This is a genomic window from Rhodococcus sp. MS13, assembly GCF_013277835.1.
In the GTDB taxonomy this organism is placed as follows: domain Bacteria; phylum Actinomycetota; class Actinomycetes; order Mycobacteriales; family Mycobacteriaceae; genus Rhodococcus_F; species Rhodococcus_F erythropolis.
The window spans coordinates 170787-226686 of record NZ_VBTL01000011.1 but is presented as its reverse complement, the minus strand read 5'-3'; the positions used below and the strand labels follow the sequence as shown (position 1 = coordinate 226686).

General features: G+C 62.3%; 56 protein-coding genes (2 of these 56 only partly in view). 25 read left to right on the top strand and 31 right to left on the bottom strand.

What is annotated here, in order from left to right:
• A protein-coding gene (locus tag FEZ59_RS22750; RefSeq protein ID WP_003944361.1) for a DUF3151 domain-containing protein crosses the window boundary here: on the bottom strand, nt 1-385 show its 5' portion. It extends 32 nt beyond the left edge of the window; only the first 385 of its 417 coding nucleotides appear in the window; the start codon lies at nt 383-385; its stop codon lies beyond the left edge, outside the window.
• A 125-nt stretch (nt 386-510) separates the two neighbouring features.
• On the opposite strand from FEZ59_RS22750, the gene FEZ59_RS30465 reads away from it, so the two are divergent.
• Complete coding sequence (locus FEZ59_RS30465; RefSeq protein WP_172933254.1) at nt 511-1458, top strand: nuclear transport factor 2 family protein; 948 nt, start codon at nt 511-513, stop codon at nt 1456-1458.
• Nucleotides 1459-1537: 79 nt separating this feature from the next.
• Here FEZ59_RS30465 and fbaA read toward each other — a convergent pair whose 3' ends face one another.
• On the bottom strand, nt 1538-2575 hold the full coding sequence (fbaA, locus tag FEZ59_RS22740) for a class II fructose-bisphosphate aldolase (RefSeq protein WP_019749450.1): 1038 nt from the start codon (nt 2573-2575) through the stop codon (nt 1538-1540).
• Between the two features lie 180 nt (nt 2576-2755).
• On the opposite strand from fbaA, the gene FEZ59_RS22735 reads away from it, so the two are divergent.
• A complete protein-coding gene (locus tag FEZ59_RS22735) occupies nt 2756-3493 on the top strand; it encodes a VTT domain-containing protein (protein WP_029254751.1) in 738 nt (245 codons plus the stop codon).
• A 29-nt stretch (nt 3494-3522) separates the two neighbouring features.
• Nucleotides 3523-4185, top strand: a complete 663-nt coding sequence (locus FEZ59_RS22730; RefSeq protein WP_019749448.1) for a DedA family protein — start codon at nt 3523-3525, stop codon at nt 4183-4185.
• Nucleotides 4186-4196: 11 nt separating this feature from the next.
• Here FEZ59_RS22730 and FEZ59_RS22725 read toward each other — a convergent pair whose 3' ends face one another.
• A complete protein-coding gene (locus FEZ59_RS22725; RefSeq protein WP_047888713.1) occupies nt 4197-5324 on the bottom strand; it encodes a GTP-binding protein in 1128 nt (375 codons plus the stop codon).
• A gap of 44 nt (nt 5325-5368) precedes the next feature.
• Nucleotides 5369-6721 (bottom strand): LLM class flavin-dependent oxidoreductase, encoded by a 1353-nt coding sequence (locus FEZ59_RS22720; protein WP_172933253.1) that lies wholly within the window; start codon nt 6719-6721, stop codon nt 5369-5371.
• A gap of 91 nt (nt 6722-6812) precedes the next feature.
• Between FEZ59_RS22720 and FEZ59_RS22715 the strand changes: the two genes are divergently transcribed.
• Nucleotides 6813-7811, top strand: coding sequence for a GNAT family N-acetyltransferase (locus tag FEZ59_RS22715; protein WP_346343245.1), 999 nt, complete (start codon nt 6813-6815; stop codon nt 7809-7811).
• On the opposite strand, the gene FEZ59_RS22710 is transcribed toward FEZ59_RS22715, so the two are convergent.
• The 5 genes from FEZ59_RS22710 to FEZ59_RS22690 form a co-directional block, all read right to left on the bottom strand.
• Nucleotides 7774-8481: an alpha/beta hydrolase gene (locus FEZ59_RS22710; protein WP_020968806.1), complete on the bottom strand. Its 708-nt coding sequence runs from the start codon at nt 8479-8481 to the stop codon at nt 7774-7776. The two genes, FEZ59_RS22715 and FEZ59_RS22710, sit on opposite strands and share 38 nt — an antisense overlap.
• Nucleotides 8482-8492: 11 nt before the next feature.
• The gene (locus tag FEZ59_RS22705; RefSeq protein WP_019749443.1) at nt 8493-9614 is read right to left on the bottom strand and encodes a glycoside hydrolase family 76 protein; all 1122 of its coding nucleotides are present in this window, start codon (nt 9612-9614) and stop codon (nt 8493-8495) included.
• A 57-nt stretch (nt 9615-9671) separates the two neighbouring features.
• Complete coding sequence (locus tag FEZ59_RS22700; RefSeq protein ID WP_019749442.1) at nt 9672-10364, bottom strand: TrmH family RNA methyltransferase; 693 nt, start codon at nt 10362-10364, stop codon at nt 9672-9674.
• Nucleotides 10364-10963 (bottom strand): DUF6636 domain-containing protein, encoded by a 600-nt coding sequence (locus FEZ59_RS22695; RefSeq protein WP_020968805.1) that lies wholly within the window; start codon nt 10961-10963, stop codon nt 10364-10366. The genes FEZ59_RS22700 and FEZ59_RS22695 overlap by 1 nt, the downstream gene beginning before the upstream one ends.
• Before the next feature lie 67 nt (nt 10964-11030).
• Nucleotides 11031-11813, bottom strand: a complete 783-nt coding sequence (locus FEZ59_RS22690; protein WP_172933251.1) for an SDR family oxidoreductase — start codon at nt 11811-11813, stop codon at nt 11031-11033.
• Between the two features lie 34 nt (nt 11814-11847).
• On the opposite strand from FEZ59_RS22690, the gene FEZ59_RS22685 reads away from it, so the two are divergent.
• A complete protein-coding gene (locus tag FEZ59_RS22685) occupies nt 11848-12291 on the top strand; it encodes a hypothetical protein (RefSeq protein WP_020906637.1) in 444 nt (147 codons plus the stop codon).
• Between the two features lie 4 nt (nt 12292-12295).
• Here FEZ59_RS22685 and FEZ59_RS22680 read toward each other — a convergent pair whose 3' ends face one another.
• Complete coding sequence (locus FEZ59_RS22680; protein ID WP_020968803.1) at nt 12296-13009, bottom strand: lysoplasmalogenase; 714 nt, start codon at nt 13007-13009, stop codon at nt 12296-12298.
• 49 nt (nt 13010-13058) lie between these two features.
• Nucleotides 13059-13739, bottom strand: a complete 681-nt coding sequence (locus FEZ59_RS22675) for a 1-acyl-sn-glycerol-3-phosphate acyltransferase (protein ID WP_172933250.1) — start codon at nt 13737-13739, stop codon at nt 13059-13061.
• Nucleotides 13740-13802: 63 nt separating this feature from the next.
• Between FEZ59_RS22675 and FEZ59_RS22670 the strand changes: the two genes are divergently transcribed.
• Genes FEZ59_RS22670 through FEZ59_RS22660 form a run of 3 tightly spaced genes read left to right on the top strand, consistent with a single transcriptional unit; the run spans nt 13803 to nt 16123 of the window.
• Nucleotides 13803-14366, top strand: coding sequence for a TetR/AcrR family transcriptional regulator (locus FEZ59_RS22670; protein WP_172933249.1), 564 nt, complete (start codon nt 13803-13805; stop codon nt 14364-14366).
• 33 nt (nt 14367-14399) lie between these two features.
• On the top strand, nt 14400-14843 hold the full coding sequence (locus FEZ59_RS22665) for a MarR family transcriptional regulator (protein ID WP_020906635.1): 444 nt from the start codon (nt 14400-14402) through the stop codon (nt 14841-14843).
• A gap of 23 nt (nt 14844-14866) precedes the next feature.
• Complete coding sequence (locus FEZ59_RS22660) at nt 14867-16123, top strand: MFS transporter (protein ID WP_020906634.1); 1257 nt, start codon at nt 14867-14869, stop codon at nt 16121-16123.
• Nucleotides 16124-16174: 51 nt separating this feature from the next.
• Here the strand turns inward: FEZ59_RS22660 and pyrE are convergent, their stop codons facing one another.
• From pyrE to clpB, 5 genes are all read right to left on the bottom strand, one after another.
• Entirely contained in the window at nt 16175-16708 is a 534-nt protein-coding gene (pyrE, locus tag FEZ59_RS22655; protein ID WP_019749433.1) for an orotate phosphoribosyltransferase, read from the bottom strand.
• 74 nt (nt 16709-16782) lie between these two features.
• Entirely contained in the window at nt 16783-17583 is an 801-nt protein-coding gene (locus FEZ59_RS22650) for an SDR family oxidoreductase (RefSeq protein WP_024487417.1), read from the bottom strand.
• A gap of 46 nt (nt 17584-17629) precedes the next feature.
• The gene (locus tag FEZ59_RS22645) at nt 17630-18517 is read right to left on the bottom strand and encodes a hypothetical protein (protein ID WP_020968800.1); all 888 of its coding nucleotides are present in this window, start codon (nt 18515-18517) and stop codon (nt 17630-17632) included.
• Between the two features lie 86 nt (nt 18518-18603).
• Nucleotides 18604-19575 (bottom strand): hypothetical protein, encoded by a 972-nt coding sequence (locus FEZ59_RS22640; protein ID WP_172933248.1) that lies wholly within the window; start codon nt 19573-19575, stop codon nt 18604-18606.
• A gap of 158 nt (nt 19576-19733) precedes the next feature.
• Nucleotides 19734-22286 carry an ATP-dependent chaperone ClpB gene (gene clpB, locus FEZ59_RS22635; protein ID WP_020906630.1) on the bottom strand — a complete coding sequence of 851 codons (2553 nt, stop codon included), beginning with the start codon at nt 22284-22286 and terminating at the stop codon, nt 19734-19736.
• A 182-nt stretch (nt 22287-22468) separates the two neighbouring features.
• Here clpB and FEZ59_RS22630 point away from each other — a divergent pair, with 182 nt between their 5' ends.
• Nucleotides 22469-23665, top strand: coding sequence for an FAD-binding oxidoreductase (locus FEZ59_RS22630; RefSeq protein ID WP_046379818.1), 1197 nt, complete (start codon nt 22469-22471; stop codon nt 23663-23665).
• Between the two features lie 16 nt (nt 23666-23681).
• Nucleotides 23682-24428: an FAD-binding oxidoreductase gene (locus tag FEZ59_RS22625; protein WP_003944435.1), complete on the top strand. Its 747-nt coding sequence runs from the start codon at nt 23682-23684 to the stop codon at nt 24426-24428.
• Between the two features lie 3 nt (nt 24429-24431).
• Here the strand turns inward: FEZ59_RS22625 and FEZ59_RS22620 are convergent, their stop codons facing one another.
• Nucleotides 24432-25592, bottom strand: coding sequence for a globin domain-containing protein (locus tag FEZ59_RS22620; RefSeq protein ID WP_029254742.1), 1161 nt, complete (start codon nt 25590-25592; stop codon nt 24432-24434).
• A gap of 235 nt (nt 25593-25827) precedes the next feature.
• Between FEZ59_RS22620 and FEZ59_RS22615 the strand changes: the two genes are divergently transcribed.
• The gene (locus tag FEZ59_RS22615) at nt 25828-27015 is read left to right on the top strand and encodes a nitric oxide synthase oxygenase (RefSeq protein ID WP_020906627.1); all 1188 of its coding nucleotides are present in this window, start codon (nt 25828-25830) and stop codon (nt 27013-27015) included.
• Between the two features lie 6 nt (nt 27016-27021).
• Here FEZ59_RS22615 and FEZ59_RS22610 read toward each other — a convergent pair whose 3' ends face one another.
• Nucleotides 27022-28407, bottom strand: a complete 1386-nt coding sequence (locus FEZ59_RS22610) for a citrate:proton symporter (RefSeq protein ID WP_003944372.1) — start codon at nt 28405-28407, stop codon at nt 27022-27024.
• A gap of 93 nt (nt 28408-28500) precedes the next feature.
• The gene (locus FEZ59_RS22605) at nt 28501-29508 is read right to left on the bottom strand and encodes a tripartite tricarboxylate transporter substrate-binding protein (protein WP_242459915.1); all 1008 of its coding nucleotides are present in this window, start codon (nt 29506-29508) and stop codon (nt 28501-28503) included.
• Between the two features lie 179 nt (nt 29509-29687).
• On the opposite strand from FEZ59_RS22605, the gene FEZ59_RS22600 reads away from it, so the two are divergent.
• Nucleotides 29688-31340, top strand: coding sequence for a sensor histidine kinase (locus tag FEZ59_RS22600; RefSeq protein WP_243617390.1), 1653 nt, complete (start codon nt 29688-29690; stop codon nt 31338-31340).
• The gene (locus tag FEZ59_RS22595; RefSeq protein ID WP_030535965.1) at nt 31337-32020 is read left to right on the top strand and encodes a response regulator; all 684 of its coding nucleotides are present in this window, start codon (nt 31337-31339) and stop codon (nt 32018-32020) included. Before FEZ59_RS22600 ends, FEZ59_RS22595 begins: the two co-directional genes overlap by 4 nt.
• Before the next feature lie 24 nt (nt 32021-32044).
• Here FEZ59_RS22595 and FEZ59_RS22590 read toward each other — a convergent pair whose 3' ends face one another.
• On the bottom strand, nt 32045-33619 hold the full coding sequence (locus FEZ59_RS22590) for an AMP-binding protein (RefSeq protein ID WP_080910223.1): 1575 nt from the start codon (nt 33617-33619) through the stop codon (nt 32045-32047).
• Nucleotides 33620-33841: 222 nt separating this feature from the next.
• Here FEZ59_RS22590 and FEZ59_RS22585 point away from each other — a divergent pair, with 222 nt between their 5' ends.
• The 5 genes from FEZ59_RS22585 to FEZ59_RS22565 all read left to right on the top strand — a co-directional run bounded on the left by FEZ59_RS22585 (nt 33842) and on the right by FEZ59_RS22565 (nt 38887).
• A complete protein-coding gene (locus FEZ59_RS22585; RefSeq protein ID WP_020968793.1) occupies nt 33842-34387 on the top strand; it encodes a hypothetical protein in 546 nt (181 codons plus the stop codon).
• 126 nt (nt 34388-34513) lie between these two features.
• Entirely contained in the window at nt 34514-35710 is a 1197-nt protein-coding gene (locus FEZ59_RS22580; protein WP_020906621.1) for a Rieske 2Fe-2S domain-containing protein, read from the top strand.
• 51 nt (nt 35711-35761) lie between these two features.
• Nucleotides 35762-36943, top strand: a complete 1182-nt coding sequence (locus FEZ59_RS22575; RefSeq protein ID WP_019749417.1) for an acyl-CoA dehydrogenase family protein — start codon at nt 35762-35764, stop codon at nt 36941-36943.
• A 39-nt stretch (nt 36944-36982) separates the two neighbouring features.
• Entirely contained in the window at nt 36983-37894 is a 912-nt protein-coding gene (gene bphC, locus FEZ59_RS22570) for a biphenyl-2,3-diol 1,2-dioxygenase (RefSeq protein WP_029254739.1), read from the top strand.
• A 210-nt stretch (nt 37895-38104) separates the two neighbouring features.
• Nucleotides 38105-38887, top strand: a complete 783-nt coding sequence (locus tag FEZ59_RS22565) for an IclR family transcriptional regulator (RefSeq protein ID WP_020968790.1) — start codon at nt 38105-38107, stop codon at nt 38885-38887.
• 1 nt (nt 38888) lies between these two features.
• On the opposite strand, the gene FEZ59_RS22560 is transcribed toward FEZ59_RS22565, so the two are convergent.
• On the bottom strand, nt 38889-39590 hold the full coding sequence (locus FEZ59_RS22560; protein ID WP_019749414.1) for a PadR family transcriptional regulator: 702 nt from the start codon (nt 39588-39590) through the stop codon (nt 38889-38891).
• Nucleotides 39591-39829: 239 nt separating this feature from the next.
• Here FEZ59_RS22560 and FEZ59_RS22555 point away from each other — a divergent pair, with 239 nt between their 5' ends.
• From FEZ59_RS22555 to FEZ59_RS22545, 3 genes are all read left to right on the top strand, one after another.
• Complete coding sequence (locus tag FEZ59_RS22555) at nt 39830-40330, top strand: flavin reductase family protein (protein ID WP_020906617.1); 501 nt, start codon at nt 39830-39832, stop codon at nt 40328-40330.
• A 115-nt stretch (nt 40331-40445) separates the two neighbouring features.
• On the top strand, nt 40446-40832 hold the full coding sequence (locus FEZ59_RS22550; RefSeq protein ID WP_020906616.1) for a nuclear transport factor 2 family protein: 387 nt from the start codon (nt 40446-40448) through the stop codon (nt 40830-40832).
• A complete protein-coding gene (locus FEZ59_RS22545) occupies nt 40832-41077 on the top strand; it encodes a hypothetical protein (RefSeq protein ID WP_020906615.1) in 246 nt (81 codons plus the stop codon). Before FEZ59_RS22550 ends, FEZ59_RS22545 begins: the two co-directional genes overlap by 1 nt.
• On the opposite strand, the gene FEZ59_RS22540 is transcribed toward FEZ59_RS22545, so the two are convergent.
• On the bottom strand, nt 41050-41535 hold the full coding sequence (locus FEZ59_RS22540; protein ID WP_020906614.1) for a flavodoxin family protein: 486 nt from the start codon (nt 41533-41535) through the stop codon (nt 41050-41052). The two genes, FEZ59_RS22545 and FEZ59_RS22540, sit on opposite strands and share 28 nt — an antisense overlap.
• Before the next feature lie 119 nt (nt 41536-41654).
• Here FEZ59_RS22540 and FEZ59_RS22535 point away from each other — a divergent pair, with 119 nt between their 5' ends.
• Nucleotides 41655-42089, top strand: coding sequence for a nucleotidyltransferase domain-containing protein (locus tag FEZ59_RS22535; RefSeq protein ID WP_172933246.1), 435 nt, complete (start codon nt 41655-41657; stop codon nt 42087-42089).
• A gap of 890 nt (nt 42090-42979) precedes the next feature.
• Here FEZ59_RS22535 and FEZ59_RS22530 read toward each other — a convergent pair.
• Nucleotides 42980-46945 (bottom strand): hypothetical protein, encoded by a 3966-nt coding sequence (locus FEZ59_RS22530; protein WP_172933245.1) that lies wholly within the window; start codon nt 46943-46945, stop codon nt 42980-42982.
• 384 nt (nt 46946-47329) lie between these two features.
• Between FEZ59_RS22530 and FEZ59_RS22525 the strand changes: the two genes are divergently transcribed.
• Nucleotides 47330-47875 (top strand): FAD-binding protein, encoded by a 546-nt coding sequence (locus FEZ59_RS22525; RefSeq protein WP_242459914.1) that lies wholly within the window; start codon nt 47330-47332, stop codon nt 47873-47875.
• Between the two features lies 1 nt (nt 47876).
• Here FEZ59_RS22525 and FEZ59_RS22520 read toward each other — a convergent pair whose 3' ends face one another.
• The 4 genes from FEZ59_RS22520 to FEZ59_RS22505 form a co-directional block, all read right to left on the bottom strand.
• Nucleotides 47877-48179, bottom strand: a complete 303-nt coding sequence (locus tag FEZ59_RS22520) for a hypothetical protein (protein ID WP_020906608.1) — start codon at nt 48177-48179, stop codon at nt 47877-47879.
• An 82-nt stretch (nt 48180-48261) separates the two neighbouring features.
• Complete coding sequence (locus tag FEZ59_RS22515; protein ID WP_046378129.1) at nt 48262-49092, bottom strand: mycofactocin-coupled SDR family oxidoreductase; 831 nt, start codon at nt 49090-49092, stop codon at nt 48262-48264.
• A 4-nt stretch (nt 49093-49096) separates the two neighbouring features.
• Nucleotides 49097-49894, bottom strand: coding sequence for a mycofactocin-coupled SDR family oxidoreductase (locus tag FEZ59_RS22510; RefSeq protein WP_046378128.1), 798 nt, complete (start codon nt 49892-49894; stop codon nt 49097-49099).
• Nucleotides 49891-51516 carry an NAD(P)/FAD-dependent oxidoreductase gene (locus tag FEZ59_RS22505; protein WP_046379813.1) on the bottom strand — a complete coding sequence of 542 codons (1626 nt, stop codon included), beginning with the start codon at nt 51514-51516 and terminating at the stop codon, nt 49891-49893. The genes FEZ59_RS22510 and FEZ59_RS22505 overlap by 4 nt, the downstream gene beginning before the upstream one ends.
• A gap of 218 nt (nt 51517-51734) precedes the next feature.
• Between FEZ59_RS22505 and FEZ59_RS22500 the strand changes: the two genes are divergently transcribed.
• The gene (locus tag FEZ59_RS22500) at nt 51735-52175 is read left to right on the top strand and encodes a hypothetical protein (protein WP_019749394.1); all 441 of its coding nucleotides are present in this window, start codon (nt 51735-51737) and stop codon (nt 52173-52175) included.
• A gap of 7 nt (nt 52176-52182) precedes the next feature.
• Here the strand turns inward: FEZ59_RS22500 and FEZ59_RS22495 are convergent, their stop codons facing one another.
• On the bottom strand, nt 52183-52842 hold the full coding sequence (locus FEZ59_RS22495; protein ID WP_019749393.1) for a response regulator transcription factor: 660 nt from the start codon (nt 52840-52842) through the stop codon (nt 52183-52185).
• Nucleotides 52843-53018: 176 nt separating this feature from the next.
• Here FEZ59_RS22495 and FEZ59_RS22490 point away from each other — a divergent pair, with 176 nt between their 5' ends.
• Nucleotides 53019-53480 (top strand): hypothetical protein, encoded by a 462-nt coding sequence (locus FEZ59_RS22490; protein ID WP_172933244.1) that lies wholly within the window; start codon nt 53019-53021, stop codon nt 53478-53480.
• A gap of 91 nt (nt 53481-53571) precedes the next feature.
• Here FEZ59_RS22490 and FEZ59_RS22485 read toward each other — a convergent pair whose 3' ends face one another.
• The 3 genes from FEZ59_RS22485 to FEZ59_RS22475 all read right to left on the bottom strand — a co-directional run.
• Nucleotides 53572-54747 carry an NADH:flavin oxidoreductase gene (locus tag FEZ59_RS22485; RefSeq protein ID WP_024487410.1) on the bottom strand — a complete coding sequence of 392 codons (1176 nt, stop codon included), beginning with the start codon at nt 54745-54747 and terminating at the stop codon, nt 53572-53574.
• 132 nt (nt 54748-54879) lie between these two features.
• Nucleotides 54880-55599 (bottom strand): ABC transporter ATP-binding protein, encoded by a 720-nt coding sequence (locus FEZ59_RS22480; protein ID WP_020723665.1) that lies wholly within the window; start codon nt 55597-55599, stop codon nt 54880-54882.
• Nucleotides 55599-55900, bottom strand: partial view of a branched-chain amino acid ABC transporter ATP-binding protein/permease gene (locus FEZ59_RS22475; RefSeq protein ID WP_097387723.1) — the 3' end only. Its footprint extends 1549 nt past the window's final position; the window shows 302 of its 1851 coding nt (coding positions 1550-1851); its start codon lies beyond the right edge, outside the window; the stop codon is at nt 55599-55601. Before FEZ59_RS22475 ends, FEZ59_RS22480 begins: the two co-directional genes overlap by 1 nt.

Here is a 55900-nt window from a genome sequence, read left to right as displayed (position 1 = left end):
GATCGCAGTCTTCGAGCAGATCTAGGCAACGCGCGTACTCGTCGGCCTCACCGATCGTCTTCGCGGCCTTGGCCAAGACAGCGACGCAACGGAGGAATCCGCGGTTCGGCTCATGGCTGTAGGGCACAGGACCGAAACCCTTCCAACCGTTACGACGCAGTTGGTCGAGTCCGCGGTGGTAGCCGGTACGCGCGTAGGCGTAGGCAGTGATGGTTTCGCCCTTGTCCAGGGCAGCCTCGGCGAGGTAGGCCCACGCGATGGAGGCAGTGGGATGGTCGGCCGCGACCTGGGCCGGGTCAGCGTGGTTGAGCAGTGCCGATTCCGCCTCGTCGTCGCCGGGAAGCAGAGTGGGCTTGGGTCCGAGCAGGTCACCGAATTGGGTCATGCGCTCATTGTGCCCGCTACGCCTTTCTGCCACAGGACCGCCTCGCCGACGGTCGGAGTTATGCCCGGTACATACCGGTCGTTACCCTGACATGGTCATTGCCGCATAAGACCGAAGGGTTACCCGTGCCGGACTCGAAAGACGACAACTCGAAAAAGAGCGCAGCCCCGAAGGGTGCGCCCGAGAAGTCGGCCCCGACCGAACCTGCGACTGTGGCGATCCAGAAGGCAGACAAGAACTCGAAGGCGGACAAGAACTCGAAGGCGGGCGGCGACGCCAAAGCCGCCAGCGCGCCAACCGTCGCGATCCCCAAGGCAACTCAGGCACCCACAGCAACACCAGCAGCAACACCGGCAGCGGCCCCGACACCCCAGCCCAAGCCGGAGCCCGCCACCGTCGCGATTCCGAAAGCCGCGCAGCCGACACCGCCACCCCGGCAAGCTCCAACCCCGCCGCCACCGCCACAGCGCTCCGCGCCTCAACCGCCACAGCGCTCCGCGCCTCAACCGCCACAGCGCTCCGCGCCTCAACCGCAGCAGCGCGCCGCGCCTCAACGTGTGGGTGTCGCAGCGACCCCACCGCCGGCCCAGCCGATGCCGACTCGCATCGAGCCTGCCGCGCCGGAAAAAACCAAGCGCAGTGGCAAGGGCTGGTACATCGCGGCAGCAGCGGCCGGCGTCGCCGTCCTCGCGGCAATCGGCATCGCAGTCTTCGTCTCGTCCAACAGCGGTAGCGGCGAAAGCTCACCTGAAGCCCAGGTTCAGACCGCCATCTCGACGTACGTCGATGCTCTTCAGACCGGTGATCTGGCGACCCTGCGTACGTCGACGTGTGGGGCGCTGGGCGAGTACTACCGCACTATTCCGGACGCGGCGTTCGCTCAGGTCCACGACAATGCCGTCGCTCAGAAGACGATCCCGCAGGTCGGAGCCGTCGATGCGGTGCGCATCACCGACGACACCGCGATCGCTCAGGTCCAGGCAAGTTTGCCGAGCACCGGCGAACAGTCGTGGCGCACGTTCGACCTCGAACGCCAGGACGGCACGTGGAAGGTCTGCGATCCCAGCAAGTAAGCACCTGAACAGAAAATGCGCGTCGACGAGAAATTCGTCGGCGCGCATTTTGTTCTGTGAAGCGCAGTTGTGAAGCCGATCAGCCTGCGGACACCGAGCGTCCGGCCGACTTCAGGTCGTTGCACGCCTCGACGACGCGAGCCGTCATGCCTGCTTCGGCCTTCTTGAGGTAGCTGCGCGGGTCGTACGCCTTCTTGTTTCCGACCTCGCCGTCGACCTTGAGGACGCCGTCGTAGTTGGAGAAGAAGTGTCCGGCGATCGGACGGGAGAACGCGTACTGGGTGTCGGTGTCGACGTTCATCTTGACGACGCCGAAGTTCAGCGAATCCTCGATCTCGGACTTCAGCGATCCCGATCCACCGTGGAAGACGAAATCGAAGGGCTGCGAGCCTGCGGCCAGGCCGAGCTTGGCAGCGGCGACCTTCTGGCCCTCTTCGAGAACCTCGGGCTTGAGCTTGACGTTGCCCGGCTTGTAGACGCCGTGGACGTTGCCGAAGGTGGCTGCGAGCAGGTACTTGCCCTGTTCGCCGATGCCCAGAGCATCGACCGTCTTCTCGAAGTCTTCACTCGAGGTGTAGAGCTTGTCGTTGATCTCGGCCTCGACGCCGTCTTCTTCGCCGCCGACGACACCGATCTCGACCTCGAGGATGATGCGTGCAGCCTTGGAGAGGGCGAGCAGTTCCTTGGCGATTGCCAGGTTCTCGTCGATCGGGATAGCCGAGCCGTCCCACATGTGCGACTGGAACAGCGGGTTACGACCGGCGTCGACGCGCTCCTGCGAGATCGCGAGCAGCGGACGCACGTAGGTGTCCAGCTTGTCCTTCGGGCAGTGGTCGGTGTGCAGCGCGATGGTGACGTCGTACTTTGCCGCGATCACGTGTGCGAACTCGGCGAGCGCAACAGCGCCGGTGACCATGTCCTTGACGCCCAAACCGGAACCGAACTCGGCGCCGCCCGTCGAGAACTGGATGATGCCGTCACTGCCGGCGTCCGCGAAGCCCTTGATGGCTGCGTTGATGGATTCGGAGCCGACACAGTTGATGGCGGGGAAGGCAAAGGAATGCTCCTTGGCCCGACCAAGCATCTCGGCATAGACCTCGGGAGTTGCGATAGGCACGGCGGGAGTCCTCCATATACGTGTCGTTCGGAGCGCTCGGCGATGTGAAAGCGCTTCGTGTGGTCCTAGCAGTATGGCAAGTCCGACTCGTCACGTCTCTTTGCGGTCTCGGCCGCCGCCACCGACGCGATGACCTGCGGTGGTGGGAAACACTCAGATTCGGCCGGTACTCTGGCCCCCGTGAATGTGCAGGCAGCAACTGAATCCGTGACGAACCTGGCCTTGCTGCCCGGCTTCCTCGATCCCGTGAACCTCTTGAATTCCTTCGGAACGTGGGTTCTGGTGGGACTGCTTCTGGTGGTCTTCATCGAATCAGGGCTGCTGTTTCCGCTCTTGCCCGGCGATTCTCTGCTCTTCACCGCAGGGCTGATCGCGGCTTCCAAGTCCACCGAGATCGAACCGTTCGCGCCGCTGTGGGTGCTCCTGGTGACGATTCCGATCGCCGCGATTCTGGGTGACCAAGTCGGGTTCTACATCGGCGCCAAGGGCGGAACTGCCCTGTTCAAGACGGACGACGCGCGGTTCTTCAAGAAGAAGTACATCGACGAGTCGCATGCCTTCTTCGAAAAGCACGGCCCGATCACCATTATCCTGGCGAGGTTCGTGCCGATCGTGCGTACTTTTGCACCGGTTGTCGCGGGCGCCTCGAAGATGAAGTACTCACTGTTCCTGACCTACAACATCGTCGGCGGCATCCTGTGGGGTGCCGGTGTGACTTTGCTCGGCTACCTCCTGGGGCAGATCGAATTCATCCGCGACAATGTCGACTACATCTTCATCTTGATCGTCCTGGTGTCGGTTCTGCCGATCGTCTTCGAAATCGGAAAGCGAATTCTGGCGTCGAGACGTGGTGAATCGGCGAATACTTCCACTACGGACAATTCGACGGTGACAGTCCCCGAAGACCCCACCCCCTGATTGCAGAACGAGGCGAAGAACTGACCACGATGACGCTCGCATCCGGCAGTTTCTCCCCACTCGAGACTGCCGGGCCCCTGTTGGTCTGGATTATCGTCGTCACGTTCGTCTTCATCGAGTGCGCGATCATCCTCGGGTTGTTTCTCCCCGGCGACTCACTGCTGATCACAGCCGGAATCGTGCTTGCCGGTCACGAATCCGGTGCAGGCCACGTGTGGGCGCTGTCGGTGGGCGCGATGATCGCTGCCATTGCCGGCAACCAGGTCGGGTACGTCATCGGCCACCGGACGGGCAACCACATCAAAGCCCGTAAGGGCGGCAAGTACTTCACCGAGAAAAATCTGCACCGCGTCAACATCCTGTTGGAGAGACACGGGTTCTGGGCCGTCCTGATCGCCCGCTGGGTTCCGTGGGTTCGCACCTTGTGCCCGATGGTCGCAGGCGCAGCCAAGATGAACCACACGCGCTACACCATCGCGAGCACCATCGGCGCGATCATCTGGGCACCGGTGCTCCTGCTGCTCGGTTTCTACGGTGGCTCGTTCCTCGATCGCGTTCCGTGGTTGCTGCCCGCCGTGCTGATCGTGATGATGGTCAGCTTGGTCATCGGCACCGCTTTGGGAATCTGGCAGTACCGCAAGGAAATGGCCCGACCGGCCGAAGACGTCGAGGTCGAAGAGGTTCTCGACTAGAAGCTGTCTGCTCAGTGCAGGTGGCTCTGGTCCCACGCCGGAAGCGGGTCCTCGTAGCGAGTCCAGGCCCGCGGTCCTTCGCGTAGTTCGTCATCGGTCAGCAGAGCCGGATCGAGGATTCGCGACGGCGTCGCCGGGTCGAGTTTCACTCCGATGAACACGATCTCCTGCCCTGGCACCTCCGCTGCCGACGCCCACAGTTGCGCCGGTTCGATGACGAGGTTGGGGCCTGCCTGCGACCAGATAGCGGCGAACTCGGGCCTACTGGCGATCCAGCAGAAGCCTTTGCTTCGCAAGAGTCCCGCGAACTGACCGAGCGCAGCCTCGAGTCGCGCCGGATGGAAGGGTCGCGAGGCTCGATACGTGACGCTGCGTATTCCGTATTCCTCGGTTTCCGGGGTGTGCCCGCCGGCCAGCTCCTCGTCCCAACCGGGTACTTGCGCAGCCAGTTCCGGGTTGTAGAGACCGGTTTCGAGGACGCGATCGAGGGTGACTTTTCCGTGGTCGGTCCGAATCAGTTGAGCAGTGGGGTTGAGCCTACGAAGCGTCGCCTCGACGGTTCCCGCCGCCCGCGGGCTCACCAGGTCGGTTTTGTTCAGCAAGATGACGTCGGCGAACTCCACCTGATCAACCAGGAGATCGGAGATGCTGCGTCCGTCCCCCTCCCCGGCTTCGAGGTTGCGCTCGTCCAGTCGTTCGCCTTTTGCCAGTTCGCCGAGAAAAGTCGACGCGTCCACCACGGTCACCATGGTGTCGAGCTTCGCGAGCGAGCCGAGGCTGAAGCCGTCCTCGAATTCCCAGTCGAAGGTGGCCGCCACCGGCATCGGTTCGGAGATGCCGGTGGATTCGATCACCAACTGATCGAACCGCCCCTCGCGGGCCAGCGCGCCGACGGCGTCGATCAGATCCTCGCGCAGCGTGCAGCAGATGCATCCGTTGGTCAGCTCGACCAACTTCTCCTCCGTGCGATCGAGGTGGCCCTGGCCCGCGACGAGCGCCGCGTCGATGTTGATCTCGCTCATGTCGTTGACGATGACGGCGACCCGACGGCCGTCTCGATTGGCGAGGATGTGGTTGAGGAGTGTGGTCTTGCCTGCGCCCAGAAATCCGGACAGCACGGTTACCGGTAGCTGCTTCATTCCTTAATGGTAACCATTGTCATTATCGACAACGGGAGGCGGGCCTACTGCACTGCAGACGCACTACCCGAGAACTGGCTCTCGGGCCTCGGCAACCCGAAATGATCACGAAGCGTCGTACCCGTGTATTCGGTGCGGAACAGACCGCGATCCTGCAGGATCGGGACCACACGCTCGGTGAAGATTTCGAGTCCACCCGGGTAGTACGGCGGCATGACGTTGAATCCGTCAGCAGCACCGCTGGTGAACCATTCCTCGATCGTGTCGGCCACCTGCTCGGCGGTTCCGGCGAACACCCGGTGTCCGCGCGCACCCGCCAAACGATGAAGCAGTCCCCGAACCGTCGGACGCTCACGCTCGACTATGCCGGCGATCACCTGCAATCTGCTTTGCTTGTTGTCGGTGACATCACCTGCCGCCGCGAACAATTCGACAGGAACCGGTGCATCCAGTTCCAGATTCCGAACATCGGTCCCGGTGAGTGCACCGAGTTGCGCGAGCCCGTACTCCGGCGAAGTCAACTCGTTGAATTCTCGCTCCAGCGCCTTGGCTTGTTCCTCGGTGTCACCGATGAACGGGCTGATTCCCGGCAGAATCTTGACATGATCGGGGTTGCGCCCGAACTGAGCAGCCCTCGACTTGATGTCGGTGTAGAACGCCTGCGCATCGGAAAGTCTCTGGTGCGCTGTGAAAATCGCCTCCGCATACTGACCGGCAAACGCGCGACCGTCGTTGGACGCCCCGGCCTGCACCAGCACCGGGTATCCCTGCGGCGTTCGCGGTGCGTTGAACGGCCCCCGCACCCGAAGATGCCGGCCGACGTAGTTGATCTCGTGAATCTTGTTTCTGTCCGCGTAGATTCCGTTCCCCCGGTCCAGACTGATCGCGTCGTCCTCCCAGCTGTCCCACAACCGCACCACCGCGTCGACGAATTCCCTTGCACGCGAATACCGGTCGCCGTGGTCCGGATGCTTGGCCAGCCCGAAGTTGGCGGCAGCCAGATCCGTACCCGTGGTGACGATGTTCCACCCAGCGCGTCCGTTCGAGATGTGGTCGAGTGAGGCGAACAGGCGAGCCAGGTTGTACGGCTCGTAGTACGTGGTCGACGCCGTCGCGATCAATCCGATCCGCTCGGTTGCCACTGCAATGGCCGTCAACAAGGTGATCGGCTCCAACGTCCCTGCGGGACCGTGCTCGACGTCGCTGCGCAACGCGGGACCGTCGGCGAAGAAGATTCCGTCGAACTTCGCCGCCTCAGCAGTGCGAGCGATCTCCTGGAAATACGTGACGTCGAACAGACGTTCCGGTGTTGTCCACGGATGACGCCACGCCGCTTCGTGATGACCGGCGGGGTGGATGAACGCGTTGAGGCTCAGTTGGCGCGGAGAATCAGACATGCCTGAATGCTGGCAACTGCCGCCGCAGTCCGACAGGGTTAGGGTTCGCGTGATTCCAACTCGGGGTTGGCAGCTCGGTATCGTCACATGGGTGAGCCGCGTAGTTGTAGCCGAGTTCGTACCGTCCGGATCGACAGCATCGGTTCTTCACCAGTGGTGTGAGGTCTTCGCCGAAGGCCAGCGTCACCTGTCCGGAACTGCGCCGACAGCGACGGCGCTGATGGAAATGATCGAGGCCGAGGACGGTTCGGCCGATGTATGGCGTTGGATCGCACGCGACGGCGGAACGGACGAGGTCCTCGGTATCGCCCAGGCGCGACGCAACTCGGCGGAACCTGATCTCGCAGAGTTTCGGATGTACGTGACACCCCACGCGCAGCGACGAGGGGTAGGACGAGCGCTTGCCGAACTCGCCGAAGTCGACATCGCCGGGTTCGGCGTGCGAAGAATCAGAGTGACGGCGCTCGTCGGAAGCGCAGCCGAGCATTTCCTGGGATCGTTCGACGGCCACCGCGTGCTGCTTCGGTTGGCCAACCAGGTTCAGCACCTCAGCCCTCCCACCGCACACAGCGCCCGCCCCGGCTATCGAATCGTCAGTTGGCGCAACCGAACCCCGGACGAGCTGGTCCACTCCTTCTCGGAGGCATTGAACCGACTCCTCGACGCGCCGGGCGCCGAATTGCAGATGCCCGAACGTAATTGGGGAGCCGACGAGGTCAGATCGTGGGAACAGAAGATGACGGGTGGCTCTCAAGTACTCCTGGTGTGCTGCGCGGTCGACGACAGCGTCGGCGAAGTAGCCGCAGCGACAGTGGTGACGGTGGACGAACATGACAGCACCCACGCATCACAGCACGACACCGTGGTACTTCCCCAGCACCGCGGACACGGTCTCGCTCGGTGGGTCAAGGAGCAACAAGCGTCTGTGTTGGCAGCTGAATTTCCCTCGCTGCGAAGAATTTACACAACGGTGAACGCGGAAAATCACCCGATGCTGACCGTCAATCGGAGCCTGGGATACCAGACCGTTGCGGAGCGGATCCTGGTGGAGATCAGGAGAGTCGAGAGTGCGTTGCACAAGCCTCGGTGACGATCTTCCTCCACAGGAGCGGGTGAGACTGCCAGAAGTTGTGCGCGACACCGTCGACGACCTCGAAACTACCGTTAGGCACGAGCTCGGCCAGTTGCTGCAACGGCCACGACGGGCGAATATCGTCGGCCGCCGCGAGAAATGTCATGGGCACGGGTGAGTCGGCCAACTGCCGAAACAGCTGTGGTTCATGGATCCATTCGATGAACGATTCTTGAAGCGATTGCCAGACAACAGGTTCCCAAGGTATCTGCGGGTCCGGCTCGATTCCCGCTTCGTACTGCTTCGACCAGGTCCGGTCCTTGTGGAGGCCGTGCCCCGCGATGCCGACGACGCCGGACACCGATTCCGGACAGTCGAGTGCGTACCGCACCGCCAAGTCGGATCCCCACGAGTGCCCCAACACGACCCAGCTGTCGATCTCGAACGTGCGTCGGACGAGTTCGAGGTCCGCAACCGCCTGCGCCATCGTATGAGCGCCGCCACCGGACCGGCCGACTCCGCGTGGCTCAGGGCACCACGCGCGCATTCCTTCCGGAACCAGCTCGTCGTGAGCAAGATAGTGAACGCATCCCGGGCCGCCGGAGAGAACCAGAACGTCCGCGCCTGCCCCACCGACATCGATGTGAAGACGTACGCCGTCCGTGTCGACCACGTGCCGGGATTCCATGAGGGAAAAGCCTAACGCTTACGCGGGTATCCAGCCGCCGAGACGACAAATGCCGCCTCCATGAGCATCCACCCACCTACCTGCACCGAGAGGTCTCGCTCGGGCACGCTCGACGAGCGCACCGTTCCGGCGGCGAAGGTGGCGATGTCGCCGGACAGACTCGGCAACTGAGCATCCTTGGTCCAGTCGTGCCCGAACAGCGGCAGACCTTCGATCTGCAGTCTGTTGTTCCAGGCCGCTTCCGCGGAGGACAGAACGATCTGCGCTGCGAGTTCGCGCGCTCGCAGGTCCTCGTGAGTCTCCCAGGACAGGTTCACCACCACGAACGCCAGGTAGCGAGCCAGGATTGCGTTGAACAGCCCGCCGTCGCCTCCGCCACCTCCCGTGATGACTCCGTACTCGGTCATTCCGTCGTACACCGCGTCGACGAGTTTGTGGACTCGCTCGCGGTGACGCGGCTCGCCCAATCGCGTCGACAACTCGGTTTCCAACCCCAGCGTGACGCCCTGACAGTACGAATAGATCGCGCGCTCGAGGGTGCCATCGCGGCGGATGCCGTCGAAGATCAGTCCGGAGTCCGGATCCCGCAGCGTCTCGTCGATCCAGTCGGCCGTTGCCTGCGCGCGCCAGAGTTTTCCGGTGCGCGCCAGCATGATTCCGGCGGGTCCGTTTGCCGGGGTGTTGTAGAAATCGGAACCTTTACACCACGGAATACCGCCGCCGTCGGCCGGGGACCACGAATCGAAGAGTTGCGATTCGAGCGCCTGGACCGCGGTCCGGTGATCGACCGAGAACATACGTTGAGCACGTTCGAGCGAGAGGCCCAGCCACGCCATGTCGTCGTAATAGTTGTTGGTCCACGCCGAGACGTTGCGGACCCGCACACTGCGGGCAACCTTCGCCACCCGGCGACGACGCTTGGGCGTCGGGTCACGTTCGAGCGCGTCGATTGCAGTGTCGAGCAGGTGTGCTTGCCACCAGTAGTGCCACGGCTTGAACATCCGCTCGCGCCGAACAGCAGGCCAGGCAACCACGCCGAGTGCTGTCCGGGGCAGTCCCCACAGGCGCCGAAGGTGACGACTGACTATCGCGCCCTCAGCCGCATCGGCTCGCTCTGCCCACACTTCCTGCATAACTACCTATCCTGTCTGGTCGAGGCGCTACGCGCTAGCCGGAATTCGCGAGCGAGATCAGCGGGAATCGGCGAGATCGGCATGCTCACGTACCCACGCGTGCATCGCAATGCCGGCCGCGACACCGGCGTTGATGCTGCGAGTCGACCCGAATTGCGCGATCGAGACCGTCATGGACGCAACCTCTTTCGCATGATCGGTCACTCCGGGCCCTTCCTGACCGAACAGCAGGATGCACTCTCGCGGCAGGCTTGCCGTTTCCAGCGGCACCGACCCCGGGGTGTTGTCGACGGCCACGATCGTGAGTGAATTCTCACGGGCGTACTCGACGAGCTCGCTGATGTCGGCGTGGTGAACGATGTGTTGGTATCGATCGGTCACCATGGCGCCCCGCCGATTCCAGCGCCGACGCCCCACGATGTGGACCGCGGCCGCAGCAAACGCGTTTGCCGTGCGAACCACCGTGCCGATATTGGCGTCGTGCGCGAAGTTCTCGATGGCGACATGCATCGTGTGACGGCGCGAGTCGATGTCCTCGACTATCGCTTCCCGCGTCCAGTACCGGTACTCGTCCAAGACGTTTCGACGATCACCCTCGGCGAGGAGTACGGGGTCGTAGCGCTCGTCTGTCGGCGGTTCCGTGTCGTGCTCCTCGGCCCACGGCCCGACGCCGTTGGGGTTCTCGCCCCACTCGGTGGGTCCCGGTTCACCGGCCCCACCGGAGACGTCGTCGGCTGCGACTTCGGTCATCAGTACACCTCGTTGGAATCTGCAGCCACCGTGAAGCCGTGCGTGGTCTGATCGTTGACACACGAGACGTCTGTCGCGGTGGTCGTACAGGTGAAACCCAGTTTGCTCAGCGGTTGACCGGCCGCCAACACCGGATCGGCGTCGGGACCGCCCGAGGTGTACACCTCTCCGCCCGAACACATGAAAGCACCCTCACCCTCGTCGGTGACGCGAATACCGTTGCCCCAGTTGACCATGCAGCTCTCCGGCCGCGGCGGAACCGGAGTGGTCGTTCCCTCGCACCCGGCTTCGATTCTGGTGGGCAACTTGATGATGCCGCACTGGAAGTTCCCGTCGGGAGTGGTGAAGTAGTACGACTCGTTGCGCTCGAACTGCACGTCCGTGAGCGTCGTCGTCGGTGGCAGCGTCGTGGTCGGTGGTTCGGTGGTCGTGGGGACGACGGGCGCGACGGTGGTGGTTGTCGTCGGCACTGCGGTAGTGGTGGTCGAACTTGGCTGCGCCGCTACGGTCGGCGCTGAATCCGCCTCCCCGCCGCACCCTGCGAGCACGAGCGCCGACCCGACGCCCAACAAGACGAACCCCACCCGAACACGAACCACCCGACTACCTCCACACACGTCATCTTGGCCCAGCAACAGCCGACAGTGCACTCTATCGTGTGGTCGACTAAGTGCTGGTGACGCGCTTGTTCATCAGCCGTGAGAGCCACGCGGGCGAGAACCGCGACGCACTGAGAAAGAGCTTCGCCTGCGTTCCGACCGGGTAGTGAACCTTGTGTACGCGTCCGGCGCCGCGTGTGGCCGCCCACAGTTCCTTCGCGACGTCGGTGGCAGTCAGCTTGATACCCAACGATCTGGTGGCTCCGGTGTCCATTCCAGTGACCATCGCGGTCTGGACGAACAACGGCCAGAGCGCGAGAACACGGATGTCGTGATGTGCCCATTCCAGATCGAGCGCCTCGGTCAGGCCGCGGATCGCGAACTTGGTTGCACCGTACGTCGCCAGTTCGGGCTGGCCGTAGATCGCCGAAGCGGAGCACAGATTGACCACCTGAGCGCCGACGGTATCGCGGAGGTACGGGAAAGCCGTGTGCGTGCCGTTGAGGGTGCCGGTGATGTTGATGTCGACCATTCGGCGATGCGCCGCAAGAGAAATATCCTCGAACCGTCCCGAGGAGAGCACGCCCGCATTGTTGATCAGGATGTCCAGACGCCCGGACTCCCCGGCAAAATCGGCCAGACACTGCGCCCATCCGGCAGGATCGGTGACATCCAGGACACCCGTCACGACGCTCCCACCGAAACCGTCGATCGCGGCCTTCAAGGAGGCAAGGCCGGCGTCGTCGATGTCGAACGCGCCGACGCGGTATCCGTTGCGCGCGAACAACAGCGACGTCTCCCGCCCGATTCCAGCCGCAGCACCGGTGATGAAGACGTTCGGTTCGCTCATCCGGTCAGGCTATCCTGGATATGGAGGAAATCTGATGAATCACCGTCGCGTCGTACACACCGTATGTTTCATCGCGGTGGGATATCTGATCGTGCTCGCGGTGTGGCTCGGATGGCTGGTCGAGCACACCCCACCTGGCACTCTGCCCTATCAGATCGGCGGGCTACTCGCTGCTTTCGGCTCCGTACTCGGATTCGGAATGGCCTGGGCCAATCGCCCGACCCGCGCCGAGCGCAAGCTCGAAAAGCACGGCCTCGAAGGGTGGGCACGAATCGACAAAGTCACACCCCTGCGTCGAACCGTCGACGGCGAGTTGGCCAAGCTCGCACTCCGCCTCACGGTTCCAGGTTCCGATTCGTACTCGGGCCGGATCGAGTACGAGATCCGACCCGAGTTCAAAGACAAGATCACTCCCGGATCCACGGTCACCGTCATGGTGGACCCGAAGAACCGAGACCGAATCATGCTGTGCCCGTGAAAAACTAGACGCTCTTCTTGCGTCCCAGCGCCAACATGCCCTCCACCAGCATCAGTTGCGCTCCCGCGTACGACGCCAGGATCACACCCTCGGCAGCGGCACGGCCGGCGGTCCCGCGGATGAACAGTCGACGCACCACGATCAGCCCGTCGGACGCGGTGAAGAGCACTCCGCCCAATCCGAGCCAGGAGCGTCGATCCTTGTTCGGGACGACAACGTCGAGCACGGCCTTGGACTGCGGTGCCAGAGCGGGGTCCGCCGACAACGTCGAGGTGGTTCCCAACATCAATCCGTATCCGGTGAGCGGCGTCGACACGCTCGGTGCCTTGGCACGGAGCAGACCGGACGCCGTCGACCAACCGCTCATGCGGGGTTTGAGGGCAGCACGGGTCGGCCGTGCCCCGCGGCGCAGGAGAAGAGCCGAGTAACTGGCCTGCATCACCGCGAACGAGGACGCGCCCTTGATCAGACGAGCATCGTTGTCCGGGTCGATCATGAACACGTCGCCGACGGTCGCAGCGGCGAGGCCGGCGAGAAGCAGTGCGGTATCGGCAGTTTCCGTCTCCGAGCGCTTGCGCAGCACTCGGGCGGCCAGGGCGGGTGCGATCAACGGCTTCGCGATCTGCTGAACCCGCTCGTTACCGACCACTGCCCCGACCACCGTCGCTGCCGTCGCCGCCGCAAAAACTGCGTGCTCGATGCCCCACTTGCCCGCCATCACAATCCTCCTGTTGGTTACACGTCCAACAGCGACCGTACTGGGTCACTCAGGCAGCATCGCCGGATTTGACGTCCGCGCCGTAGACATCGACGTATTCCTGCCCCGACTGGTCACAGAGCACTGACATCAATTCGTCCGTCGCCGCGCGCACGACGGCCTGGTAGCCACGAAGTTCGCGGTACCGAGAGAAGTCGATCGGCTCCCCTACCGTGATCCGGACCTTGCTGAAGCGCCACATCCGCGTACCCGGCGGGTTGACTGCGTCGCCGCCGTGCACGACGACGGGAATGACCGGCGCCCCGGTTTCCAAGGCGACACGAATCGCTCCGGTCTTTCCCTTGTACAGGCATCCGTCGGGCGATCGCGTTCCCTCGGGATAGATCCCCCAGACGCCGCCTTTGTCGAGAATTCCGATGGCCGTGTCCAATGCCGCACGGGAGGCATCGGCGCCACTACGGTCGATCGGCACCTGACCCGCCCCACCGAAGAACCAGCGCTGCATCGCGCCCTTCGCACCGGTCCCGGTGAAATATTCACTCTTCGCGACGAAGGTGATGCGTCGGCGCACCATGAGGACCAGGAAGAACGAGTCGACGACTGCCCGATGGTTTCCGGCGAGAATCACCGGCCCTTTCTTGGGGATGTGGTGCTGCCCCTCGATCGTCGGCCGCCCGAACAGCCAGAGGACCGGGCCGATCAGAACGTATTTGAACAGCCAATAGAGCACAGGGCATCACCTTTTCCGTCTAGTAGACAGTGTCTACGACGAGAATAGTAGACACTGTCTTCCATGACTGTCAGCAGCCTTCGCGAAACACTCGTCGCCACCGGCGTCGAGATTCTCGATGCCGACGGCGCCACAGAACTGACGCTACGGGAGATCGCGCGTCGGGCGGGCGTGTCGCACGGCGCCCCGCGGAGATACTTTCCGACCCACAACAGCCTGCTTGCCGCAATTGCCTCACACGGCCTGCGCGATCTCACCGAAAGACTCCAACCGGCACTTGTCGGCAAACAACCCGCTCGTAGCCGATTGATCTCGGCAGCAATCGAATACGTGTCATTCGCCCAGGAGCGGCCGGCGATGTTCGAGTTGATATTTCGCCACGACCTCCTCGAAGCCGCCGGCAGCAACCTCCGAGAGTCGTCACTCCCGCTCTTCGCCGCCCTGCAAGCCTTGACCAAAGAGGCCGACGCGTCCGATCCCACCACTTCTGCGGTGAACATCTGGACCGGAACCCACGGCATCGCAGTGCTGGCGGCGAATCGAAGCCTCGCGCTCGTTGCACCCGGCCTCGACATCGCGGCACTGGTCACCACAAGTGTGACGGACCACCTTTTACGGACTCGTTGATTTACATAGTTACCCTATGTAATAATATTTTTCGTGACAGATGAAGAGCAGCAACTGCACGAACTACTCGTCGACCTCGTGAGCAACACGCACCGCTTCGCGAAGCTGGCAGGTTCTTTCGCGTCCGATCAGTACCCACGCGCCTGGCTGCGCGCGCTCTCACTCCTCGAGGAATACGGCGAAATGCGGATCAGCGATTTCGCTCGACTCGACAGAAGCTCGCAGCCCTCTGCCACTGCCCTACTGCGCAAACTCGGCGAGAACGGTTACGTCGAACGCCGCGCCGACCCGGAGGACGCCCGCGCAGTGCGCGTCGCCATGACCGAGAAGGGTCGAAAGATCCTGAACGACGGCCGAAACGAGATCGCCGACGCTCTAGTCCCCCACTTCGTCGAACTCGGGCCCGAGCAGATCAAGAAACTGGCCGACGGATTGGCCGAATTGCGGTCCATCATCAAGACTTCCGACCCCAGCTGAAATACCCACCACTGAAAAAGGAGGTGGCCGTGAGCAACACGACCGCGACATCAACGCACCAGAACGAGGCTCCGCCGAGCCTCCTGAAACAACCGAAAGCGGTGTGGGCGGTAGCCTTTGCCAGCGTCATCGCCTTCATGGGCATCGGATTGGTCGATCCGATCCTCAAGCCGATCGGCGAACAACTCGACGCCACACCGTCGCAGGTTTCGCTCCTGTTCACCAGCTACATGCTCGTCACCGGCGTGGCCATGCTCATCACCGGTGTGGTGTCCAGCCGCATCGGCGCCAAGAAAACACTTCTTGTAGGCCTTGCCATCATCATCGTGTTCGCCTCTCTGGCAGGCGCTTCCAGCACCATCGGCCAGATTGTCGGATTCCGTGCCGGCTGGGGACTGGGCAATGCACTCTTCATCGCAACGGCATTGGCGGCCATCGTCGGCGCGGCCAGCGGCGGCGTCGCACGGGCGATCATCCTCTACGAGGCTGCACTGGGCATCGGTATCGCGGTCGGACCGCTGGTCGGCGGCGTTCTCGGTGACATCAGCTGGCGCGCACCGTTCTTCGGCGTCGCAGCCCTGATGGCGGTTGCCTTCATTCTCATCGTCGTGATGCTTCCGAGCGCACCCAAGCCCGAACACCACACATCCATCGCTGCGCCCTTCCAGGCGCTGCGACACCGCGGGCTACTCACCGTTGCCATCACCGCGCTGCTCTACAACTACGGATTCTTCACACTGCTCGCGTACACACCGTTCCCCCTCGACATGGGGGCGTACCCGATCGGTTTCATCTTCTTCGGATGGGGCCTGATGCTGGCGATCTCGTCGGTCTTCCTCGCCCCTCGACTGCAACGACGCTTCGGCACACTACCGATGATGATGCTGGCGCTGACACTGTTCGCACTCGACCTCGGCATGATGGCGCTCTTCACCGAGAACAAGATCGTCTTGATCGTGGGTGTCGTCCTCGCCGGGTTGTTCCTCGGCGTGAACAACACACTCATCACCGAAACCGTCATGATCTCGGCTCCCGTGGAACGGTCGACCGCCTCGGCTGCTTACAGCTTCGTTCGATTCGTCGGCGGCGCCGCAGCTCCGTGGGTAGCCGGCAAGCTCGGTGAGTCCAACGTCCACATGCCGTTCTGGGTCGGCGCGGTGCTCACCCTCGCCGCCGTGTTCGTCCTGTCGAGCGGACGCAAGGTCCTCGCACACGTCGACGACCACGATCCCGCGCCGCACAGCGTCGACGAAGCACTCGCCGTCACCGTAGGCGACTGACCCCTGTGAGTGGTTGAGGAGTGCAGGGACTCCTTTACCACTCACGGGGCATCAGCTCAGGTTCAGATCTTCCAGGCCCAGCAGCGATCGGTACTCGACGCCCTCGGCGCCGATAATCGCGTCCGCACCCGTCGCGCGATCGACGACGGTAGCGACTCCGACCACTGTTGCCCCTGCCTCGCGCAGAGCCTTCACTGCTGTCAACGGAGAATTGCCCGTCGTGGTCGTGTCCTCGACAACCAGGACACGCTTGCCCACGATGTCCGGGCCCTCTATCTGACGCTGCATCCCATGAGCCTTCGCAGCCTTGCGAACGACAAACGCGTCGATCGGGCGTCCGGGAGCGTGCATCACCGCCATCGCAACCGGATCGGCGCCCATCGTCAAACCTCCGACGGCGTCGAAATCCCAGTCCGCGACCAGTTCACGCAGCAGCGAGCCGATCAGCGGCGCCGCCTTGTGGTGAAGTGTCGCGCGGCGAAGGTCGACGTAGTAGTCGGCTTCCTTGCCCGAAGACAGCGTCACCTTTCCGTGTACAACAGCCAATTCGCGCACCAGCGCAGCCAAATCCTCACGATCGCTCATGAGTGCTCAGCCTACCGACCACCGGCTTATGCTCGGCTTCTGCCTCTGGGCTACGTTCGGCTACTGCCTCTGGACTACGTTCGCCCGCGGCCTCGTCCAACGATGTTGGTCAACCGGCGAACCAGCCCCTTGGGAACCAGACGCCCAGCCGTCGTGAGGACCTTGTACTGAATTCCCGGAATGCTGATGACCTTGTCGTCACCGAGATCCTTCATCGACGCCGCAACCACCTGGTCGACGCTCAACCACATCGGCTTGGGGATCGTGGACATCTCGATGCCCGCACGCTCGTGGAACTCGGTGCGGATGAAGCCCGGGCACAGCGCCTGAACGCGCACTCCCGTCCCGGCCAACCCGCCGGAAAGCCCTTCGGTGAACGAGATGACATAGGCCTTGCTTGCCGAATACGTCGAACCCCGCCCGGACAGCAGGCCCGCGACGCTCGCCACATTGACAATCGTTCCGTGCGCCGACGCGATCATGCTGGGCAGCGCCGCACGGGTCAGCCGCATCACGGCGGTGACGTTGACGTCGAGTTGAGACTGAAGAAGCGCCGGATCTGCAGTCCAGAACTCGCCGGAGGTACCGAATCCGGCGTTGTTCACCAACACCTCGACGCCCTTCTCCAGACGAAGCGCGACGTTGTCGCGTCCAGCCTCCGATGCGAGATCGGCGACCAGAATCTCCGACTCGGTGCCGAACATCGTCTTCAACTCGGACGCGAGGTCGTGCAATCTGACCTCGTCACGTGCGACGAGAACCAGGTCGTATCCGAGGGAGGCGTATTTCTTGGCGAAACCGGCGCCGAGACCAGAGGTAGGTCCGGTCACCAGGGCAACGGGACGCACAGGGCGATCCGAGTGGGAAGTCGACATACCGGCCACGCTAGTGGTTATCGCGGCTGGACGGGAACCTTAAAGGTCAGTCGACCGGGCGAATTGTGCCCGAGCGCTGCGACGCCGGACGCTGAGCCGGCTTGTCAGCCGCCTCGGGCTTGCGCAGCGATTGATCCGGACGTGGCGCAGATTCCCGCGGTGCAGGCTCACGCGGTGCGGACTCACGCGGGGCAAATTCACGCGGCGGAGCTTCACGGGGCGGCTGCTCTTGACGCGAACGGGGCTGTTCTACCGGATCCGGAGTTGGGCGAGACTTCTCGGCGCCCGGCCGCGGGCGGCTCGGATCGTGATCGACCTCGAGTTCGTTGGGATCAGTGACGGGAGGCAGGACATGCAGAATGCCGGACAGGCGCGCAACCGACTCGATTGCAGCGTCCCAATCCCGGCCGTTACTGGTCACCGGAAGCGAACCGAGCGTCCACTGCCCTTCGCTCCACAGCATGCTGATCGACGGCGGAACCGATTCGGTGAACGCCACCATGCGCTGATCACAGACACGACGTGCGATCTCGAGATCGGTCGCGAAGACGACTCGTGAACCGATCGCACCCAGCAGGTTCAGGTCGCCGTCCTTGGGCGGAGCCGTCGATTTCAACCGAAGATCGATGTCGACGTCCGACCCGATCTCGCGGCGAACGGCGACGATGGTTGCGGTCTCTTCCAGGTCGAACAGCACGAACTGCTCTCCGCGACGACGGCCTCGGACGACGTCGGTGGCAGTCAGGTAGTCCTGCTTCGCCATGACCGCGCGATGCCATTCGCCTGCCAGCTGATCGTCAGTGGCCGTGTACGTGTATCCCTGCGCCTTGGCCCAGATCTGACGCACTCGCCCGGATTGATCTCGCCTCGTCCTGTCGACGTACAGGAGCGCACCCGCGCCTGCGAGTGCAATTGCTGCCAGTCCGAACCACATTCCAGTCATCACCCTCCAGGGTAGCGACTCGCGGCCTCAACCTCCCGCGACACCCTGGTGGACTCGCCTGATGTGTCGTGAACGACTCAGTTGCCGAACTTCGGCAACGACGTACTCAGAATCGTGTTGGCGGTCATCGTGCCGTTCTCCACCGGAGTTCCGTCGACGACAATGTTGTCTCCCGGTTGCAGATCGGCAATCGTGGCGCGGTTGAGCGCGATGAGGGTGGTGTCGGCTGTGGTCAGAACCGTCACCTGCGATCCACCGATCGAATCGATGACCAACGTGCCGCCGTCGTTCGACTTGACGGTGCCGACGGCTCCCCCGGCGTCGCCGATGACTTCGCCGAGCCCGCCCGGGAGCTGGCTGAGCGGGGAATCCGTCGTCGGAGTCGGCGCCGTGGTGCTCGCCTTCGGCGGTGTGGTGGTCGGCGCCTGCGTCGTGGTGGTCGGCGGAACGAAAGCGGTCTGGGTTCCCTTGTCGTTCGAACCGAACGCCGAGAACGCGACGATCGCGATCACGGCGACCAGGATCCCGACCACACCGGCAGCCACCCACGTCGCGAGCTTGCGCTTCTTGCCGCCGCCCGACGACCCGTCTTCGATGAACGGCTGTTCCGGCGGAACTCCCCCGCCACCACCGGCAACCGGATACTGCTGTGTATTTCCGTACTGCTGTGTATTCCCGTACTGATCCGGGTTCCCGTGCTGCTGGGCCGTGTACGGCGGATATGCCTGCGTCGCACCCGGCGGCGGGGCCTGCGGATCGAACTGCGGGTTGTAGGCGGGGAAGGCCTGCGTGGGATTCGGCTGCTGCCCCTGCTGCCCCAAGTACTCCGTGTTCTGATCCGGGCCACCGTAGGGATACTGCTGTGCCCCCGGGAACTGCCCCGCCCCCGGCTGCTGACCGAAGTACTCCGTCGGCTGGTTCGGATTCTGGCCGGACACCGTCCCGTACTGCTCTGTCGGCTGGTCGGGTGTACGCCCCCAGGCCTCGGTGGCCTCGGGATCCTCACGGCGCGGCCCACCCGAGTTACGCGGATCGTTCTGATCGGTCATGCCTGGCTCACCTTCGGTTGGGACGAAAGAGCGTCGAAGTCGTTCGGAGAGGCGCGGGTGCAGACATCCCCAGTTCGAGCATCCAGCCATCCAGGGTAGAACAAAATGCGAATGCCCCGCCGATCCACTTGGATCGACGGGGCATTCCACTTACCGAATCAGGACAGAACCAACTGATCCGCGTCCTCGCTGACACCGACGTGCACGGTGTCGCCGTCCTGGACCTTGCCGGCCAGGAGCAGCTTGGCGAGCTGGTCGCCGATCGACTGCTGAACGAGTCGACGCAATGGCCGAGCGCCGTACAGCGGGTCGTAGCCGCGCACCGCGAGCCACATCCGGGCCGCACCGTTCACCTCGAGGGTGAGACGACGCGCAGCCAGACGCTTCTGCAGCTGCTCGAGCTGGATGTCCACGATGTGCTCCAACTGCTCTTCGGAGAGCGAGTCGAAGACGACCACGTCGTCGAGACGGTTGATGAACTCCGGTTTGAACGCGTGGCGTACCGCGTCCATGACCTGCTCCCGCGTGCCACCGGATCCCAGGTTGGAGGTCAGGATCAGGATGGTGTTGCGGAAGTCCACCGTGCGGCCTTGACCGTCGGTGAGTCGGCCTTCGTCGAGCACGGCGAGCAGGACGTCGAACACGTCCGGGTGTGCCTTCTCGACCTCGTCGAAGAGGACCACCGAGTACGGGCGTCTCCGAACTGCTTCGGTGAGCTGGCCGCCGGCTTCGTAGCCGACGTAGCCCGGAGGGGCACCGACGAGTCGGGCCACCGAGTGCTTCTCACCGTATTCGCTCATGTCGATACGGATCATCGCGCGCTCGTCGTCGAAGAGGAAGTCCGCCAAGGCTTTGGCGAGCTCCGTCTTACCGACGCCGGTCGGGCCGAGGAACAGGAAGGAACCGGTGGGCCGATTGGGGTCGGCGACACCTGCTCGGGCGCGGCGAACCGCATCCGAGACGGCGACGACGGCGTCGGTCTGGCCGACGACGCGCTTGCCGAGTTCGGACTCCATGCGGAGCAACTTCTCGGTCTCGCCTTCCATCATCCGGCCGGCCGGAATGCCGGTCCAGGCTGCGACCACGTCTGCGACGTCGTCCGGCCCGACCTCTTCCTTGAGCATCACGTCACCGTCGGAGGCGGCTCCGGAAGCGACTGCTGCCTCTTCCAGTTCCTTCTCCAGCGCCGGGATGCGGCCGTAGCGCAACTCGGCTGCCTTGCCCAGATCGCCGTCACGCTCAGCGCGTTCGGACTCTCCTCGCAGGGTTTCGAGCTGTTCCTTCAGCACGCGCACCGAGTCGATGGCCTGCTTTTCGTTCTGCCAGCGGGTGCTGAGCTGATTGAGCTTTTCGCGATCGTCTGCGAGTTCCTGACGCAGCTTCTCGAGCCGAGCCTTGGACGCGTCGTCTGTCTCCTTCTCGAGTGCCACTTCTTCGATTTCGAGTCGGCGAACAGTGCGTTCCACCTCGTCGATCTCGACGGGTCGCGAGTCGATCTCCATACGAAGTCGCGATGCGGCTTCGTCCACGAGGTCGATGGCCTTGTCCGGCAGGAACCGCGAGGTGATGTACCGGTCCGACAGCGCGGCAGCAGCCACCAACGCGGAGTCGGTGATGCGTACGCCGTGGTGAACCTCGTAGCGCTCCTTGAGACCGCGCAGGATGCCGATGGTGTCCTCGACCGAGGGCTCACCGACGAGCACCTGCTGGAAACGACGCTCGAGTGCTGCATCCTTCTCGATGTACTTGCGGTACTCCTCGAGCGTGGTGGCACCGACCAGCCGCAGCTCACCGCGGGCGAGCATCGGCTTGATCATGTTGCCTGCGTCCATCGCGGATTCACCGGTGGCGCCGGCGCCGACGATGGTGTGCAACTCGTCGATGAAGGTGATGACCTGTCCGGCACTGTTCTTGATGTCGTCGAGAACTGCCTTGAGGCGTTCCTCGAATTCACCGCGGAACTTGGCACCGGCGACCATGGACCCGAGGTCCAGGGACACGACGGTCTTGCCTCGAAGCGATTCCGGGACGTCACCCGCGACGATGCGTTGGGCAAGGCCCTCCACGATCGCGGTCTTGCCGACGCCGGGCTCACCGATGAGTACCGGGTTGTTCTTGGTACGACGCGAGAGCACCTGCACGACACGGCGAATCTCGGTGTCGCGACCGATCACCGGGTCGAGCTTGCCGCTACGTGCAGCTTCGGTGAGGTCGGTGGAGTACTTTTCCAGCGCTTGGTAGGTGCCTTCGGGCTCCGGGCTGGTGACGCGAGCGCTGCCGCGGACGGTGGTGAAGGCTTCCCGCAATGCGTCCTGGGTAGCGCCATGACGTACGAGCAACTGCGCGACGTCGGAGTCGCCGCCGGCCAGTCCGTAGAGGACGTGCTCGGTGGAGACGTATTCGTCGTCCATCTCGGTGGCGAGGTGCTGAGCAGCAGTGAGTGCCGCGAGTGCCTCACGCCCGAGTTGCGGGGTGGAGCTTGCGCCGGTTGTCTTGGGCAGGCGATCGACGATTGCCTGTGCTTCACGGTGTACGACCGTGGGGTCGACGCCTACAGCTTTGAGTAGTGGGGCAGCGATGCCGTCGGTCTGGTCGAGCAATGCGACCAGCAGATGGGCAGGCCGGATATCGGGATTACCCGCCGACGACGCCGACTGCAGTGCAGCCGTCATCGCAGCCTGGGTCTTGGTTGTTGGTGTGAACGAGTCCACTTGTCACCTTTCTGGCGAAGTCGAACGGGAAGAGCCGCGACCGGTTGGTATTGCGACTGTGTCAATATGCTCAACGCGGACAAACTTGAGTCTATTCCGCTCAAGTTTGTTTTCGCCAGGCCGAGTTGGTTTCGTAGGTCACATTTTGAGCCGTACTAGAATTGTGGCGAGAGTTGCAGCTGGTGCGAAAGGGGGATGGATTGGATCCGACAGTGATCGCCCGTCTGCAATCCAGCCTCGATTCTCTGACCGACGACGAAGAGAGCCGTGCGCACTTCTCGGCTGTGTTCTACACCGGCCTCTTTGCGGAACATCCTCTGTACCGCTCATTGTTCCCGGCCGGGATGGAATCGCAGGGGCACCGTTTCTTCAGAGCGATCGAGTTCGTCGTCAAGAACCTTCCCCAGCATCGTCGGATCCGGAAGTTCCTCACCCAACTCGGCCGCGATCATCGCCGCTACGGCGTCGAGCGTGAGCACTACGAGGCTGCCGGTGTTGCACTCGAGCGCGCAGTTCGCTCGATGTACGGGACCAGCGCGCACAGTCGCTACAAGTGGACGCCGGAACTGGAGGACGCCTGGTCTCAGTTCACCGACCTCGTCGTGAGCACGATGGCCGACGGCGCCGAATCCGATACGACCCCGGCGCTCTGGGGCGCAACCGTGGTCAGCCACGAACGAGTCCTCGACGATCTGGCGATAGTGCGCCTCGAAGCCGACCCACCCATTCCGTACGGGGCGGGACAGTACGTCGGCGTTCAGATTCCCCAGCGCCCGAAAATGTGGCGGTACTACTCACCGGCGATTCCGACCAACCCTTTCGGTCAGCTCGAGTTCCACATCCGCAAGGTGTCGGGAGGATGGGTCAGCCCCGCGATCGTCAGCGAGACCAACGTCGGTGACCGCTGGGTCATGTCCACTCCCCTCGGCGGTCTCGAGGTCGACTTCACCAGCGACCGTGACGTTCTCATGATCGGATCCGGCACCGGCATCGCCCCACTGCGGGCACAGGTGATGGAAATGTCCCAACGCGCGCACAACCCGCGCGTGCACCTGTTCGTCGGCGGCCGGTATCCGTGCGACCTCTACGACCTCGAAACGCTCTGGCACATCTCACTCAGTAATCCGTGGTTGACCGTCGTGCCGGTTTCCGAAGAACCCGAAAACCCTTGGTGGCACAACGGACCGGTGCTTGAGCCACCCTTCGGAATGCACAGCCGACTGATCGGACCGATCGGAAAAGTGGTCTCGCAGTTCGGCTCGTGGGCCGACCGTCAGGTGCAGATCTCGGGGTCACCGTCGATGATCAAGACCACCGTCTACGCCTTGCGTGCCGGCGGAACTCCGCTCGACCAGATCCGGCACGACCCGCTCTACTGACTACAGGAGAACTTTCATGGCCCAGCGAACCTGGTCGAGCACAGTCGTCGAACATCACCGTCTCCGTGAGGATCTGGCGGTTGTTCGTCTTGTCGGCGACGTCGTCCCGTTCCGACCCGGCCAGTACGTCGACGTCAGCGTCCCGCAGAATTCGCGGTTGCTCCGTCGACTCTCCCCCGCACTGCCTCCCTCACACGACGGGAAGTTGGAGTTTCACGTCAAGACGGTTCCCGGCGGTTGGGTCAGCGGTTCGATAGTCAAGGACACCCAGCCTGGTGACGTCTGGCAGATCCTCGACCCGCGCGGCAACCTGTCCGTCGACGAGAACGGCCCCACCGTCATCATGGTCGCGGGCGGAACCGGCTTGGCCCCACTCCGGTCGATCATTCTCGATCTGGCTCAGACCCCGAACCCGCCGCAGGTGTACCTCTTCTTCGGTGGCCGAACGCTTCGCGATCTTTACGCAGCGGACATGTTGTGGCTGCTCGCCGATCAGTTTCCGTGGTTGCAGCCCATTCCCGTCGTCGAAGATCTCTCCGACGGCGGCCCGCCCGACGGGTGGTTCGACCGTTTGAACGTCGACATCGGATTCGGCGACGATCATCTCATCGAAGGCACGCTCGCCGACGTCGTCGCGTCGTACGGTGCGTTCACCGAACATCAGGTCTTGGTGTGCGGATCAGCGGCCATGGTTCGATCGACGCGTGATCGATTGATCGAGGCCGGAACGCCGGCCGAGGTCATTCAGTTCGATCCGTACTGACGGTCAGTACGTCGGATCATTGCGAACGGTGTCGACGTCGATGCCCACCGCGCGAAGCCTGAATTTGGTGCTGTTGACCATGGATTCGCTGCCGACGACCTGGATGTCGTAGCCCGCCCAGTCCCCGAACGAGGTCACGACCTTTCCGACCTTGCCGACGATGCGCCTTGCCATGCCGATCGGCGGCAGCGGTTCCGGCTCGGTGTGCCACCACGGATTCTCGTCTTCTTCCGAGACCGGGATGATCGTGAGCCACGGGTGCTTCTCGGCCAGCTTCCACAGATGCGGAAGGTCGTAGAGATCGCACGGATGCTGTCCGGAGTAGAACAGTTGGACCTTGCGAGTGTTGCCGCGTCGGATCAGTTCGAGGATCTGAGCGCGAAGAGGCGCGACACCTGTTCCCGACGCGATCATCAAAAGGTCCTTGGAGTTCTCCGGAATCCCCAGGGCGCCGATGGGCGAACCGACCACCCAGGTGTCACCGACAGCGGTTTGGTTCACCATGACCGGGCTGACCCACCCGCCGGTGACCTGACGAACGTGGAACTCGAGGACTCCAGTCCCGTCGTACGGCGTGGCCGGTGAGAGGTAGCGCCACATCCGCGGCCTCGCGGCGACCTGCACGCTGACGTACTGACCGGCGCGGTATTGCATAGTCTGGTCGAGTTGCAGCCTGACGACGGCGACGCCCTTGATGACCGGGCGGCATTCGATGACGGTGGCACTCCAGGCGGGCGGGCCGTCCTCCGCGTTGGCGGCGTCCATCATCGCTGCCGAGATGATCGCGAGCGCGTTGCGCCATGCGCTGTCGACCTCGTCGGTCCACATTTCGGCGCCACCGAAAGTCTCGAGTGCTTCGATCAGGGCATTGCCGACTGCCGTGTAGTGCTCGTCGGTGACGCCGTACTTGCGGTGATCGCGGCCGAGCTGCGCGAGGTACTCGAGTATCGCGTCGGACTCGTCGAGGCGTTCGACGACGTGAGCGATAGCGCCGACAAGCCGGTCCCGCTGCACATCCATCGCTGCCGGAAAGAACTCCCTGGTTTCGGGCGATCGAGCGAACAGGATCGAATAGAAGGTACGGGCGAGCCGTTCCGGACCATCTTCTACCGCAGCGACGGATTTGAAGCTCGACCGGACCAGAGAGATTGCTTGCGAATCCACGCTCATCCTCGTCCCGACTAGACGCGGCAAGACCCGCCGCGGAATTTCGTCTGCAGCTTATGTCACAAATGTCTGACTCGTAAATCATTCTGGACAAGTGTCACAATGCGACCCCATTTCGCGGTGTGACCGTCCCTTTCTTATTCTTGCGTGCAAGATAAACAAGAGCTTCGACACTCTCAATCGCCGAGCTAACGTTCAGCGAAATCTCAACCAGCCAAACAGGAGTCGTGCCGTGGATTTTGTTCGACAGGACGAATTGCCCACCGATAGCGGGCTTACGTCCCAGATCGCCTCCACCACCCCGACGCTGACCGAGCTTCAACGTCGGGAACTCGAGTGCGTCGAATTTTTCGACTCTCCGGAACTGGGCCACCTCCCGACGTCTCGGCGGCGCGAGGCCTTGCGTGAGCTCCACCGGACCGGTACCTACACGCACACAGCGGAGGAATTGCTCGTCGGCGCCAAACTCGCCTGGCGAAACCACGCCAGGTGCGTCGGTCGCGCGCATTGGCGGACCCTCAAACTCATCGACGCGCGCGATGCCGTCACGGCTTCCGCTCTCGCAGAAGCGTGCTGGGAGCACCTGCGACTGTCGACCAACGGCGGCGCTCTGCAGTCCGTCGTGACGGTCGGGCCGCTTCCCCGCGAGGACGGCCAGGAGTACCGCATCCTCAGCCCGCAACTGATCCGCTACGCCGGCTACCGGCAACCGGACGGCACCATCCTGGGCGACCCGTGGCACGTCGATCTCACCGCTCAGGTCACCGCGATGGGATGGAAGGGCGCCGGTACGGCGTTCGACGTTCTCCCCGTGCTGATTTCGGTTCCCGACGAACCCCTGCAGTACTTCGACGTCCCGACCGACCTCGTTCTCGAGGTCGAGATCGAGCATCCCGAATACAGCTGGTTCGCTGATCTGGGGCTTAAATGGCATGCCGTTCCCGCGGTATCGGACATGAACCTCGACATCGGCGGAATCGTTTATCCCTGCACACCGTTCAGCGGTTGGTACGTCAGCACCGAGGTCGGTGCACGCAACTTCAGCGACACCGATCGCTACAACATGTTGCCGACCATCGGGGCGATGATGGAGCTCGACATGAGCCACGACCGCACGCTCTGGAAGGACCGTGCACTGGTCGAACTGAACCGTGCAGTTATCCACAGCTACCGCAAGGCCGGCGTCATCATGGTCGACCATCACACTGTCGCAAAGCAATTCATCGATCACATCGCGCGTGAGGACAAGGCCGGGCGCAAGTGCCCGACCGACTGGTCATGGGTGAACCCGCCCATGTCCAGCTCGCTCACGCCGACGTTCCACCGCCTGTACGACGAGCCCGATCTCGACATCCGGCCCAACTTCGTGACAAAAAAGAAGAAGGGCACCGACCAAGGCCGGTGCCCCTTCCACAACTGATCGCACTCAGAAGGGGATCTGCCCCAATCCGACACCGACCACGAGCATCGTGATCGAGATCAGGCCTGCTCGCCACAGGACCTTCTTGTGGTGATCCGCCAGAGAAACACCGGCGAGCGTGACCAGCAGCAGGATCGCCGGGACCAGCGGACTCTGCATGTGCACGGCCTGCCCGGTGATCGATGCGCGCGCCATCTCCACCGGCTCGATGCCGTACTGGGCTGCCGTCTCGGACAGCACCGGGAGCACACCGAAGTAGAACGCGTCGTTGGTCATGAAGAACGTGAGCGGAATGCTCAGGACGCCCGTGATGACGGCCAGGTGCGGGCCCATCGCGTCGGGGATTACCTGCAGCAGCCACTCTGCCATCGCCTCGACCATGCCGGTTCCCTGGAAAACGCCGGTCAGCACCGCTGCTGCCAGCACCATCGCGACAACGGAGACGATGCTCGACGAATGGCGTGCGATTGCTTCGCCCTGATCCTTGACCGCCGGGAAGTTGACCGCGAGAGCGATCGACGACGCAATCATGAACAGCACCGGGATGGGCAGGATGTCCATCACGAGCACGACGAGAAGGATCGTCGTCAGCGCGGCGTTGAACCAGAGCAGCTTCGGTCGCAAGGTGTCCCGCTTGGGGTCGAGGCCGTCGATGAATCGTCCGGTGTCGCCGCCGTCGTCTTCGGAGTCGTTCGAGCCGCCGGTGCCGGCGCTACCGGTGCTGGAACTTCCACCGTTTCCGACCTTTTCGAGGATGCGCTCAGAAGTCAGGACCAAAGTCCCGATCCTGCGACGCTCCATGATCCCGAGGTGAATCGCGAATCCGAGCACCATGATCAGGCCGACGATCAGCGACGGCACCATCGGGACGAACACGTCGGAGGGCGAGAGTCCCAGCGCGCTAGCCGCCCGCACGGTCGGGCCACCCCACGGAATGATGTTCATCGTCGCGTTGGACAAGCCGGCGATCACCGTCAGTACAACGGGACTGACACCGAGTTTGAGGTAGAGCGGCAGTAGCGCGGAGGTCACGATGATGAAGGTCGTCGAACCGTCTCCGTCCAGCGAAACCACCATCGCGAGCACCGCGGTGCCGACCACGAGCCGCATCGGATCGTCTCGCACCATCCGCAAGATGAGTTTGACCAGCGGATCGAAGAGGCCGACGTCGATCATGATTCCGAAGAAGATGATCGCGAAGAACAACAGCGCCGCGGTGGGTGCGAGCGACTTGATGCCGTCGGTGATCATGTCGCCGATGCCGAGGCCCGCTCCGGCGAGTAGTCCGAAGGCCACCGGCACCAGGGTCAGTCCCACCACCGGGGTCGCGCGTTTGGTGAGGATCAGGAACATGAACACCGCAACCATGAGGAAGCCGAGTGTGACGAGCATGATGAACTCCTTTTGTGCTGAGTTGCCGAGAAAAACGGCACGGCAAATCGAGCCGGTGGCCTTCGTGGAGATGAAACGAAACTTCGGTTGTGCTCAGTTGGTGCCGGGCGGAACGAGTGTCGCGTCGACGAACCGGGATTGTTCGGCGAGGAAGGCAGAGAACTCGGGTTCGGTGAGAACTGCGCTGTTCCAACCATTTCGGTCGGACAGCTCGTTCCACCGTGGACTTGCCGCAAGATCCCGCACTAAATTCTGTAAATGCTGACGCTGGTCGTCACTCAATCCGGGGGGCGCCATGAGACCCCGCCAGTTGGTGAACGTGACGTCGACGCCCGACTCCGCCATGGTCGGTGCATCCACCGCCGGAGTGCGCTCCGGCGAACTGACCGCAAGGACCCGAACCGTGCCTGCCGCAATCTGATCCAGGTACTCCCCGATACCGGTGGCGGCGACGTCGACCTGCCTGGTCAGCAGCGCCGGAAGCAGCTCTCCGCCGCCGTCGTAGATTCGGTAAGGGGACAGCGACGGATCGACGCCGACCGCCCGTGCGAACAGAAGGCGGAACAGCCCGTCCGGTCCGCCTTCACTCGAACCACCACCGATCGAGATCGACGACGGATCCGCCACCCAGGCCTGCGTCAGATCTGCCAGAGTTTTGTACGGCGAATCTGCTGGGACCAGTACAGCTTCCGGCTCTTCGACCAGTCTCGCGATCGGTGTCACGTCGGAAAGGGTGTGCTCGGACGGCAGTATCTCGAGCGAACCGAGAACGCCGAGTCCCATGACCATGAGTAGATCGGGATTTCCGCGTTCGAGAGCCAACCGGTTGAGTCCGACGATGCCACCCGATCCGGGCAGAACAACGACGTCGGCGTCGACGGTCCCTTCGTCGGCCAGTGCCTGCACCATGGTCCGGGCGGTCAGGTCGTAACCACCACCGGCCACCGAGGGCACCAGTACACGCAGTTCTTCGGAACTCTCACCCGCTCGACCACCGGCGAAGAAGGACTCGACCGGAGTGCATCCGGTCGAGAGCACAAGAGCCATCGCGCAAGCACCGAGCAGGGCGATATGCCTGCTCAGTCGCTTCGATGTCCTCATGGCCTTGTCCTTGTCTGCTGGCTGTCTGCTGGCTGTCTGCTGGTACCGCTGTGTGAACAGGTTTCATACTGACGCACTTTGTGACTGGGGTCACCATTGGGAAAGCAAATTGATTTGTGCTCATTGTGCTCACGAACAGCTGCTTTCCCGGCATCGAACCGAAGGCTAGGGTCTGGCTGGTGTCCTCAGGAAACGAGCAGGCCGAGCGAGAGCGCAAGTCGCCTCTGCGTGAGCGCCTGTTCCGGCGCCGGCACACTCTGGCGACCCAACTTCTCGAACTGCAACTTCTGATCGTCGTCGCAGTTCTCGTGTGTGTCACCGCCCTCTCTCTCGCTCAGTCGTCTGCGAGTTTCCAACGCGAGGAGGGACGTCGCGCACTCTCGGCAGCGGAATCACTCGCAGCCAATCCAGCGGTACGTGAACTACTCCCCCAGGCGCAGACTCGTCTCCGCTCCGGACTACAAGGTTCGGTCGACTCGGTGCGCGCCATCTCGGGCGTCACCTACGTCTCGCTTGCCGACGCCGACGGCAGTGTCGTCATTTCGACGCGTCCCGGCGATGTCGGCGTCGACGCACGTCAGACACAGGATCGGTCATGGACGGGTTTGGTCGACACCTCCTCCGGCAAGGCAGTGGAAGCGCACGTTCCGATTCTCGGCAGTGAAGGAGGGATCACCGGAACCGCGATCGTCGGCATCGAGTACCCCTCGATCTGGACGCGACTGCTGCAATCTGCACCGAACCTCCTGGTATACCTCGCGGTGGCCTCGCTTCTCGGGGGCGTCGGTTCGATCCTGTTGGCCCGCAGGGTCAAACGGCAGACCCTCGGCATGGAGGCCCGCGAGATCCTGGACCTGGTTCGCCAACGTGAGGCGATGCTGCGTGGCCTCAAGGAAGGTGTCATCGCATTCGACGCGCAGGGAAAGGTGGTGCTGATGAGCGACAGTGCCCACCAACTCCTCGACATCCCACGCGGGAGTGCCGGTAGATCTGTGCGAGACCTCGGTCTCGACGACCGACTCCAGAGTGTACTGACCTCCGGCACAACCGAATCCGATCAGTTGGTTCTTGTCGGAGATCGACTACTCGTCCTCAACACCGTCTTGATCGAATCGAAAGGCCGCACCATCGGGTCGGTCACCACCTTCCGCGACCGCACCGAATTGCGCTCCGTGGAAGAAGAACTCGACGTGACCAAAACCAGCACGGACGCGCTACGCGCCCACATCCACGAGTTCGACAATCAGTTGCACACCATTTCCGGCCTCATCCAGCTCGGCGAGTACGACGAGGTGGTCGGCTACGTCGAGGGCCTGACCATGGAGCGCGCACAGGTCAGTGCGGCCGTGACCGACAAGATCGCCGACGTCGGCACTGCCGCACTCGTGATCGCCAAGATAGGTGCCGCTGCACAGGGATTGGTCACCGTGGAACTGACCTCGGACGCGCACCTGGACTCGGTTGATCGCCGACTCGGCCGAGACCTCGTGACGGTGGTCGGAAACCTCGTCGACAATGCCGTCGACGCTGTCGGTGAGATGCCGGAAGCGTCGCGCCGCAAGGTTCGATTGTCGATTCGGGGCCGTGGCACCGCCGTCGAAGTGCGGGTCGAGGACGCCGGCCCCGGTATCGCGCCGGAGAATCGCGACAGGGTTTTCGGCCAGGGCTGGAGCACCAAGGGACAATCGAGCGACGGACACGGTTTCGGCTTGGCACTGGTACGCCTGACGTGTCGTCGACGCGGTGGCGACGTCACCGTGAGCAGTCGTTCGACAGAGGGCATCGAATGGACTGTCTTCACCGCAGTCCTACACGACGGAGAGGGCGCATGATCCGGGTACTGGTGGTCGACGACGACTTCATGGTGGCGAAGGTGCACAGCGGATTCGTCTCGCGGATAGACGGTTTCGAAGTGTGTGGCGTTGCCCATTCGGCCGATGCCGCGCTGGCCGCAGTCGGTGAGTTGCAACCCGACCTGGTGCTTCTCGACGTCCACCTGCCTGGCACCACCGGACTCGATCTGATCGCCCCGTTTCGCGAGCTGGCACCGGAGCTGGATGTTCTTGTCATCACGAGTGAGCGCGAGGCCGGCTCGGTCAAGAAGGCGCTGCGCAGCGGCGTCGTGCATTACCTGATGAAGCCATTCACGTTCGAGGTTCTCCGTGAGCGTCTCGAGCGTTACCGATCGACATACGCGAATCTCGACAGCCCCGGCGAAGCAGAACAGACAGCAGTGGACGAGGCCTTCGGTGTGGCAGGTGGCGCGCCCGGGGCGTCGTCCCACAAAGGTTTGCCCAAGGGACTCAGTCCCGAGACTCTTCTGTTGGTCGAGACAGCTCTGCGAGACGACACCGAACCCGCCTCGGCAACAGACATTTCCGAGAGAGTCGGTATCTCGCGCGCGAGCGCGAGGCGCTACCTCGAGTACCTCTACGAGTCCGGGCGGTCCACCACCTCGCTGAAATACGGAGTGGTGGGCCGCCCGGAGCGTCGTTACGTCTGGAAACGCTGACCCTTCGCTACACGACGCTGGTTCCTAGACTGCGCGGGCGCTGGTCTCCCAGTACCGCGCGCGCAGTGCCTTCTTGTCCAGCTTGCCCAGCGGTGTCAACGGGAGTGAATCCACGAAGTCGATGCTCTTGGGAGCGTGAACCGAACCCTTGGCTGCCTTCACCTTGTCGACCAGTTCCTCGGTGTCCACGGTCAGTCCGGCACGAAGCACCACGCAGGCCTTGACGGCTTCGCCCCACTTGTCGTCCGGTACACCGACTACCGCCACCGATGCGACGGACGGGTGCGCCGAGATCACGTCTTCGATCTCGCGCGGGAACACGTTGAAACCACCGGTCACGATCATGTCCTTCTTGCGATCGACGATGGACATGAACCCGTCCTTGTCCTTACGTGCGATGTCTCCGGTGTGCAGCCAACCCCCACGGAACGCCTCGGCGGTTTCGGCCGGCTTCTTCCAGTAGCCCTTCATGATCAGCGGGCCGCGCACGCAGATCTCACCGAGCTCTCCCTGCGGCACCTCGTTGAGGTCGTCGTCGAGCAACCGGACGTCGAGCCATGGCACCGGCCGCCCACAGGTCGCGAGGCGGGCCGGATCGTCGGCGACGTGTTCTTCCTTGCGCAGCACCGAGATTGTCATGCCGCACTCGGTCTGACCGTAGAACTGGAAGAAGATCTGCCCGAACTTCTTGATGCCCTCTTGCAATCTGGCCGGGGACATCGCGGACGCTCCGTAGAACAGCGTTTGCAGACTCGATACGTCACGCTTGGGCAGATCGGGGTGGTCCATGAGCATGTAGATCATGGTGGGCACCAACATGGTTGCCGTGATCTTGTGCTTCTCGATCGCCTCGAGCACGGCCCCCGGTTCGAAGGCGGGCAGGACGATCAGAGCGCCGCCGCGCAGCAAAGTCGGGATGAAGAACGCCGCGCCTGCATGTGAGAGTGGCGTGCAGATGAGAAAGCGGTTGTCCTCGGGCCACTGCCACTCCGACATCTGGATCTGATTGAGCGCTGCACCCGAACGGAACGATCCCACAACACCTTTGGGCTTGCCGGTCGTTCCACCGGTGTAGACCATGCTGCTGGCGTCTTCGGCATCGACGTGCGCTGCCTTCAGCGGCGCAGGCTCGAATGTCGCGGCCAGAGCAAGGATGTCGATCCCCACTTCGGACGGGCCCATCGAGAGCACGTTGGTCAGCGAAGGCGACGACGCCTTCAACTCGGCGGCGCGCTCTTCGAAGGCGTTGGGATCGAAGATGAGGGTCTCGATCTCGGCGTCGTCGACGATGTACTTGTGGTCGTCGAGCGATCCCATCGGGTTCAAGGCACTCGCCCGGCAGCCGGTGATCATGGTCGCGCCCATGCTGATCAGCACCTCGGGGCGGTTCTTCGACAGCATCGCGGTGCTGGTGCCCTGAGTGATTCCCAACGACGCGAGAGCCTGGGCGAAGCAGCTGATCTGATCGCGCATCTGCCCTCCGGTGAGGATCACGTCTCCGAGGTACAGCGCAGGCTTGTCGTGATTGCGTTCCAGAGCGGTGATGAGCAGGTCCGGACCGTATACCGGTCGGTGCAGGTCAGCGAACTCGTCTGTCATCTGGTCTTCCTTCTGCTCGGCGCGTGCAGTCATCGAGATGTGCTCCCGGTCACGGATACGATATCCAGAATTGCACAAAACTGGAACAGGTTCCACCTCTTCGATCGAATCCGAGAATGCTCCCGATCAGCGGGAAGCCCGTCGTCACCCGCGAGAGCGGTGGTTAGCGTCGATGTACCCACCGAGACGACAGCGTCTCGGTCGCGTCCAACGGAGAGTGTCATGACTACCAACCTCGGTACCGCCCACTTCACGGCATCTGCTCCCCGTACGTCCACCACGCTCCTCTCGGATTTCGACTCGCTGTACGGCACCGTGCGCTCGGCACCCGACGGGTCCGTCGTCGAACAGGACGTCGTGTTCTTCGGGCGCCCTGATCCGGGCGCGCTGCTCACCGGATCCGTGAGGCCGCTGGGCTCGACTCTCGAGCGGATCACCGAATACCACGACCAGACCGGGCATCTGGTTGCCGAGGTCTTCGTCCGGGAAGCCCCGACAGCGGGCACCGGAACCGATTCCGTTGCTGCCCTTGCCGATTTCGCCGCTCGTCGTTACGGCTCGGCGTCGCTACGACGGTTCCGCGGACGTTGCACCGCAACTTCCGCGGGAGCAGATCTGAACTGCTCCGTGACGGTGCTCGCTACGTACGAGAAGGACCACGAGAGCGTCGCCGACGTAGCTCTGGTCGCCACCGATCCCACCGGGGTCGTCACCGCTCGGGCCTGGGCGACTTACGCGATCGACGATGTGGCGACACTCGCGAGCTGAATCTCTGCAGGTCACCGAGCGGGTGTTCCATCCAGCGGGAACTGCCGTATCTCCAGAGGACGCTTCGTCGTTGTATGAGACGGATCACATCACTGGAGCGTCGCAAGACGCGGCTCGGAGGAAGACATGGCACTCGGAACCGGCCCACTCACCACTACGGACGCCTCGACGCAGTCGGGCGCCGGCGAGGAAATTCGAGAAATCGAAGCGGCAGCGCCCCCGGCGCGGTTCGCGCGTGGATGGCACTGCCTCGGACTGAGCAATACCTATCGCGACGGTCAGCCCCACCAGATCGAGGCATTCGGCACCAGCCTTGTCGTCTTCGCCGACAGCAAGGGCGACATCAAGATTCTCGACGCCTACTGCCGCCACATGGGTGGCAACCTCGCTCACGGAACCGTCAAGGGCGATTCGATCGCCTGCCCGTTCCACGACTGGCGTTGGGGCGGTAACGGAAAATGTACGGCGATCCCCTACGCACGACGCGTTCCGCCGCTGGCCAAGACGCGGGCGTGGACCACACTCGAGAAGAACGGTCAGCTGTTCGTCTGGCACGATCCCCAGGGGAATCCCCCGCCCGCCGAGGTCACAATTCCCGACATCGAGGGCTTCGGAAGCGATGAGTGGAGCGACTGGAGCTGGAACACGCTCACCATCGAAGGCTCTCATTGCCGCGAGATCGTGGACAACGTCGTGGACATGGCCCACTTCTTCTACGTTCACTACTCCTTCCCCAAATACTTCAAGAACATCTTCGAAGGTCACGTAGCGAGCCAGTACATGGAATCGGTGGGACGCGAGGACATCATCAGCGGCACCAACTACGGCGATCCCAACGCTGTTCTTCGTTCGGATGCTTCGTATTTCGGTCCGTCGTACATGATCGACTGGATCAAGAGCGAAGCCAACGGGCAGATCATCGAAACTGTATTGATCAACTGCCACTACCCCATCTCGAACAATGCCTTCGTGTTGCAGTACGGCGCGATGGTCAAGAAGCTTCCCGGTATGGACGACGAGTCCACTGCCGCGATGGCCGCGCAGTTCACCGAGGGCGTCGAGATGGGATTCCTTCAGGACGTGGAGATCTGGAAGAACAAGGCCCCGATCGACAACCCGCTGCTCTCGGAGGAGGACGGCCCGGTTTACCAGTTGCGGCGCTGGTACAACCAGTTCTACACCGATGTCGAGAACGTCACGGAAGACATGACGAAGCGCTTCGAATTCGAGATCGACACTACCCGTGCAGTGGAGAGCTGGAAGCGGGAAGTCGCCGAAAACGTTGCCGCACGTGACGCCCAGGCGCTCGAGACAACCTCCTGATTCGCAGTCGAAAACACTGCTGAGACAACCTGACTGAACGCAAGGAACAACATGACGTACGAAGTGCTCGAACAGATCAACGCGATGGCCGACGACATCTTCGCCGAAGGCATCGAGGCCGAGCGGATCGGCCGGGTGGCCGACGACACCGCCAAGAAGATGAAGGCAATCGGTTCCATCCGCATGCTCCAACCCAAGGAACACGGCGGAATGGAGGCGCATCCTCGCGAGTTCGCCGAGACCGTGATGCGCATGGCTTCGCTCAATCCCTCGGCCGGCTGGGTACACGGGATCGTCGGAGTTCACCCGTGGCAGCTCGCGTTCGCGGATCCCAAGGTGCAGCAGGAGATCTGGGGATCGGATCCCGACACCTGGATGGCATCGCCGTACATGCCCGGCGGAATGTGTATCCCCACCGACGGCGGCTACAAGTTCTCCGGCCGCTGGCAGTTCTCTTCCGGCACCGACCATTGCGACTGGGCTTTCCTCGGTGCGATGGCGTGCGACAAGGACGGCAACATGGAGATGCCGCCGCGCATGCTCCATGTGATCATTCCGCGCACCGACTACGAGATCATCGAAGACTCGTGGGATGTCATGGGACTTCGCGGCACCGGCTCCAAGGACCTCGTGGTCAAGGATGCGTACGTCCCCGATTACCGCGTCATGGACTGCGACGAGGTCATCGACGGAACGGCGGTGCGCAAGTACGGGCGCACCGAGACGCTGTACCTGATGCCGTGGTCGAACATGTTCCCCCTCGGTATCACCGCCGCCACGATCGGCATCTGCGAGGGAATGCTCTTCCACGCCAACGAGTACCAGGCCGATCGCATCAACGCACAGGGCACGGCGGTCAAGGACGACCCGTACACCTTGTTCGCCATCGGTCAGGCAACTGCCGACATCCGGGCAGCCCGCGACACCCTGCTGGCCAACGTCGACCGCATGTGGGATCGAGTGGATGCCGGCAAGGAAGTGACCTTCGAGCAGCGCGCCGAGGGACGTCAGACTCAGGTGCAGGCAGCGTGGCGCGCAATCAACGCGATCGATCAGGTCTACCCGCGCTGCGGCGGCAACGCACTGCGGATGGACAAGCCGCTTCAGCGATTCTGGCGCGACGCTCACGCGGGACAGCACCACGCAATTCACGTGCCGGGCACCGTATTCCACGCCGCCTCGCTGAGCCGTCTCGGCGCAGATCCGCAGGGTCCGCTGCGGGCGATGATCTGATCAGACTTCGACACAAGAAATCGACAGGAACAGAACACGATGACACACACCGACATCAAGGGACTTGGCTACGTCAAGATCTCGACCAACGACATGGCACGTTGGCGCACTTTCGCTTTCGATGTTCTCGGATTCGCCAAGGGCAGTGGGCCGGACGAGAACGCTCTCTACCTACGGCTCGACGAGCGTGCTGCTCGCATCGTCGTCGTCGAGGGTGAGCGCGACGAGATCGTCAACATCGGTTGGGAGGTCGCCGATCACGCCGCACTGCGCCGCGTTCAGGAGGCCCTCGAAAAGAACGGCACCGAGGTGGAGCAGCTTTCGCTCGCCGAAGCGGACGCTCGACGGGTCGAAGAGGTCATCGCCTTCACCGATCCCGGTGGAGCAGCCATCGAGGTCTTCCACGGAGCGATCCTCGACCACAGCCCCGTGGTGACGCCCTTCGGCGCTCGATTCGTCACCGGCGCACAGGGTCTCGGCCACGTCGTGCTCCCGGTGATGGACAGTGCTGCGAGCTTCGACTTCTACACCGAGGTGCTCGGCTTCTACCCGCGCGGCGCCTTCCGCCTGCCGGCCCCGCCCGAATTCGGGCCGCTGCGAATCCGTTTCATGGGCGTCAACGAGCGTCACCACAGCTTGGCCCTGTGCCCGGCACCGCACGGCGGCGCACCCGGCCTGATTCACATCATGGTCGAGGTCGACACCCTCGACGCTGTCGGCCAGGCTCTCGACCGAGTGATGAAGGACGGATTCTCCGTGTCGTCGACCTTGGGTCGCCACACCAACGACAAGATGATCTCCTTCTACGTCCGCGCACCCGGCGGCTGGGACATCGAGTTCGGCACCGAGGGCGCGAAGGTGGATCAGGACTCGTACTCCTCCGAGGAGATCACCGCTGACAGCTACTGGGGCCACGACTGGTCCGGAAGCGAACCGCTGGCAGCTATGTAGTACCTGCCGGTGACGATGTAGTACCCGCCGGTAGTAAACAGACGAAGGGGCTTGCGCGAGCATTCGCGCAAGCCCCTTCGTCGTTTCCACCGTGACGCGCCCGAAAACAGACCGGTGATCCACTTCACAAATCCGGAACTCTATGACACTATTTCTAATTGAAATAGCCAGTTCACTGGTTGTGGAGCTCTAAGAGAAGTGAGGTACACGATGACACTGCAGGCTGTGGATGCTTTAGGCGCCGATTCGGCCCCGACAGCAATTCTCGATCGCGTCTCGCTGGTTCTCGACGCCTTCGACGGTCCCGGCAGGTTGACGCTCGCTCAGGTCGTTCGGAGCACGGGCCTGCCACGCTCGTCTGCCCACCGCATGCTCGAACGTCTCGTCTCGATGCGTTGGCTGCGCCGCGACGGCCGCGACTACGAACTCGGTATGCGCCTCGTCGAACTGGGATCGCTCGCGGTTCATCAAGACCGCCTCCACGCTGCAGCCATGCCGCTCCTCCACGAGCTCTACCGCGTTACCGGCTTCGTGGTTCACCTCGGCATCCTCGACGGGCCCGATGTGGTCTACATGGAGAAGATCGGCGGACGCCTCGCTGCCGCGGTGCCGACGCGTGTGGGTGGTCGACGCCGGGCCGAGACCACCGCGATCGGTCAGGCACTGCTTGCATTCGGTTCGCCGAAGTCCTCGGGCTACGCACTGCCCCACCTCGCCAGGATTCGCGAATCAGGGGTTGCATTCGAAACCGGAAACGGCCTACCGGGATTCAGCTGTCTTGCGGCACCGATCGGCCCCATCGGCCGCGCTGTTGCCGCGGTATCCATCTGCGCGCCGTCGAAGGCTCTCCGACTCGACCACGTCAGCGCAGCGCCGGTTCGGATGGCGGCCGCTGCCATTTGGCGTGGCATCGACGGCGGATCGCTGAGCGTCACTCCGACGTTGCAGCGTCGTCACCTGCTGCGCAACATGCCGACCGCAGCCGGGGCCTGACTCAGATATTCGAGCCGTTGCCGGTGAGACCGGCTTGCTCGAGCGCCAACACGTACTCCTCGACGTTCTTCCATCTGCCAGGCGTCGAGGGCAACGGCGATCCCAGTCGGTCGTGCTCGGCGACGTTCGCGAACTCGGCGGACGCACGATCGATGTCTTCGAGTAGTTCGCGAGCAAGTTCGATCTCGGCTCGGAAGTACCGTTCCGACCATCGCAACGTCATGACCGGGAACGACCAGGCCGGCTCGTTCTCGGCATGATCTGCGTGGAGTTTCGCGCGTCGAATCTGCTCTTCGACGTTGGCGATATGGGCTTCGACCAGTGCCTTGAGTCGCTCGGGTTCGTTGAGGTGTCCCATCCACAGACGCAACATGACGCCGTGCTTGAGCACCGGGACTTCCACCGGCGCCTCCCGTGACCACGTCCGGACGGCGTCGGTTCCTGATTGGGTGATCGAGTAGAGGCGCTTGCCCCGTACCCCGGGCTCGGAGACGACCCGGGACTCCACGAATCCGATGCTTTCGAGCTTCTTCAGCTCTGCGTAGACCTGGCTGATGGACGGGCTCCAGTAGAAGAAGCCGACACTCCAGTCGGCCCACTTCTTCAAATCGTTTCCGGTCAGTTCCTCCCCGAACGTCAGCATCCCGAGCACTGCCCAGCTGGTAGCGGGAAGTCCTCGGGACACGTCATCAGGTTCGGACATGCCCGAAGTCTAACAATCACTGGTGATTTGCTGGTTTCGTAGAATCCGAACGGACCGCTGAGCGGGATCAAATTTGCCCGAGACCCCTCCACCTGACACTCGGTCGGTCCGAACCCGTGGCGAGAAGCCATTGCTGCCATTGAGTGGGACTGCCGCTGGATTACGACCGCGGCGCCACACATCGTTGCTTCTGAAGCTGTTTGCAGAGTTTTGAACAGAGATTTGAACAAGGAGACGACATGACCGTGGAAAACGCCGAGCCGCCAGTTCTGGACGGACGCACACTTCGCAACGTGATGAGCAATTTCTGCACTGGCGTCACCGTCATCACCGCCCACGATGGAGATTCACCCCTCGGCTTCACCTGCCAGTCTCTGGTCTCGGTATCGCTCGATCCCCCGTTGCTTTCGTTCTGCCCGGCGAAGACGTCGACAAGTTGGCCGAAGCTTCGCGAATCCGGAACTCTCTGCATCAATGTTCTCGCCCACGATCAGCAGGACATGTGTTCGGCGTTCGCTCGCGGCGGGACCGACAAGTTCCTCGGCGTCGAGTGGGACGCGGCCGGCAACGGTGCTCCGGCGCTCAGCGGCGCACTCGCTCGCATCGAGGCCACCGTCGAGCAGGAGCACGACGCCGGTGATCACACCATCGTCGTCGCACGCATCACCGATCTGAACGTGCTGCGCCACGACGGTCCGCTTCTGTTCTACCGCGGCGGCTTCGGACGCTTCGACGCCTGAATTTCTTGCGGGCCGTCCCGCTGCGTGGGAGATTGCGACGCCGAATCGAGACGGCACCGATAGCGTCCGAAGTAGTTGTCAGACCCTGAACTTCTCGACTGATCGGACTAACTCGATGACCACTCTCGAACCAGACACCACGGCCGCGATCACGGCGACGGTTACCACCTACCTCGACGCCGTGGCTCGCGGATCGTCAGCGGACATCGCCGCCCTCTACGCCGAGAACGCGACACTCGAAGACCCGGTCGGCAGCGAACCCCGTGTCGGCAAAGCTGCGATCACCGAGTTCTACGGCGCTCTCGAGGGCGGTTCGCAAGAGACGGAGCTTCTCACCTTGCGGGTGAGCGGATCCAGCGCGGCCTTCCACTTCCGCGTCGTCACACCGGTGGGCGATCAGGTCTACGAGGTCGAACCGATCGACGTCATGACTTTCGACGCGGACGCCAAGATCACGAGCATGCGCGCGTTCTGGTCACCGGCCGATCTGATTGCACGCTGATGCGTCAGGTCAGCTGTCGGAACTGCGGAAACCGCGTTCTGGTCGAGAAATACAGCGAAGCGCACACCAGCGTTCAATGGCTCGAAGAGTCGCAAGTGGTGTGCCCGGAACTGGGGCGTGAGAACGGTCGAGCCAACGCTCAGCGGACGTGTGGCGCTCTGCGTCAGACGATCAACGACCTTGCCGACGCCGGTGAGCTGGAGATGAGCCTGCGCAGCTACCCGGTGCCGGGCAAGCTGTCCTGAACGCTACCGCGTAGGACTTCGGCGAACGTGCGCGCCGATTCCAAGTCGTCGGCGTTCGGCCGCCCCTTCCGGATACCGCCGAACGGCTTGAACGGAAAATACGTATCCCACGCACGGGACGAGAAGGCTGCGACCACATCGAAGCCCTTCTGCTCGAGCAGCTGAACCAGTGGACGCGAAAAGCGATGAATCCCCTTGTCGGGAAAACCACTGGTGGCGAAGACAAAAGCCTTGGATCGCCGTTCTTCGGGGAGTGCCTCGATGAACGAGCGTAGATCTTCGTGGTACGAGCGTAGGTAGATGCCGGAGCCGAAGCCCACCAGGTCGTAGTCAGCGAGCTGCGCGGCGTCGATGTCACCGGGCTCGACCACGCGAGCATCGAGAACTTCTCCGATGACGTCGGCGATACGCTTCGTATTGCCATGGGAGACAGAGGTACACACGATGATCGCCTTCATCGGCTGACTTTCCTCATCTTGAACATAGTCATCCCTTCGCCTGGTTTGTCACTGACAGTTCCAGGATAGAGGTCCTGGCGATGCAACCGACAGCCGTGACGGTGGGGAATGATGCCGGTATGTCAGCACGATTGAAAGGACGCAGGCGCGCGGTCAACGCTTTGCTCGTCGACGTCGAACAATGGGCCGGTGAACACGACGGAGTCAAGGCTGTAGCGCTGGTCGGGTCCTACGCGCGCGGCGCGGAGCGTATGGCGAGTGATCTTGATCTGATGATCCTGGCCGACGACGCGAACGCGCTCGCAAATGAAGACTGGTTCGTGCGGCTCCGCCCCGACGCGCGATTCATCAGAGCCGCAAACTGGGGGCCAGTTCGAGAACGACGCTTCCGCCTACGGTCCGGCCTCCTCGTCGAGCTGAATTTCGCGAGCGAGAGCTGGGCGGACGTTCCGCTCGACGCGGGTACTCGACGTGTTCTCGAAGACGGTCACCGAATCCTGTACGACACTGGGCCTCTTCGTGTCGCTGCGAGTGCTGTAGGAATTGATCGATGAGCACTGCGTCGGTCTTCGAAACCTTAGCCGCCGAAATATCCGCGTTGCGCGGCTCGCCTCTCGTCTCGATCGACGGTGTCGATGGGAGCGGCAAGACGATATTCGCTAAAAGCCTTACAGCGCAGCTGAATGCACGCCCCGTCATCGTGATTCACGTCGATGACTTTCTGAATCCGCCGGAGATTCGTCATCGCAGAGGTCGGCAATCGCCGGAAGGCTTCTGGCTCGACAGCTACGACTACGACGCCCTCGAACGACATGTTCTCGATTCGTTGGGGCCGGGCGGGAGCAGAAGGTACCGACAGCGACGCGTACCTGCATGCAGCCGATGGAGCGATAGTCCTTGTCGAAGGACTCTTCCTGCATCGAGACGAACTCGCCGAACGATGGGACTATTCGATCTTCCTCGATGCGCCCTTCGAGGAGACCGCGCGGCGAATGAACCTTCGCGACGGAACGAACGCGGATCCGGATCATCCTTCGATGAACAGGTATGTCGGAGGCCGACGCCTCTATTTTGCAGACGTCTCCCCCTGGACTCGAGCGGACCTCGTCATCGACAATTCGAACCAAGGGAATCGCGACCATGTCGCAACTACCACCCCTTGCACGTTCAACGCGCAGTTGAGGTGCAATCTACGGGTGTCAGGTCAGATATGCTCCGAGTTGACGAGCGTCAAGAGCACCTACCGTAGACCGTGATATTTCTAAGTCGGACCACTGGTGCTTTGGGCACCTTAGCTTCCAGGTTGCTTACCCATCTCAGACCCGGAAAGGCAATCCATCCAGCTTAACCCGGCGATGTCGAAGACGACTTCGATGCAGTTTCAATGGCAAAAGTGGAGCATTAATCGAACGTAACATCCTGCTCGGCAAGCCCGTCAGAAAGATCATTTCGAAGCCACCCTCCCCAGCGACGCGTCCAAGACTACAACCGCGACGTTGTTGCCAGCGCGCTTCTGATCGGCGGCCTTAGCTTCGAGGACCTTGCGTAGTCCTTCCGCAGTGGCATATTTAGCCGCATTTCGTCGACGGCGGTCCGTGATCGTCCACGAATCAAGGTCGAACCACACCGCGATGTAGATACCAACACTTGTGTGCAGATCGGCCATGTAGCGCTCAACAAGCTGCGACTGGATTGAGGTCTCGATGTCCTTGTTCCAACACCCTTTGACTTCACCGATAATAACTACAATTTCGCCCGGAATGGATCGTCCAGCTGGGGTAATCGCTTCAACCCGGAGATCAGTACGCTCAGGCATTCCCGATTTCTTGATCCTGCGTACTTGAACTTCCCGGTTGATGATTGCGCCACGCACCCGCAAAAATGTCTGAAGTTCGTTCCGAAGGAAGTCGGACACCTCGTCTTCTGACTTAGGCCGCGATGAATAGGTGTCCCAAAGCAACGGCGAAGTCGGCGTATCCCCGATCAATCGCTTCTGGATCTCATCAAAGGCTGCCAGTGTGGCCGCGAACAAATCCGCCTCGGACCGCACGAGCCGCGCGGTTGGCTCTGACGCCAATTCATCCAGTTGTTGGAAAGTCACCGGCTCCCAAGAATTTTCGCGACTTACCCGTTGTGCTGTTGTAAGTGCTCGTTTGAGGAACTCTCGATTTGGCAATTCCTCTGCGAGAGTGGCGATCGCCGAGACTGATTCGACAGTACCGAGATGCGTCAGGTGATTCAAAAGCGAATCGCGCCATGAACCCAATGAGTCGCGGGGACCCACGGCGTACACGCCATCGTGCTGAGGGTCATCTTCGGGAGGGAAATGCAGAATTAGCCACCCGTAAAGGTCACCGATCTCTTTCTCTGAAATACTGGGAGGCCGACGTTCGTAAATCTGGCTTCCAGCAAGAAAGACTCCTTTCATGAATTCGGGATCTGTCGACATCAACTCACGGAAGGTCGACCACGGAAGGTCAGCGATTTGGAGAAGTCGCACAGCAGCGTCGCGAGCGCGTTCTGGTTCAGTCTCACGATTTAGAGGCTGGAGCCATTCCAAGAGCAGTGGTCGCGCAATTTCTGGGTGGAACGACAACACACTGTCGAGAATATCGGTTTGAGACGCAAGGCAAATACCGCCCTCCAGTCTTTTAATTAGCTGGTCAGACAACAATTTGGACTGAAGAAGTGCGAGTTCTTCACTTCGAAAAGTCCTACTTCCCGCTGCGATAGCAACATCTATGAGCTGGAGAAGAACATTTGTCAACTGCTCACGCGCGTGAGGAATCGCAAACTGGAAAAGGATCTTCTTGTCCGCCGAGCGCGCTCCGTTCAACGATACACCCCAGCTAATCAGGATGGGCGCCCAATTATTCCAGATATCAGAATCAAACGAGCCGAGTTCGTGGGGTCGATTCCTGAGAAGGAGTAGAAGGGCCCGATATCCTGCCTCTGCAGGATAGTAACGCGTTTCGGACAGTAGCCACCTTTCCGGACTGCAGTCTCCGTTACGGAGGTAGATTGCAGCCGATGCAGTCAGATTTGTGCGAGTCTGCTCGGTAAGCGTATTCCAACGTGGATGTCCAGACAGATCTGGCTGAAACTCGTCCATGTAGTGTTCGGTCCCAGGCCGAACCGTAATCAAGCGGCAGCTTAACCAGAATGCATCGATGTCCCCATCGAGAGCCTTTTCAGCCAGTTCAGCGATTCGGGGATTTACCCATTTATCCGGGTTCTCACGTCGATTTCGCCTGTTCGCCATATATTCGTGTTGAATTCGAACTCCATCGCGGCCAGCCTCCGCCGCAGGTGAGCCAAGAAGGACCGAATCGCGCCAGTGTGCGAAGAGAATCACCGCCGGATCGCCATCACCTAATCCCAGTACGGCGTCGATATGCACCCGGTCCGTTGGGCTGAAGGTCCAACCGATCACCTTGGCCAGATTCGCGCGGAGGACGCCTTCCGATACGGCGTACTGATCAATCAGCCACACGAAATCATTCGCGCTAAGCAGTCCGGAGTCGACCATCCCTGAATGGGTCATACCGAAAGCCTGTTCCTCCGAAGCCTCGGTAAGTAGAGCCAAAACAAGGGCGCGGCACTCCTCGACGCTCGGCGGGATGATTTCTATATTTGGACAATGGGTGTAGATCGGCTCATAGTTATCGACCCGTTCCAGACCGATTCGAACCGCCGCCGCCGCCGCTGCCGGCTTATCTAGATGCTTTATTGCCATACACAGGATGGCGTCAATAAGTTCAGTGATCCGCGAATCGTCGGTCCAGGCTCCCGTACTAGTTATCCAATGGCACGCAGACTCAAGGTCTCCATCGGTCAAAGATTGCGCGAAAAATCTGACAAATGACGAGAACAGTCCAACAAAGTTGCGTGGTTGGCGAGGATCGAGTCGATCGAATACTTCTGCTGTGGAAAACGCATGGGGCCATGACGCCATCAATGCAACTGCTTCTAGTTCCTGCTCCTGGTCTTGATCAGTGCACCCATCGACGGCGACCCTGAAATTTAGTAAAGGCACGAGGGCGTCAGTCGGTGAATCCTCCGCGAGAATTCGTACCGCCATCGCAGCGGAGATCCTCAGATTGATGTCCGCGTTGTCGTTAAGTGCAATTGCAGCAAGGTCCGGAGAAAGCGCGCGTTCATTGCACTGGCGTGCAATATCGATCGCGATCCGGCGCTCCTCGCCGTTCAGGCTGCTCAACGCGACCCGCAGCTGGTCGGCTAGCGAATCATGCTTTAGACCATCGAAACGGTGAGTGTAGTTGTGATAAAAACTTCCCCTTGCGGCTTCTGCGAGAAGCTCCGCCACAACCTGAGCGCGAAGATCTGCAGTTGGAATTTCGACTCCCCGAAGAAAGGCTTCGGGATCTACCGTAACGAGCCATGAAAAACCCGTGGGTTGCAATGCGAGCAACCATGCTGCGAGTTGGTGGACACGTGGGTGCAATTTTCCGTCAGGGGAGATGAGGATCGAACGAAATTGGTCTGCATTCAGGCCACTCTGAACCATCCAGCGGGCAGCCAGAAAGTCAGTGAACGTCGCATGCGACCAGCTCAAACGCTGCGGACCTGCACCCGTGAAAATCCCCGTGTGCAGCGTGTCGAGAACGAGTTCGGAAGTTATTGCCGCGTGCTGAGCCCCTGCCCCGGAGGTGATGCAGTCCCCAACGGTCAGGTCTGCTGGCGTCGCCTCAGCAGCTGGGCCAGTCCACACAGTCGGGCGTCCACCAAGTATTGAGAAGGTAGCCAAGCGGCCTGCAGTCTGCAGCAACCTCTCGGGGTCGGGTATTGCGTTGGCATCTCGGCGTTCGGCGTTCATCTCATCGCAGAGCGTGAGGAGTCCGGTCTCGTACAACTCAGTCGTGCGGTCCGGAAGTGTATTCGACTGTTTGTAGTTGGCGGAGAGGAGCTTCAAAGTCAGCGGTCGCGCAGCGAGTGGAACTACCAGAGCAGTCTCGACTGCGTCCAGAAATTCGTTTGCGTTCAGGTCCGGCGACACAATCGCGGCTGCATCGCTTCGACGAAGTGGAAGCAGTTCGTACGACTCAACCTCGCCCATTCTTTTTCTGAGGATCTCTGTCATGGATGTCGGCCACTGTGCTGTTCTACAAAAGACTCTGAGAAAGAGGCGTTCACAAGCCCATTCATCGAGATAATCACCCAGCAAGCGATGGAGATTGTCAATCCTGCTGTGCGCCTCGTCGAAACTGTCGAGTGTCAGACAAAGGACCCCTTCGCCATCCTTCCAGCGCTTCACCTCAGGCCCTTCAAGGATCTTCCTGATTAAACGGCTCTCGCTTGAGAAACTCGCTAAATCGACTCTGAGATCCTCAGCTGACTCACTCGATTCCGTCAGGAAGGCTTGGGATTTCAGTACGCTCGATTTACCCATACCTGGCTCCCCGAGCAGCACCAAGCACCGTGCAGAAACGAGTGATGAGAGGGAGACTGCGTCGGAGTTGCGCGCAAAAATCCCTTCGTAATTCGGAGGCGATAGCCACCCCGAGTCCGCATAGTATGTCCCACCACGGGGAAGCCACAGTCGCTCAACGGGTACGATCTCAGTATCGTCCACTTCGTAATTCACCCTACTCAACTCGGGCGACGGCGTCCTGCCGCAACCGCACTAACAGATCCATCATCGCCGTCAAAAACTCACCGGTCAGCTCAGTCCACCTAACCATCGACCCCGTCGACGTTAGCGAGGGGTTCTTCGGTCTGAGTAGAAGTCTGCGAAGACCCGATTTCGAATCCGACGCATCACCATCCCGACACCATGTCAGTCGACGAGCTCGCGATTGTGAAGAATCGTGCAAGGTCTTCGGAAAAAACTCGGAACTGGCTGGCACTCGAACGCACGGCTAGTTATTACAACAGTTCTGGTACCAATGGACGTCACTGGCGCACCGTTCGGCACCGACACAGCGGATTTGGGTTGGCGGCAACTCCACTCGCCGGGAAGCTCGGCTTGGACCCCACCGTCGTGGAAACGAGCGTGCACCGCTACAACGAGGCGTGCGCGGACGGCGTAGACCATTCCTTCGGCCGCAATCCGGAAACTTTGGCCCCGGTGGCAACCGCTCCGTTCTACGCCGTCTCCGGGCCACCGCTGCTGGGATGGAGTAGCGGTGGGCCGCGCCGCGACGGTCATTCCCGCGTCCTCGACACCGCCGGTAGCCCGATTCCGGGGCTGTATGCGGCGGGCGCAGTGAGTTCCACCTACAGCGCGGCGAAGGACGGTGGATTCCATATTGCCGACGCCTTCGCGTTCGGTCGTGTTGCCGGCGCCCATGCTGCCGCGCGCGCGACAGCGGGCGACTGAGTCACGTACGAGCGGCCTTGACCTCGTCGAAGAACGCGACGACGGCGGCTTCGTTCTCCGGCGGAACGGTGAGCGATGCCCGTGGACCCGCTACCGCGATGGAGTCGTCGGCGAGCCGGTTTCCAATGGTGAGCTTCAATCCCGATTTCGACGGTTTCGCCTTCACCGCAATGTGTTCGACATGCCAGCGAGCCACTTCGCTCGTGCTCGCGGCGGTGCGGTCGAAGACCTCCACCGTGCGGTGGTCGAGGACCATGACGATGTTGGTCCCGACGGTGACTTCCAGATAGCGTCGTTCCGCCACGGTGTGCGCCTTTCGGTTAGGTGAAACCGACGCTACACACCGTGGCGGAACCCAGCGCGACAAACCTCAGCTATTCAAAACTTCAGCGGGACGAACTCCCCGCATCCACCGGCAGGGCGACCGACGTGATGTAGCGGGCCTCGTCGGAGGACAGGAACAGTGCCGCATTCGCTACGTCCACCGGATCGATCCACGGAATGGCAAGCATGTTCATCGTCATCGCCGCCGCAGCGAATTCCTCGCGCGTCGGGTTCTCGAGATCGGGGCGGAACTTGCCGCGCACCAACGGGTTCTGAATCATCGGGGTGTCGACGTTGGTGGGATGGACAGTGTTGACCCGCACGTTGTGCGGCGCCAATTCCTTTGCCAGCGAACGCATCAGACCAACGACTCCATGCTTGGCTGCGGTGTAGTGCGCAACTCCGACCAGCCCCCGCAATCCGGCGATGGAACTGGTGAGTGTCATCGATCCCCCACCTCGCGCGATCAAGTGCGGCGCCGCAACCGTCGTGGTGTGCCACACCCCGGTCAGGTTCACGTCCAACATGGTCTGCCACATCGTTTCCGACATCGTCAGAGCCCCGTCGGAGGACGTGATACCAGCTGTAGCGCACACGATGTCGAGTCCACCGAGCGCTTCGACCCCCGAGTCCACCGCGCTGCGTAGTGCCTCGAGATCCCGAACGTCCACTACCGCAGATTCGACCTTTCGCCCCAGTGCCTCGATCTGGGCTACCGTCTCGGCGAGATCGGATTCCGACGCGGGCGGGGTGACTGTCGTTTCCACCGACGCGCACACGTCGATCGCGATGATGTCCGCACCTTCTTCGGCGAATCGCACGGCCTGAGCCCGGCCGATTCCTCGTGCCGCACCCGTGATCAGCGCGATCTTGCCTTCCAATCGAGAAGTCATCAATTCACACTTTCTGGGTCAGGCCGGCGTCGACCACCAACTGACAGCCGGTCATGAAGCGGGACTCCGCGGATGCGAGAAACAGGACGGCATTGCTGACATCCACCGGATCGACCCAGGGAACAGGTAACAGGTTGCGTGCGCTCAGTACTGCAGCGGCGTCTGCTTCCGTGGGATTCTCGATGTCCGGGCACAGGTTCGCGAACACTCGCTCGTTGATGATCATCGGGGTACGTACCGAACCCGGATGCACGGAGTTGACGCGAATACCCTCCGCGCCCAACTCGTTGGCCAGCGTTCTGGCCAGGCCCACCACGGCGTGCTTGGCGGCGCTGTAATGACTCGCTCCGGCAATACCTTTGATTCCCGCTGTCGAGCTGACCAGAACGACCGATCCACCGTCGCCGAAGTGCGGAACACAGGCCTTGACGGTGTGCCACGCCCCGGTCAGATTGACGTCGAGCGAGCGGTTCCACACCGCAGGATCGACGGTCCACGACGGTCCCGGCGTGTCGTACACGCCCGCATTCGCGACCACGACGTCCAACCCGCCGAGCTCGGCGACACAATCGGCGACTACCGCGGCGAGATCTTCGAAGTCACGAATGTCCGCGACGCCGGTGACCGCCACGCCTCCACGCTCGCGTACCGCCTGGGCGGTCTCCTCCAGCTCGGACTTTGCCTGCACGACATCCAACGCGATCACGGACGCGCCTTCGTCGGCGAGACGCTCGCAGTGTGAGCGGCCCATCCCGCCGGCCGCACCTGTCACGAGTATGCGGATACCCTCGAGGCGACTCATGCGTGCACCGCACTGTTCAGTTCGAAGCCTCGGTATCCCGCGGCTGCCACGTCTGCACAGATGTCAGAGTAGACACCGAATCCTCCGATGAATGGCATGAATATCCTCGGCTTTCCCGGAATGTTGGCTCCCATGTACCAGGAGTTCGCGGATGGAAACAGCGTCGCCGACGCCCGGCGTGAGCATTCGTCGAGCCAGTTGTCCACGGCTTCGGCACTCGGTTCGATGGTGTCGATGCCCGCCGAATCGAGGTGGTTGATCGCGCCCGCGATCCAGTCCACGTGCTGCTCGGCAGCGAGAATCATGTTGGACAGCACACTCGGGCTACCCGGCCCGGTGACGATGAACAGGTTGGGGAACCCGTGTACTCCGAGGCCTAGATACGTCCTTGGACCCGCAGTCCAGTTCTCGCGCAACGTCTCGCCATTGCGACCGCGGATCTCGATGCGATCGAGCGCTCCCGTCATCGCGTCGAACCCGGTGGCAAACACCAGCGCATCCAGTTCGTAGTGCGCATCGGCCGTCTTGATTCCAGCCTCGTCGATCGCCTCGATCGGTGCGGACTTGAGATTCACCAGGCTGACGTTGTCACGGTTGTAGCTCTGGTAGTAGTTCGTGTCCGTGACTATCCGCTTGGTTCCGATGGGGTGGTCGTTCGGAATGAGCAGGTCGGCGATCGCCTGATCCTGGACTTCCGAGCGGATCTTGCGTTCGGCAAACGCTGCCGCTGTCCCGTTGGCCTCGATGTTGCTCGTCTGGTCTGCGAAGGTCTTGGCGAACAGGACACCGCCGAGCTTCCACCGCTCCTCGTATGCCGCGTTTCTCTCGGCCTCCGAGACTTCGAGGGCGCTGCGAGGATCCGAAACGAACGGCGATCCACCGCCACTGCGCTTGGACAGCGCTCGACGCTCTGCGTAGCCGGCCTTGATCTCGGCGCGGCGCTTGTCATCGAGAGGCGTGTTTCCTGCCGGCACACTGTAATTCGCGGACCGCTGGAACACGTAGAGATGATCGGCCTGCTCGGCGATCAGCGGAATGGATTGGATGCCCGAGGATCCGGTGCCGATCACGCCGACGCGTTTGCCGGTGAAGTCGACGCCCTCGTGCGGCCAGAAACCGGTGTGGAACACATCGCCACCGAAGGTCTCACGGCCCGCAATGTTCGGAACGTTTGCGGTCGAGAGGCTGCCCGTGGCGCACACGACGAAGCGTGAGGTGACGTCGTGACCGCCGTCGGTCTGTACTCGCCACGTGGCAGTACCCTCGTCGAACTGTGCGCTCAGAACGCGTGTGTCGAAGGTGAAGCCAGTGCGTAGGTCGAAGCGATCAGCCACGTGATCGAGGTACGAGAGGATCTCCGGTTGCGCGGCGTACTTCTCGCTCCAGTCCCAATCCTGTTGCAGCTCTTCGGAGAACGAGTAGGAGTAGTCGAAACTCTCGACGTCGCAGCGTGCGCCGGGGTAGCGGTTGAAATACCACGTGCCGCCCACTCCGGAGCCCGCCTCGAAGCCGTGGACACGCAGCCCCTGCTCGCGAAGTCGGTGCATGGCGTACATGCCAGCGACGCCGGCGCCGATGACTACGACGTCGAGTGGTGCGGTGGAGAAGTCAGGATCGGTCATGGTGGTCACGCTACGAGTGGACTGGTTGGTAGAGGAACGGGTTCTCCCGCTGGGTGGGCTACGGCAGTGGAGAGCGTTGGTGTCCACCGATCGGGGGACACCGATGTCATCCAGCACTCGGACCCGTAGGTGGACAGACCCGAAGGGATTTCGGGGCCATAGTTGTCTCATCACCGAAACACACGGTCACCGAGACCGACAAATCGAGGAGAAACATCATGGCTACCAACACAATTCGACCCGAAGCAATTTCCTTCTCCGGCCTCAGCATGGCAGCTCTGGTTGCCCGCGCCGCCGGTGCGAACGCGGTGAAGTCGATAACCGACACTTCCGTCACGACGGCGATGATCAGCAATTCGGGCTTCGGGGCCCTGTATCTGGTCGACGCATCCAATCCGAACGGTGACTGGATCGTCCCGCCGGCCGACTACATCCTGCCGAACATGAACGTCAACGTGGTCGCCACGAGCAAGAATCAGAACGACTTTCCCGTCGTGCTGACGTACCGCTCCGACGACGGTGGAGTGTTTGTCTTCAGCGCCACCAACTCGAAGACCAGGGCAGATGCCGGCGGAACGTACGCCCCCGACGGCCACGACGTCACGGTGACGATGACCTCGGGTTACCCGGCCATGAACGTCACATACGTACTGCGGTGACTCCCGTTCACTCCAACAGACCCTGCCGCATCGCGGCGGCGACGGCGGCACCTCGATCGTTGACTCCGAGTTTCTCGTAGAGGCGCTGCACGTGGGTTTTGACGGTCGAAGGCGCAAGAAAGAGCTGGGAGGCGATGGTGGGGATACTGGCGCCCTGTGCGATCAATCCGAGAACTTCACGCTCACGGGCGCTGAGAGTCGGGCCGGACGGCTCGCTACGGCGACGCACCTCCCCCACCAGTCCGGCAGCGATGCTGGGCGGCAACACATCTCGGCCCGCGGCGCAGTCGAGCACGGCGCTCACGATCTCGGCCCGGGTGGATTCCTTCGGCAGGAATCCGGCAGCACCCGCCTGCAGAGCCTGATACACGACGGACGATTCGTCGTGAGCACTGAGCAGGAGCACCCTGGTCGGCAACTCGTCTCGAACCACTGCTGCTGCCACCTGGGTCCCGTCCAGGTGCGGCATCCGGAAATCGATCAGCGCCACCTTCGGGCGTAATTCCCGAATCATTGCGAGCGCAGCTGCGCCGTCGTCGGCCTCGCCCAGAACGTCGATGCGGTCACTGCCGGTCAGGGCCCGAACCACTCCCTCACGAAACAACGGGTGATCGTCGCCGACCACCACGGAAACCTTGCCGACCACCGGCTTCGTGCCTTCTCGCATTGCTCACTTTCTCACGCCCGTACCAGCAATGCGAGCACTTGCGCCTCCCCCGATCGGGGGACACGCGATTCAACCCCGCCACGGCCCCGTCGGCGGACATACAGCAGCCCTGATTCGCGACAAGATTGATTCATCGCCGAGAACGGCAACCACACACCAGCCCAGGAGCAGACATCATGCGTACCAACACCACTCGCTTCGTAGCAGTCACCGCGATCGCCCTCGCTCTCGGCGGAACCGCACTGGGAACCGCGGCGGTCGCCAACGCCGGCACCATGCCGACCGACGGCCCGACGGTTGCCATGACCATCACCAACAACACCGACAACCCGATGCTGCTGGAGAGCGCGTCCAACCCCTACGGACAGTGGATCAACGGCCCCCGCTCCTACCTGGCTCCGCACACGACCGAAATCGTCACCGCCTACAGCAGCGATCCGCGCGGCATCGGTGTCGACGTCACCTACAACGTGGCCGACGGAGTCCAGACCGTCATGGCGGCCAACAACTACGCCGGCAACCCCACCCTCGACGGGACCCGCATCATCGGTGACCCGACGCACGTCATCCTCACCGACTACATGGCCACCGGCTACCCCACGATGAACGCCTCCTACGACGTCTTCACGCAGAACTGAACCGAGCGTTGAAGCAACCACGAACTTGATCCGCTACGGCCCACGACCCGGTATCCGCATGGATGTCGGGACGTGGTGTGCGCTGACCAGCTCAGACGCGTTCGACCAACACGCAGCGGGCACCACTGAAGATCGTAGGCATGCACTTGTTGCAGTGGATGCACAGTGATTGGGTATCGGATTCGGCTGCGATCCGATTGATCAGATCCGGTTCTCTGAGCAGTGCCCGTGCCATGGCGACGAACTCGAACCCTTCCGCCATTGCGGTATCCATGCCCGCTTTGTCCGTGACACCGCCGAGCAGCACGAGCGGCAACTTCACCGCAGCACGGATCTGCCGAGCCTCTTCCAGCATGAACAGCGGCTTGTACGGATAGGCATGCAACATGCTCTTGCCCACCAACTGCACACCGAGTCGAACAGGCTGGGGCATCGCGGCGGCAAACTCGCGGATCGGCGCATCGCCCTTGAACAGGTACATCGGGTTGAGCAGTGAGCTACCCATCGTCAACTCGAGCGCATCGACACTTCCGGATGCCTCGAGCCACTGCGCCACCTGGATTGCTTCGTCCACCCAGAATCCGCCTGGCACACCGTCGTCCATGTTCAGCTTGGCCAAGATCGCGATCTTGTCGCCGACTGCATCGCGCACACTGCGCGCAGTTTCGAGTACGACGCGAGCCCGATTCTCGAGCGATCCGCCGTAAGAATCCTTACGCCGGTTCAATTTCGGACTCAGGAACGAGCTCGCGAAATAGTTGTGGCCGAAGTGGATCTCGACGGCGTCGAATCCTGCCTCGACGGCAAGTCGCGCAGCGCTCCCGTGCGCCGCCGCAATTCTGGTGATGTCCGCTGTGGTGGCAGTGCGAATCATCCTCATGCTCAACGGATTGAACGAACTCGACGGTGCCAGCGCAGGCAGTCCGGTCGACTTCTGATTCGCGACGGGGCCGGCGTGCCCGAGCTGCGCCGATGCTGCTGCCCCTTCGGCGTGAATGGCATCGGTGAGTCGTCGCAGTCCGGGGAGGGCATCGGGCCGCATCCACAGCTGGCCGTATTCGGTGCGCCCTTCCGGTGCCACGGCGCAATACGCGACGGTGGACATCCCGACTCCGCCGGCTGCCGGGCGGCGATGGAACTCGATCAGCTCATCGGTGACCAGGGCGTCGGGAGTTTTGCCTTCGAATGTCGCGGACTTGATGATTCGATTTCGCAAGGTCACCGGGCCCAGCTTTGCCGGGGCGAGCACGTCGGGAGCAGTCATCAAGTTTGCCTCTCACAGGGGTTGTTTGCTGGACGGTAGATCGATGGTCCAGAGCTGGCCAGCCCCCGTGCCACGGAGCGGGAGAACAACTTCAGCCCGGCCGAGGTGGCCGGGCTGAAGTGACGTCGCTGCAGATCAGATGCGTCCGAAGTACGCGTCCTTGAGCACTGCCAGGTCGTCGATGTCCTTGGCGTCGGCGTCGAGGACCACCTTGCCGATGTCGAGGACCGTCACGTGATCGGCGACGCTCATCGCGGCCTCCACTGCCTGCTCCACCAGCAGAACAGCCAGGCCGGTTTCCTTGAGCTGCTGGACGCGGTCCATCACCTCACCGACGATCACCGGAGCCAGCCCGCCCGACGGTTCGTCGAGAAGGAGCAACCGCGGCTGCGCCATCAGCGCTGCGCCGATCGCGAGCATCTGCTGCTGACCGCCCGACATGGAACCGGCGGGAAGCGCACGCTTCTCCCCCAGGATCGGGAACATCTCGTACATGGACTCGACGGATTCCATCAGCTCGCCGCGCTTTGCCTTGCGGGTGTACCCGCCCAGCAGAAGGTTCTGCTCGACGGTCTGCTTGTGAAAGACCCGCTTACCCTCCTGCACGTACGCCATGCCCTGCCGCACCCGCTTGTGCGCGGGAACTCCGGTGATGTCGGCACCGTCCATTTCGACGGTTCCAGAGGCCACCTTGTTGAGACCGGACAGAGCACGGAGCGTGCTCGTCTTGCCTGCACCGTTGCGTCCGAGCAGGGCTGTCACCTGACCGGGATAGACGTCGAACGAGACATCCCAGACGACGCGCAGATCGCCGTACCCGGTCTGCAGGTTACGGACCTTCAGAATCGGTTCCATCACTTCACCTCGCTGGTCTGATGGTCTACCGCGCCGATTTCTTCGAGCAGCGCATCCTCATCACCGGACTTGACTCCGAGGTATTCGCTCAACACGCGCGGGTGATGTTCGATCGTCGCCGCATCGCCGGTGGCGATCACCTGCCCCTGCGCCAGTACCACGATCTCGTCGGCCAGCGAGAGCACGAGGCGGAAGTTGTGCTCCACCAACACCACTGTGGCCCCGGCATCACGCAGTACCCGGATCAGATCTGCCAGGCGTTCGAGTTCGTCCTCGTCGAGTCCGGACGCAACCTCGTCGA

Excerpts from the sequence above, each read along its gene's own strand:
- FEZ59_RS22730 (WP_019749448.1), top strand. The coding sequence starts at position 3,523 with ATGACGCTCGCATCCGGCAGTTTCTCCCCACTCGAGACTGCCGGGCCC.
- FEZ59_RS22725 (WP_047888713.1), bottom strand. The coding sequence starts at position 5,324 with ATGAAGCAGCTACCGGTAACCGTGCTGTCCGGATTTCTGGGCGCAGGC.
- FEZ59_RS22720 (WP_172933253.1), bottom strand. The coding sequence starts at position 6,721 with ATGTCTGATTCTCCGCGCCAACTGAGCCTCAACGCGTTCATCCACCCC.
- FEZ59_RS22710 (WP_020968806.1), bottom strand. The coding sequence starts at position 8,481 with ATGGAATCCCGGCACGTGGTCGACACGGACGGCGTACGTCTTCACATC.
- FEZ59_RS22705 (WP_019749443.1), bottom strand. The coding sequence starts at position 9,614 with ATGCAGGAAGTGTGGGCAGAGCGAGCCGATGCGGCTGAGGGCGCGATA.
- FEZ59_RS22700 (WP_019749442.1), bottom strand. The coding sequence starts at position 10,364 with ATGACCGAAGTCGCAGCCGACGACGTCTCCGGTGGGGCCGGTGAACCG.
- FEZ59_RS22690 (WP_172933251.1), bottom strand. The coding sequence starts at position 11,813 with ATGAGCGAACCGAACGTCTTCATCACCGGTGCTGCGGCTGGAATCGGG.
- FEZ59_RS22685 (WP_020906637.1), top strand. The coding sequence starts at position 11,848 with ATGAATCACCGTCGCGTCGTACACACCGTATGTTTCATCGCGGTGGGA.
- FEZ59_RS22680 (WP_020968803.1), bottom strand. The coding sequence starts at position 13,009 with ATGGCGGGCAAGTGGGGCATCGAGCACGCAGTTTTTGCGGCGGCGACG.
- FEZ59_RS22670 (WP_172933249.1), top strand. The coding sequence starts at position 13,803 with ATGACTGTCAGCAGCCTTCGCGAAACACTCGTCGCCACCGGCGTCGAG.
- pyrE (WP_019749433.1), bottom strand. The coding sequence starts at position 16,708 with ATGAGCGATCGTGAGGATTTGGCTGCGCTGGTGCGCGAATTGGCTGTT.
- FEZ59_RS22650 (WP_024487417.1), bottom strand. The coding sequence starts at position 17,583 with ATGTCGACTTCCCACTCGGATCGCCCTGTGCGTCCCGTTGCCCTGGTG.
- FEZ59_RS22645 (WP_020968800.1), bottom strand. The coding sequence starts at position 18,517 with ATGTGGTTCGGACTGGCAGCAATTGCACTCGCAGGCGCGGGTGCGCTC.
- FEZ59_RS22640 (WP_172933248.1), bottom strand. The coding sequence starts at position 19,575 with ATGACCGATCAGAACGATCCGCGTAACTCGGGTGGGCCGCGCCGTGAG.
- FEZ59_RS22625 (WP_003944435.1), top strand. The coding sequence starts at position 23,682 with ATGGCCCAGCGAACCTGGTCGAGCACAGTCGTCGAACATCACCGTCTC.
- FEZ59_RS22610 (WP_003944372.1), bottom strand. The coding sequence starts at position 28,407 with ATGCTCGTCACACTCGGCTTCCTCATGGTTGCGGTGTTCATGTTCCTG.
- FEZ59_RS22605 (WP_242459915.1), bottom strand. The coding sequence starts at position 29,508 with ATGAGGACATCGAAGCGACTGAGCAGGCATATCGCCCTGCTCGGTGCT.
- FEZ59_RS22595 (WP_030535965.1), top strand. The coding sequence starts at position 31,337 with ATGATCCGGGTACTGGTGGTCGACGACGACTTCATGGTGGCGAAGGTG.
- FEZ59_RS22590 (WP_080910223.1), bottom strand. The coding sequence starts at position 33,619 with ATGACAGACGAGTTCGCTGACCTGCACCGACCGGTATACGGTCCGGAC.
- FEZ59_RS22585 (WP_020968793.1), top strand. The coding sequence starts at position 33,842 with ATGACTACCAACCTCGGTACCGCCCACTTCACGGCATCTGCTCCCCGT.
- FEZ59_RS22580 (WP_020906621.1), top strand. The coding sequence starts at position 34,514 with ATGGCACTCGGAACCGGCCCACTCACCACTACGGACGCCTCGACGCAG.
- FEZ59_RS22575 (WP_019749417.1), top strand. The coding sequence starts at position 35,762 with ATGACGTACGAAGTGCTCGAACAGATCAACGCGATGGCCGACGACATC.
- bphC (WP_029254739.1), top strand. The coding sequence starts at position 36,983 with ATGACACACACCGACATCAAGGGACTTGGCTACGTCAAGATCTCGACC.
- FEZ59_RS22565 (WP_020968790.1), top strand. The coding sequence starts at position 38,105 with ATGACACTGCAGGCTGTGGATGCTTTAGGCGCCGATTCGGCCCCGACA.
- FEZ59_RS22560 (WP_019749414.1), bottom strand. The coding sequence starts at position 39,590 with ATGTCCGAACCTGATGACGTGTCCCGAGGACTTCCCGCTACCAGCTGG.
- FEZ59_RS22555 (WP_020906617.1), top strand. The coding sequence starts at position 39,830 with ATGACCGTGGAAAACGCCGAGCCGCCAGTTCTGGACGGACGCACACTT.
- FEZ59_RS22550 (WP_020906616.1), top strand. The coding sequence starts at position 40,446 with ATGACCACTCTCGAACCAGACACCACGGCCGCGATCACGGCGACGGTT.
- FEZ59_RS22545 (WP_020906615.1), top strand. The coding sequence starts at position 40,832 with ATGCGTCAGGTCAGCTGTCGGAACTGCGGAAACCGCGTTCTGGTCGAG.
- FEZ59_RS22540 (WP_020906614.1), bottom strand. The coding sequence starts at position 41,535 with ATGAAGGCGATCATCGTGTGTACCTCTGTCTCCCATGGCAATACGAAG.
- FEZ59_RS22535 (WP_172933246.1), top strand. The coding sequence starts at position 41,655 with ATGTCAGCACGATTGAAAGGACGCAGGCGCGCGGTCAACGCTTTGCTC.
- FEZ59_RS22530 (WP_172933245.1), bottom strand. The coding sequence starts at position 46,945 with ATGGGTAAATCGAGCGTACTGAAATCCCAAGCCTTCCTGACGGAATCG.
- FEZ59_RS22525 (WP_242459914.1), top strand. The coding sequence starts at position 47,330 with ATGTCAGTCGACGAGCTCGCGATTGTGAAGAATCGTGCAAGGTCTTCG.
- FEZ59_RS22515 (WP_046378129.1), bottom strand. The coding sequence starts at position 49,092 with ATGACTTCTCGATTGGAAGGCAAGATCGCGCTGATCACGGGTGCGGCA.
- FEZ59_RS22510 (WP_046378128.1), bottom strand. The coding sequence starts at position 49,894 with ATGAGTCGCCTCGAGGGTATCCGCATACTCGTGACAGGTGCGGCCGGC.
- FEZ59_RS22505 (WP_046379813.1), bottom strand. The coding sequence starts at position 51,516 with ATGACCGATCCTGACTTCTCCACCGCACCACTCGACGTCGTAGTCATC.
- FEZ59_RS22500 (WP_019749394.1), top strand. The coding sequence starts at position 51,735 with ATGGCTACCAACACAATTCGACCCGAAGCAATTTCCTTCTCCGGCCTC.
- FEZ59_RS22495 (WP_019749393.1), bottom strand. The coding sequence starts at position 52,842 with ATGCGAGAAGGCACGAAGCCGGTGGTCGGCAAGGTTTCCGTGGTGGTC.
- FEZ59_RS22490 (WP_172933244.1), top strand. The coding sequence starts at position 53,019 with ATGCGTACCAACACCACTCGCTTCGTAGCAGTCACCGCGATCGCCCTC.
- FEZ59_RS22480 (WP_020723665.1), bottom strand. The coding sequence starts at position 55,599 with ATGGAACCGATTCTGAAGGTCCGTAACCTGCAGACCGGGTACGGCGAT.